Origin of the sequence: Pseudomonas sp. 58 R 3 (assembly GCF_900006605.1) — a bacterium.
In the GTDB taxonomy this organism is placed as follows: Bacteria; Pseudomonadota; Gammaproteobacteria; order Pseudomonadales; family Pseudomonadaceae; genus Aquipseudomonas; species Aquipseudomonas salomonii.
Window position 1 is genome coordinate 1 of sequence record NZ_CVTT01000066.1, and the last position, 57,347, is coordinate 57,347.

50 protein-coding genes and 3 pseudogenes (1 of these 53 running past the window's edge) are annotated in these 57,347 nt (G+C 59.1%); 27 read left to right on the forward strand and 26 right to left on the reverse strand.

The features are described 5' to 3' along the window. Both BFP92_RS32135 and BFP92_RS22705 read left to right on the forward strand, forming a co-directional pair. Window positions 1-89, forward strand: a pseudogene (locus BFP92_RS32135) (AraC family transcriptional regulator); the annotation flags it as partial. A gap of 79 nt (window positions 90-168) precedes the next feature. Beyond that, window positions 169-1,113, forward strand: coding sequence for a DMT family transporter (locus BFP92_RS22705; RefSeq protein WP_065931194.1), 945 nt, complete (start codon window positions 169-171; stop codon window positions 1,111-1,113). A 27-nt stretch (window positions 1,114-1,140) separates the two neighbouring features. Here the strand turns inward: BFP92_RS22705 and BFP92_RS31445 are convergent. From BFP92_RS31445 to BFP92_RS22720, 4 genes and pseudogenes are all read right to left on the reverse strand, one after another. Beyond that, a pseudogene (locus BFP92_RS31445) lies at window positions 1,141-1,281 on the reverse strand (transposase); the annotation flags it as partial. A gap of 54 nt (window positions 1,282-1,335) precedes the next feature. Next, the gene (locus BFP92_RS22710) at window positions 1,336-2,685 is read right to left on the reverse strand and encodes an MFS transporter (protein ID WP_345788657.1); all 1,350 of its coding nucleotides are present in this window, start codon (window positions 2,683-2,685) and stop codon (window positions 1,336-1,338) included. 208 nt (window positions 2,686-2,893) lie between these two features. After that, window positions 2,894-3,811 (reverse strand): GntR family transcriptional regulator, encoded by a 918-nt coding sequence (locus BFP92_RS22715; protein WP_239694307.1) that lies wholly within the window; start codon window positions 3,809-3,811, stop codon window positions 2,894-2,896. A gap of 89 nt (window positions 3,812-3,900) precedes the next feature. Beyond that, window positions 3,901-5,217 carry a CitMHS family transporter gene (locus tag BFP92_RS22720; RefSeq protein WP_065931196.1) on the reverse strand — a complete coding sequence of 439 codons (1,317 nt, stop codon included), beginning with the start codon at window positions 5,215-5,217 and terminating at the stop codon, window positions 3,901-3,903. A gap of 318 nt (window positions 5,218-5,535) precedes the next feature. Here BFP92_RS22720 and BFP92_RS22725 point away from each other — a divergent pair, with 318 nt between their 5' ends. The 6 genes and pseudogenes from BFP92_RS22725 to BFP92_RS30690 form a co-directional block, all read left to right on the forward strand. Beyond that, window positions 5,536-8,142: an aconitate hydratase gene (locus BFP92_RS22725; protein WP_065931197.1), complete on the forward strand. Its 2,607-nt coding sequence runs from the start codon at window positions 5,536-5,538 to the stop codon at window positions 8,140-8,142. A gap of 31 nt (window positions 8,143-8,173) precedes the next feature. Further along, complete coding sequence (gene prpF, locus BFP92_RS22730; RefSeq protein WP_065931198.1) at window positions 8,174-9,322, forward strand: 2-methylaconitate cis-trans isomerase PrpF; 1,149 nt, start codon at window positions 8,174-8,176, stop codon at window positions 9,320-9,322. A 111-nt stretch (window positions 9,323-9,433) separates the two neighbouring features. After that, window positions 9,434-10,630, forward strand: a complete 1,197-nt coding sequence (locus BFP92_RS30685; protein ID WP_083221783.1) for a lactonase family protein — start codon at window positions 9,434-9,436, stop codon at window positions 10,628-10,630. Between the two features lie 30 nt (window positions 10,631-10,660). Then, complete coding sequence (locus tag BFP92_RS22745) at window positions 10,661-11,365, forward strand: TerC family protein (protein ID WP_083221784.1); 705 nt, start codon at window positions 10,661-10,663, stop codon at window positions 11,363-11,365. A gap of 2 nt (window positions 11,366-11,367) precedes the next feature. Beyond that, on the forward strand, window positions 11,368-12,108 hold the full coding sequence (locus tag BFP92_RS22750; RefSeq protein WP_065931200.1) for a transporter substrate-binding domain-containing protein: 741 nt from the start codon (window positions 11,368-11,370) through the stop codon (window positions 12,106-12,108). Beyond that, window positions 12,099-12,592, forward strand: a pseudogene (locus BFP92_RS30690) (thiamine pyrophosphate-dependent enzyme); the annotation flags it as partial. The gene BFP92_RS22750 and the pseudogene BFP92_RS30690, both read left to right, overlap by 10 nt. Here BFP92_RS30690 and BFP92_RS22760 read toward each other — a convergent pair. After that, window positions 12,593-13,162 carry a TetR/AcrR family transcriptional regulator gene (locus BFP92_RS22760; protein WP_065931239.1) on the reverse strand — a complete coding sequence of 190 codons (570 nt, stop codon included), beginning with the start codon at window positions 13,160-13,162 and terminating at the stop codon, window positions 12,593-12,595. It abuts the pseudogene before it with no gap. A 140-nt stretch (window positions 13,163-13,302) separates the two neighbouring features. Here BFP92_RS22760 and BFP92_RS22765 point away from each other — a divergent pair, with 140 nt between their 5' ends. After that, on the forward strand, window positions 13,303-14,004 hold the full coding sequence (locus BFP92_RS22765; RefSeq protein WP_065931202.1) for a glutathione S-transferase: 702 nt from the start codon (window positions 13,303-13,305) through the stop codon (window positions 14,002-14,004). A 249-nt stretch (window positions 14,005-14,253) separates the two neighbouring features. Here BFP92_RS22765 and BFP92_RS22770 read toward each other — a convergent pair whose 3' ends face one another. Next, entirely contained in the window at window positions 14,254-15,165 is a 912-nt protein-coding gene (locus tag BFP92_RS22770; protein WP_065931203.1) for a LysR family transcriptional regulator, read from the reverse strand. Window positions 15,166-15,298: 133 nt separating this feature from the next. Between BFP92_RS22770 and BFP92_RS22775 the strand changes: the two genes are divergently transcribed. Beyond that, the gene (locus tag BFP92_RS22775) at window positions 15,299-16,024 is read left to right on the forward strand and encodes an SDR family oxidoreductase (protein WP_065931204.1); all 726 of its coding nucleotides are present in this window, start codon (window positions 15,299-15,301) and stop codon (window positions 16,022-16,024) included. A 165-nt stretch (window positions 16,025-16,189) separates the two neighbouring features. Here BFP92_RS22775 and BFP92_RS22780 read toward each other — a convergent pair whose 3' ends face one another. Beyond that, entirely contained in the window at window positions 16,190-16,408 is a 219-nt protein-coding gene (locus BFP92_RS22780) for a hypothetical protein (protein ID WP_065931205.1), read from the reverse strand. Window positions 16,409-16,626: 218 nt separating this feature from the next. Between BFP92_RS22780 and BFP92_RS22785 the strand changes: the two genes are divergently transcribed. The 3 genes from BFP92_RS22785 to BFP92_RS22795 are packed head-to-tail and all read left to right on the forward strand — an operon-like array spanning window position 16,627 to window position 17,829. Continuing rightward, complete coding sequence (locus tag BFP92_RS22785) at window positions 16,627-16,848, forward strand: PLDc N-terminal domain-containing protein (RefSeq protein WP_065931206.1); 222 nt, start codon at window positions 16,627-16,629, stop codon at window positions 16,846-16,848. Window positions 16,849-16,860: 12 nt separating this feature from the next. Then, entirely contained in the window at window positions 16,861-17,376 is a 516-nt protein-coding gene (locus BFP92_RS22790; RefSeq protein ID WP_065931207.1) for a hypothetical protein, read from the forward strand. 9 nt (window positions 17,377-17,385) lie between these two features. Then, complete coding sequence (locus BFP92_RS22795) at window positions 17,386-17,829, forward strand: DUF421 domain-containing protein (protein WP_065931208.1); 444 nt, start codon at window positions 17,386-17,388, stop codon at window positions 17,827-17,829. Between the two features lie 471 nt (window positions 17,830-18,300). Here BFP92_RS22795 and BFP92_RS22800 read toward each other — a convergent pair whose 3' ends face one another. The 4 genes from BFP92_RS22800 to BFP92_RS22810 form a co-directional block, all read right to left on the reverse strand. After that, window positions 18,301-18,540, reverse strand: coding sequence for a hypothetical protein (locus tag BFP92_RS22800; protein WP_065931209.1), 240 nt, complete (start codon window positions 18,538-18,540; stop codon window positions 18,301-18,303). Next, entirely contained in the window at window positions 18,540-18,794 is a 255-nt protein-coding gene (locus tag BFP92_RS22805; RefSeq protein WP_065931210.1) for a DUF6555 family protein, read from the reverse strand. Before BFP92_RS22805 ends, BFP92_RS22800 begins: the two co-directional genes overlap by 1 nt. A 100-nt stretch (window positions 18,795-18,894) precedes the next feature. Further along, window positions 18,895-19,176 (reverse strand): hypothetical protein, encoded by a 282-nt coding sequence (locus tag BFP92_RS30695; protein ID WP_083221785.1) that lies wholly within the window; start codon window positions 19,174-19,176, stop codon window positions 18,895-18,897. 151 nt (window positions 19,177-19,327) lie between these two features. After that, entirely contained in the window at window positions 19,328-20,089 is a 762-nt protein-coding gene (locus BFP92_RS22810) for an OBAP family protein (protein ID WP_099489076.1), read from the reverse strand. Window positions 20,090-20,273: 184 nt separating this feature from the next. On the opposite strand from BFP92_RS22810, the gene BFP92_RS22815 reads away from it, so the two are divergent. After that, on the forward strand, window positions 20,274-20,537 hold the full coding sequence (locus BFP92_RS22815; RefSeq protein ID WP_239694308.1) for a CinA family protein: 264 nt from the start codon (window positions 20,274-20,276) through the stop codon (window positions 20,535-20,537). A 160-nt stretch (window positions 20,538-20,697) separates the two neighbouring features. Here the strand turns inward: BFP92_RS22815 and BFP92_RS22820 are convergent, their stop codons facing one another. Continuing rightward, the gene (locus tag BFP92_RS22820) at window positions 20,698-20,976 is read right to left on the reverse strand and encodes a hypothetical protein (protein ID WP_065931212.1); all 279 of its coding nucleotides are present in this window, start codon (window positions 20,974-20,976) and stop codon (window positions 20,698-20,700) included. A 15-nt stretch (window positions 20,977-20,991) separates the two neighbouring features. After that, window positions 20,992-21,246 carry a hypothetical protein gene (locus BFP92_RS32140; protein ID WP_083221786.1) on the reverse strand — a complete coding sequence of 85 codons (255 nt, stop codon included), beginning with the start codon at window positions 21,244-21,246 and terminating at the stop codon, window positions 20,992-20,994. Window positions 21,247-21,437: 191 nt separating this feature from the next. Here BFP92_RS32140 and BFP92_RS22825 point away from each other — a divergent pair, with 191 nt between their 5' ends. After that, window positions 21,438-22,148, forward strand: coding sequence for a glycosyltransferase family 2 protein (locus tag BFP92_RS22825; RefSeq protein WP_065931213.1), 711 nt, complete (start codon window positions 21,438-21,440; stop codon window positions 22,146-22,148). A gap of 112 nt (window positions 22,149-22,260) precedes the next feature. Here BFP92_RS22825 and BFP92_RS22830 read toward each other — a convergent pair whose 3' ends face one another. The 3 genes from BFP92_RS22830 to BFP92_RS22840 form a co-directional block, all read right to left on the reverse strand. After that, on the reverse strand, window positions 22,261-23,841 hold the full coding sequence (locus BFP92_RS22830) for a rhamnogalacturonan lyase B N-terminal domain-containing protein (RefSeq protein WP_065931214.1): 1,581 nt from the start codon (window positions 23,839-23,841) through the stop codon (window positions 22,261-22,263). Further along, a complete protein-coding gene (locus BFP92_RS22835; RefSeq protein WP_065931215.1) occupies window positions 23,841-25,094 on the reverse strand; it encodes a pectate lyase family protein in 1,254 nt (417 codons plus the stop codon). Before BFP92_RS22835 ends, BFP92_RS22830 begins: the two co-directional genes overlap by 1 nt. A gap of 182 nt (window positions 25,095-25,276) precedes the next feature. After that, the gene (locus BFP92_RS22840; protein WP_065931216.1) at window positions 25,277-25,954 is read right to left on the reverse strand and encodes a TetR/AcrR family transcriptional regulator; all 678 of its coding nucleotides are present in this window, start codon (window positions 25,952-25,954) and stop codon (window positions 25,277-25,279) included. A gap of 162 nt (window positions 25,955-26,116) precedes the next feature. Between BFP92_RS22840 and BFP92_RS22845 the strand changes: the two genes are divergently transcribed. From BFP92_RS22845 to BFP92_RS22875, 7 genes are read left to right on the forward strand one after another with little or no spacing between them, the layout of a single operon-like run. Beyond that, the gene (locus tag BFP92_RS22845) at window positions 26,117-26,542 is read left to right on the forward strand and encodes a DUF2147 domain-containing protein (RefSeq protein ID WP_065931217.1); all 426 of its coding nucleotides are present in this window, start codon (window positions 26,117-26,119) and stop codon (window positions 26,540-26,542) included. A 27-nt stretch (window positions 26,543-26,569) separates the two neighbouring features. Next, complete coding sequence (locus tag BFP92_RS22850; protein ID WP_065931218.1) at window positions 26,570-27,451, forward strand: TorF family putative porin; 882 nt, start codon at window positions 26,570-26,572, stop codon at window positions 27,449-27,451. A 10-nt stretch (window positions 27,452-27,461) separates the two neighbouring features. Then, entirely contained in the window at window positions 27,462-29,090 is a 1,629-nt protein-coding gene (locus BFP92_RS22855; protein ID WP_065931219.1) for a xylulokinase, read from the forward strand. Further along, the gene (locus BFP92_RS22860) at window positions 29,087-29,764 is read left to right on the forward strand and encodes a class II aldolase/adducin family protein (protein ID WP_065931220.1); all 678 of its coding nucleotides are present in this window, start codon (window positions 29,087-29,089) and stop codon (window positions 29,762-29,764) included. Before BFP92_RS22855 ends, BFP92_RS22860 begins: the two co-directional genes overlap by 4 nt. After that, entirely contained in the window at window positions 29,761-31,242 is a 1,482-nt protein-coding gene (locus tag BFP92_RS22865; protein ID WP_065931221.1) for an aspartate aminotransferase family protein, read from the forward strand. Before BFP92_RS22860 ends, BFP92_RS22865 begins: the two co-directional genes overlap by 4 nt. Before the next feature lie 10 nt (window positions 31,243-31,252). After that, complete coding sequence (locus BFP92_RS22870) at window positions 31,253-31,873, forward strand: hypothetical protein (RefSeq protein ID WP_065931222.1); 621 nt, start codon at window positions 31,253-31,255, stop codon at window positions 31,871-31,873. 24 nt (window positions 31,874-31,897) lie between these two features. Further along, on the forward strand, window positions 31,898-33,871 hold the full coding sequence (locus tag BFP92_RS22875; RefSeq protein WP_065931223.1) for an SDR family NAD(P)-dependent oxidoreductase: 1,974 nt from the start codon (window positions 31,898-31,900) through the stop codon (window positions 33,869-33,871). Between the two features lie 205 nt (window positions 33,872-34,076). On the opposite strand, the gene BFP92_RS22880 is transcribed toward BFP92_RS22875, so the two are convergent. From BFP92_RS22880 to BFP92_RS22905, 6 genes are all read right to left on the reverse strand, one after another. Next, window positions 34,077-34,604 (reverse strand): glutamine amidotransferase-related protein, encoded by a 528-nt coding sequence (locus BFP92_RS22880; protein WP_239694309.1) that lies wholly within the window; start codon window positions 34,602-34,604, stop codon window positions 34,077-34,079. 495 nt (window positions 34,605-35,099) lie between these two features. Then, window positions 35,100-36,329, reverse strand: coding sequence for an alginate lyase family protein (locus tag BFP92_RS22885; RefSeq protein ID WP_065931224.1), 1,230 nt, complete (start codon window positions 36,327-36,329; stop codon window positions 35,100-35,102). Beyond that, window positions 36,326-39,394: an efflux RND transporter permease subunit gene (locus BFP92_RS22890; protein WP_065931225.1), complete on the reverse strand. Its 3,069-nt coding sequence runs from the start codon at window positions 39,392-39,394 to the stop codon at window positions 36,326-36,328. The genes BFP92_RS22885 and BFP92_RS22890 overlap by 4 nt, the downstream gene beginning before the upstream one ends. Further along, window positions 39,391-40,509 (reverse strand): efflux RND transporter periplasmic adaptor subunit, encoded by a 1,119-nt coding sequence (locus BFP92_RS22895; RefSeq protein WP_065931226.1) that lies wholly within the window; start codon window positions 40,507-40,509, stop codon window positions 39,391-39,393. Before BFP92_RS22895 ends, BFP92_RS22890 begins: the two co-directional genes overlap by 4 nt. 16 nt (window positions 40,510-40,525) lie before the next feature. Continuing rightward, complete coding sequence (locus BFP92_RS22900; protein WP_065931227.1) at window positions 40,526-41,335, reverse strand: MipA/OmpV family protein; 810 nt, start codon at window positions 41,333-41,335, stop codon at window positions 40,526-40,528. Beyond that, entirely contained in the window at window positions 41,332-42,813 is a 1,482-nt protein-coding gene (locus tag BFP92_RS22905; RefSeq protein ID WP_065931228.1) for an efflux transporter outer membrane subunit, read from the reverse strand. The genes BFP92_RS22900 and BFP92_RS22905 overlap by 4 nt, the downstream gene beginning before the upstream one ends. Before the next feature lie 97 nt (window positions 42,814-42,910). Here BFP92_RS22905 and BFP92_RS22910 point away from each other — a divergent pair, with 97 nt between their 5' ends. From BFP92_RS22910 to surE, 3 genes are all read left to right on the forward strand, one after another. Beyond that, window positions 42,911-43,600: a response regulator gene (locus BFP92_RS22910; RefSeq protein ID WP_065931229.1), complete on the forward strand. Its 690-nt coding sequence runs from the start codon at window positions 42,911-42,913 to the stop codon at window positions 43,598-43,600. 5 nt (window positions 43,601-43,605) lie between these two features. Next, entirely contained in the window at window positions 43,606-44,781 is a 1,176-nt protein-coding gene (locus tag BFP92_RS22915) for a sensor histidine kinase (protein ID WP_065931230.1), read from the forward strand. A 99-nt stretch (window positions 44,782-44,880) separates the two neighbouring features. Next, on the forward strand, window positions 44,881-45,678 hold the full coding sequence (gene surE, locus BFP92_RS22920) for a 5'/3'-nucleotidase SurE (RefSeq protein ID WP_065931231.1): 798 nt from the start codon (window positions 44,881-44,883) through the stop codon (window positions 45,676-45,678). On the opposite strand, the gene BFP92_RS22925 is transcribed toward surE, so the two are convergent. The 4 genes from BFP92_RS22925 to BFP92_RS22940 all read right to left on the reverse strand — a co-directional run bounded on the left by BFP92_RS22925 (window position 45,654) and on the right by BFP92_RS22940 (window position 48,767). Further along, window positions 45,654-46,085: a MarR family winged helix-turn-helix transcriptional regulator gene (locus tag BFP92_RS22925; protein WP_065931232.1), complete on the reverse strand. Its 432-nt coding sequence runs from the start codon at window positions 46,083-46,085 to the stop codon at window positions 45,654-45,656. The genes surE and BFP92_RS22925 overlap by 25 nt on opposite strands. Before the next feature lie 133 nt (window positions 46,086-46,218). Next, complete coding sequence (locus BFP92_RS22930) at window positions 46,219-46,464, reverse strand: hypothetical protein (protein ID WP_065931233.1); 246 nt, start codon at window positions 46,462-46,464, stop codon at window positions 46,219-46,221. Beyond that, complete coding sequence (gene adeC, locus BFP92_RS22935) at window positions 46,461-47,900, reverse strand: AdeC/AdeK/OprM family multidrug efflux complex outer membrane factor (protein ID WP_065931234.1); 1,440 nt, start codon at window positions 47,898-47,900, stop codon at window positions 46,461-46,463. The genes BFP92_RS22930 and adeC overlap by 4 nt, the downstream gene beginning before the upstream one ends. Window positions 47,901-47,954: 54 nt before the next feature. Beyond that, the gene (locus tag BFP92_RS22940) at window positions 47,955-48,767 is read right to left on the reverse strand and encodes a helix-turn-helix domain-containing protein (RefSeq protein WP_065931240.1); all 813 of its coding nucleotides are present in this window, start codon (window positions 48,765-48,767) and stop codon (window positions 47,955-47,957) included. Between the two features lie 321 nt (window positions 48,768-49,088). On the opposite strand from BFP92_RS22940, the gene BFP92_RS22945 reads away from it, so the two are divergent. Then, window positions 49,089-50,786 carry a cyclic peptide export ABC transporter gene (locus BFP92_RS22945; RefSeq protein ID WP_065931235.1) on the forward strand — a complete coding sequence of 566 codons (1,698 nt, stop codon included), beginning with the start codon at window positions 49,089-49,091 and terminating at the stop codon, window positions 50,784-50,786. A 471-nt stretch (window positions 50,787-51,257) separates the two neighbouring features. Continuing rightward, window positions 51,258-57,347, forward strand: partial view of a non-ribosomal peptide synthetase gene (locus BFP92_RS22950; protein ID WP_065931236.1) — the 5' portion only. It continues 3,570 nt past the right edge of the window; 6,090 of the gene's 9,660 nt are visible here — the first part of the coding sequence; its start codon is at window positions 51,258-51,260; its stop codon lies off the right edge, out of view.

Sequence of the window (57,347 nt, forward strand, 5' to 3'; positions counted from 1 at the left end):
GCGACCAGGCATCGCTGACCCGTGCCATGCAGCGCGTGAGGGCCACGACCCCGGCGGTTTATCGTAAAACGCAAAAACAGTCTGGGTAAAAAATCCCGTAGTTACCGACAATACTCCCCGAATCAGTTGCTCCAGACTTTACCCATAACGCTTTGGAGCGCGGATGAAATGTTTGCTGACCGATTACTGCTAAAGGGCATTGTCTACGGAGTTTGCGCGGGCCTGTGTTGGGGAGTGATCTTCCTCGGCCCCCAGCTCACCCCGGGGCTGAGCGGACTGCAATTCGCCGTTCTGAGATTTCTCTGCTACGGCGCGATTTCGGTGGCCTTGCTTATGCCCCGCTGGAGGCGCGTTTGCGCCAATCTCACTATCGCCGACTGGAAGTCACTCTTCTGGCTTAGCCTGATTGGGAACCTCATTTACTACACGCTAGTGGGCACCGGTGTGCAGTTGGTTGGCATTGCCACAACGTCTCTGATCGTCGGACTCATTCCCGTGTTCGTCACGCTGGCAGGTCGTCATGACGTCAACGCAATTTCTTTGCGCAAGCTAACTCCCTCGCTGTTCTGCGCTGTGGGCGGGGTCGTACTCATCAGCTGGCACGCACTGATCAACGGCGACAAGCCAGATATACTGACAAACGTGGCCGGAATTCTATGCGCAGCGGGCGCGTTAGTGACATGGAGTTGGTTCGCAGTGAGCAACGCTCGGCGGCTGGCTCAGGTAACCAGCGTTTCCGCCCATGACTGGGCACTGCTGACAGGGGTCATGACTGGCGCTCAGTCACTGCTTTTGGCGGTACCTGTCCTGGGCTGGCAGGTCGGAACGCATGACAACTCCGAATGGCTACACTTTGTCATGGTAGCCGGTGGCGTAGCGTTTTTATCTTCGGTTGTGGGTAATGCGTGCTGGAATCAGGCGAGCCGACTTCTACCACTGGCACTAAGCGGACAAGTGCTCGTGATTGAGACGTTAGCGGCGCTGGTTTTTGGATTTCTATGGGAGCATCGGCTGCCCGACTCACATGAAATTGCGGCGATTGCGCTTCTGGTCACCGGTGTCGTGTGGTGTCTGAATTGTCATCGTACTCCCCGTCACTCTCCGGCTGTTTAACTCGTACAGAGATGCTATAGCGACAGGAATACTGACTGCCCCGTCATCGATGTAGCGTGATAGCGCTGCCCAGCGTTTCAGGCTGTAATCGAGTGCTCTGCTGATGGCTGAGCCTTCGGGCAGCAGATCGCGCTGGGCGCTCATCCAGGCATGGAGGATGTTCATCACCAGCGCCCTTCAGGCGCTGTATGAGAACGGTGCGAGAACTGATAGATCGAAATCTTAAGCTATTTGTGGAGTTAGAAGCTCGGTAGCCCGCTGGTTCTCAGGAATCATCGGCGTCCTGGTCATGCTCAGCGTCACAATTGCACCAGTTACTAGCAGTCCACCTGCAATGGCGAACGCCCAGTTGTAGCTTCCGGTTTCGTTGATGACATAGCCAGTCACAACGGGCGCCAACATGCCGAAAATGTTACCGCCCACCACGACAAATGCCATCGCCCGGCCCACATCGCCCGAGCTTGGGAGCATGTCGTTGAGCAAAGAGAAGTTCAACGATGTGGTCGAAGCGATGCCTGCCAAGGTGAGGGAGAAAATCAACACCAGGAGGGCGATGTTGTCGGCAAACGGGATCAGCAAAATGCAGCTTGCGATCAGCATGGTCAGGGCGATGACGTTACGACGTTTGCCAGAGGCGGCACCACCGCCGTTCTTGAGATACTGGTCGCTCAACTTGCCGATCACAATGCACAGCACCACGGCGGCTGCGTAAGGAATGGCTGTGAACAGACCGCTCTTGGCAATGGTCAGGTGTTTTACTTCTTGCAGGTAGCTCGGTAGCCATGTCAGGAACAGATACTGCGTGTAGACGTTGCAGCCTTGAGTGATAGCCAGGCCCCAAAGGGTCGGAGTTTTCAGCAGTTTTTTGAGGCCATAGGCCGCCGTTGCGGTATTGCCGGTTGAAGTGGTGGCGCGAGTGGCAACGATGTGTTCGCGCTCGTCTTTCGCAAGCCACTTCACCTGCTCAGGCTTGTCGTAGAAGAAGTACCACACCACTAGCCAACTAAACCCGATGGCGCCCGCGATCACGAAAGACAAACGCCAGCCGAATGCTGCAACCAATGCAGCGAGTACCACTGAACAGATCGCTGGGCCCGCATAAGAGCCGCTGTTGAAGATAGCGGTGATGGTGCCGCGCTCCGTGCTCGGAATCCATTCACGAATGACCTTGGCACCCACCGGGTTGCTAACCGATTCGCCGGCGCCCATGACTAGCCGTGCAGCCAACAGACTGGCAAAGCTGGATGCTGCACCTGTGAGTGCCGTTGCCAGAGACCAGATGAAAATACCTAAGCCGCCGACGCGTTTCACGCCGTACCTATCAATCAGCAGGCCGACCGGAATCAGGAAGAGCGCATAGCTCCAGATGAAGGACGAGAATAGGTAGCCCATCCCGACTGATGTGAGATGAAACTCTTCTGCGATGGGTTTGGCCGCAATGGAAAGCGCGATGCGATCCATGTAATTGACCATGGCCAAGGAGAATAGGAAGACGGCTATCCAGCCTCTACGGTATGACATGTGTTCACCATTATTCTGATTGTGGTGTGTGCGTAACCGAGCTTCAGGCATGGCGTTGTGTTCAGGCGGACACGTATGCGAGAGCTCGTTTCTTTGCAGGGCTCAAAGTGTACTTTGTAATGATATAAGTCAATCTGTGTTTTCTGAAAAACAGATGGAACCAGACGACTGACGTGAGGCGTCGATGGCGATCGGCGGGCAGGAAAGAGCGCACGTGACCTAGACAGGTCGCGTGACAACTCCAGGGCAGGCGTTGGGCTTATTCGAAGAGAGCGGGGTCGACTTTGTGGCGTCTTGCCTGTTCCAGATGGCGTCGCATTTGATCAGCGGCTGCCAGTCGGTCGCCCCGTTCCAGGCACTCCAGAATCGCCAGGTGTTCTTCGGCTTGGCCTTTACGGGGTGTACGTGCGCTTGCCTGCCGGTATTCAACGAGCCGGCGTAGTTGGTCGAGGCGACGTACGGTCTGCTGTAGGAAGCGGTTGCCTGAACATGCCGCCAGAGTCTCGTGGAACAGAGAGTTGGCCTCAAACAACTCCTGTGCCGTCATCGTCAGATACCCACCATTGGCAATGAATTCCTGCTGCCGACGACAGGCCGCCAGGGTTTCGCGATCAAGCTGAAATGTCGGTGACAGAAGGCCGGAAGGCTCAATGGTGGCGCGGAAGGAGTAGCTTTCTTCATAGGCTTCGACAGAGTCGATCATCGGCAGCAGACGCCATCCCTGACCCGCACGCTGTTCGACCCAGCCTTCTTGCTGGATACGGGACAGTACGGCTCGCAGCGCTGCCCTGGAAACGTCAAACTGGCGCATAAATTCGATCTCAGTAAACAGCTCAGGAAGCTGTCTGCTCAGTCGCAGCTCTGCAAGTTTCAGGTAAAGAGGATCGTCGCTGTTTCCCATGACCTCAGAGACGAGATCACCCAGATCATCGCTCGCGCGGGCTAGGAAAAAACCTCTGTTGCGGTCATAGGTCAGCATGCCTTTTTCGACCAGATGGCCCATGGCGAACTTGACCGGCGTGCGCGACACATTGAGCGTCGTAGCCAGCTGGGACTCGACCAGGTGATGACCAACAGGGAAGCGTTCACGACGTACGTGGGAGACGATGTCACGCGCAATGCGTGCTTGCAGTGGGCTTAGAGGCATAGGATCGGGAACCAGAAAGAGCTGAACCACAGAGCTGCCATTCTAGCGCGTCGTGCCATGCAGCGGCAGAGACCACTCTTCTGATCTCCGCCGATGTGTTTTGAACGCGCAATATCTGTTCAGCGAACCTGATAGAACGGGAAAGCGCCGAACAGTACGCCCCCTAGGAACAATCCAAAGCTTGCTAGAATCGCCCACTTCAGCGCGAATCGCTGGTGATCGCCCAGGTCGACCTTGGCCAAGGCGACCAGCAAATAAAGCGAGGGCACGAGAGGACTCAATAAGTGAACCGGCTGGCCAACAACGGACGCGCGCGCAATTTCCAGTGGTGTAATGCCGTACTGGGCAGCGGTCTGAGCAATGACTGGCAGGATCCCGAAGTAGAACGCATCGTTCGACATGAAAAAGGTGAACGGCAGGCTCACCACGGCAGTGAATACTGCAAGAAATGGCCCGAAGCTCGGCGGAATCACGTACAGCAGGCTTTTGGCCATTGAGTCCACCATGCCGGTGCCGGACAGGATTCCAGTGAAGATACCTGCAGCGAAGATGACAGCCGTTACCGCCAGTACGTTGGCTGCGTGAGCTGCAATGCGGGCTTTTTGATCCTCGATTGTTGGGTAGTTGAGCGTGATCGCGATGGCAAAGCCGACCATGAACAGTATCTGGATCGGCATAGTGCCCAGCACTAGGCATGTGATGAGGGTCAGCGTCAGGATGAGGTTCGGCCAGAACATTTTCGGACGTCGGTTACCGTCACACTCTTCAGCAGAACCGGTACCCAGCGCCATCGATCCGTCGTGGAAATCGTCCAGGTGAATGATGCCAAGACGCGCACGCTCCTTTCTTCCCAGAATCAGGGCGGTGAACACCAGGCAGGCAGCACCGATCAGCATCCCAGGGATCATCGGAACAAAGATGTCCATGGCATCAACATGCAAGGCAGCGGCTGCGCGCGCGGTAGGGCCACCCCACGGGGAGATGTTCATGATGCCGCTGGCGATGTTGACCAGGCACGTCATCCCCAGAACGCTCATCCCCAGTCGCTGATAAAGCGGCAGAAATGCTGCACACGCAATCATGTAGGTCGTTGAGCTATCACCGTCCAGCGACACCAGCATGGTCAGCACGGCAGTACCGACCAGAACCTTCAAAGGGTCGCCTTTCACCAGCTTCAGGATGAAGCGCACCAACCCATCGAAAAGCCCTGCGTCAATCATGATCCCGAAGTACAGGATCGAGAACGTCAGCATGACGCCGGTAGGGGCCAGCGTTTTCACGCCGTCGAGCATCATCCCGCCCAAACCTGCGTAGTGCCCGCCAATCAGGGCGAACAGGATGGGGATCAGGATCAGAGCGATCAACGCCGAAAGGCGCTTGGTCATGATCAGGTACATAAAACAGATGACCATCGAAAAGCCAAGGATTGTCAGCACGGTCGAACTCCCTTTTTTCTTGTATTTGTAGGGCACCTGGCAGCCTGACAGCTGCAAGGTAGCCGGCGTGATTCAGGTCGAGACAGGCTCGATGCGCAAGGGAGGTTGAACGGATCGGGTGTGCGCAAGCTGGATCATGGTGGGCCTCATTTTCTTATGTTTATTTTTTTGAACCGTACCTGCCTGGCTGAGCGCGAAGAGGTACGTCCGATTTCGGTGGTGGGGTGAATCGGATGAATCAACATTGACCTATATCATTACAAAGTGCAATATTGCCCTCGCAAAAACATTGCTTGTACAGCCTGTGAGGATTAGCCAATGCCTGAGTCAAAGGGTCAAATCGTTTCCGCCAACGGGATCGAGTACCGTGTCAGCGACATTCGTGGGGTCGTGACTGACCTGGGCGGTGATTACGCAAAGCTGCCCTACAGCCTGCGAATCCTTGCCGAGAACGTTTTGCGCGGGGAGGCTGACCCTGAAGCCGCGCTCAAAGTCATCTGCGCCCGCTCCAAAGAATTCGATATCCCTTTCCGACCAGCCCGTGTTGTCCTGCAGGATCTGCTCGGTACGCCTGCGTTGGTCGACCTCGCCGGGCTGCGTGATGCTGTTGCCGAGAAAGGTGGCAATCCACGCCTGGTCAACCCTGTCACTCCAACTCACCTCGTCGTGGATCACTCGCTCAACGTCGAGCGTTGGGGGGATGCCAGCGCACTTGCCGATAACGAAGCCATCGAGCGTGAACGCAATGCCGAACGTTTTCAGTTCCTGGACTGGTGCAACAAGGCGTTCAGCAATTTGTCGATTATTCCTTCGGGCAAGGGCATCCTTCACCAGATCAACTTGGAGCGCCTGACTACGGTCGTGGGGACTCAGCGTCGTGACGGCGAGCTGTGGGCATTCCCGGATACATTGGTCGGCACCGACAGCCACACCACTATGATCAATGCCATTGGCGTGTTGGGCTGGGGTGTAGGCGGTATCGAAGCTGAAGCGGCAATGCTGGGTAAATCGTTGATGCTGCGTTTACCGGAGATTGTCGGCGTACGTCTGGAAGGCACGTTGCCTCAAGGCTACTTGGCAACGGACATCGCACTGGCGCTCACTGAGCAACTGCGCAAGGCTGGCGTGATCGGTTCATTCCTGGAATTCTTCGGCCCTGGCGTACCACAACTGTCGCTGGCTGATCGTGGCACTTTGTCCAACATGGCGCCTGAGTTCGGCGCAACCGCGGCGATGTTCGCGATTGATGATCGTACTCTGCATTATTTGCGCATGACGGGTCGTGGCGGTCAGATTTCCGGCCTGACTGAGGCTTATGCTCGCGCTCAAGGCCTGTGGCATGACAGCCTGGGTGAGGCTGAGTACAACCGCGTCGTAACGCTGAATCTCAGCTCTGTTGCGCGTTCAATTGCGGGGCCCAAGCAACCACACCAACGAATTGTATTGGGTCAAAAAGCACCAGCGACCAACCTTCCAGTTGGCTTGGACAACGGCTCGGTCGTCCTCGCGGCTATCACCAGCTGCACTAACACTTCTAACCCACGCGGCGTGATCGCCGCCGGGTTGGTCGCGCGAAACGCACGTAAACGTGGCTTGAAGCGTGCTCCTTGGGTCAAGACGTCCTTTGCACCTGGCTCGATGGTCGTTTCTGATTACCTCGAACGTTCCGGGCTCAACGAAGATCTCGACGCATTGGGCTTCAACCTGGTCGGTTACGGCTGCACCACCTGTAACGGTATGTCGGGGCCACTGCTGAGCCCTGAGATCGAAGCAGAGATCCGTAGCCGCAAGCTGGAAACCGTGGCAGCGACCTCCGGCAATCGTAATTTCGAAGGTCGGGTTCACCCACTGGCTCGCGAAGTCTTCATCATGTCGCCGCCGCTGATTGTTGCTTATGCCATCTCCGGCACCTATTTGATCGATCCGGAGAAAGATGCTCTCGGCCTGGATGACAACGGTGTGCCTGTTTACCTGCACGAGCTGTGGCCAAGTGACGAAGAACTAACACGGATCGAAGCGGACAACCTGACCGCAGACCTCTTCGACAAGGCGTACGAAGATATCCCTCGTGAAGCAGGTTTGATTGCCAGTGACTTGCGTGCAGGCGTCAGCGACCAATATGCCTGGCAGGCCAGCAGTACGTACATCCGCAAACCCCCGTACTGGAGCGACGCGGTCACGGCTACGGATACCCGCAAAGATCTCAGCAATATGCGTGTCCTCGCCATGCTGTCAGACAACATCACCACCGACCACATTTCTCCATCGGGTGCGATCCTGCCGGAAAGTGATGCGGGTCAATACCTGCAGTCCCACGGAATCGCTGTGCCTGAGTTCAACTCCTACGGCACTCGTCGGGGCAACCATGAGGCTGCACAGCGTGCGACCTTCGCAAGTCCACGCCTGAAGAACGAGCTGCTCGAAGATGGTCGCGAAGGTCCATGGACACTGCTGCTGCCCGAGAAAGAAGTCACAACGATTTTCAAGGCTGCTGAGGTCTACGCGGATCGCAAGCAGTCGCTGATCGTCGTTGCCGGTAAGGAATATGGAAGCGGTTCCTCTCGCGACTGGGCAGCCAAAGGCCCACGGCTGCTGGGTGTTCGTGTTGTGGTCGCAGAGAGCTTCGAGCGTATCCACCGCACGAACCTGGCAGGGCTCGGCATCCTTCCGCTGCAGTTCGAGCAAGGTGTCTCGCGTCAAAGTCTCGGTCTGAACGGCCGCGAAACCTTTAGCGTAGAGGGCATCACTGATGACTTCCAGCCAGGCGCCAAGGTCACTCTGGTGATTGAACGCGAAAACGGCGAAACCGAGCGCGTCAGCGTCGTGAGCCGTCTGGATACCTTCGAGGACGTTCGTTACTTGCGCAGCGGTGGTTTGTTGCCGCAGTTGCTGATCGAAAGCATGAAGAACGCATCCGCCAACTGATGCGCCGCTGATTTGTCGTAGGAGATATCAAATGACTCAAAGACGTATCCCGGCCGTTTACATGCGTGGCGGCTCCAGTAAGGGCGTGTTCTTTCTCGACAAGGATCTGCCGCCTGCTGGCCAAGAGCGGGATGCCATCCTTCTTCGTGTGATCGGCAGTCCAGATGTGTACGGCAAGCAGATCGACGGAATGGGTGGTGCTACCTCCAGTACCAGCAAGGTTGTGATCATCGGTCAATCAAGTCGTGAAGATTGCGACGTTGATTATCTGTTCGGGGCTCCGGCCATCGAGACACCGGTTATTGACTGGTCAGGTAACTGCGGCAACCTGAGTTCGGCTGTTGGCCCGTATGCGATCTCTGAAGGCTTGGTGGATGCTCCTCGTGATGGCATCGCCGTTGTCCGTATATGGCAGGCCAATATACAGAAACGAATCATCGCCCACGTGCCGATGCGCAACGGTGAGGTGCTGGAGGAGGGTGACTTCGTACTTGATGGTGTGGCGTTTCCAGCTGCTGAAATCGTGCTGGAGTTTCTCAAGCCTGGCGGGTCGGACGGCAGCATTCTGCCCACCGGTAACGCTGTCGATGAACTGGACATTCCAGGCATTGGCCTTATGCCCGTCACGTTGTTGAACGCGGGTAACCCCACCATTTTCCTTGAGGCTGACCGAGTGGGTCTCAAAGGTACCGAAACTCAGGATCAGGTCAATGGCGATGCCGAGCTCCTGGCGCGCTGTGAAACCATCCGTGCGCATTGCACTGTTGCGATGGGGTTGGCCGCAACCGCCGAAGAGGCAACTCGTCTGCGTCCGCATACGCCCAAGCTTTGCTTTGTGGCCAAGCCTCAGAGCTATCAGGCTGCGGGTGGCAAGTTCGTCGAGCCAGGTGATATCGACGTGATCGCCCGGATCCTGTCGATGGGCAAGCTGCACCACGCGATAACGGGTACTGGCGCAGTCGCGGTTGCTGTCGCGGCTGCTCTTGATGGCACGCTGGTGAATCGTATCGTTGGCGACATTGGGGATCGCCAAGTTCGTATGGGGCATACCGCCGGCAGCGTGGCAGTAGGCGCGAAAACCGTGCTGGAAGATGGTGGCTGGAGTGTGGACAAGGCTGTGATGAGCCGCAGTGCTCGCCGGCTGATGGAAGGTTGGGTACGAGTTCCTGAAGTTCTCTGATTCAGCCCGTGTTCATGTCGGTTTGCGCCCGGCATGAGCACACCGCCCCGTTCAATAATAAAAACAACAGAGAACCATTCCATGAGTTCATCCCAATTCCCTAGGCACTCGATGCCCCGCCGTCAATTCATCCAGCTTTCTGCGCTAGCGGCGGGCGGTGTCTTAGCGGGTGGCTTCACCCTCCCGGCACATGCTGCTTCTACCAGCGATGAAAGTAAAATGACGAATAACAAACCCTCGCGGACCCCTCGGTTTGCTTACGTTGGATCGCGCACAACCAAAGAGCGAAATGCCCGTGGCGTAGGTATTACCGTCTACCGTTATGCGCCTGAAACCGGCGCGTGCACATTGGTTCAGACGCTCAATGATCTGGTGAACCCATCATTTTTGGCCTTCAATCACTCGCAGACCCATCTTTACTGCGTGCATGGTGATCTCAGCGAAGTGAGCTCGTTCGCCATTGACGAGAAGGCCGGTGAATTGACCAGGCTCAATACCGTTGGCACCCAAGGCAAAAACCCCGTTCATCTCAGCGTCGATCCGACCGGTAAGTTTCTGGCTGTTGCAAACTATGCCACTGGCGGCTTTGCGATCTTCCCGATTCAGGATGATGGTAGCCTCGGCGAGCTGGCTCATCTGGAGTCTCTGCCCGGCGAACCTGGGCCCCATAAAGTGGAACAAAGCAGCTCTCATCCACACATGATCCCGTTCGACCCGTCCGGACGATTCCTGGTTATCCCCGACAAAGGGTTGGATGGCGTCTTCGTCTATCGCGTGCAGCAGAACAACGCGAAATATGGTGCTACCCAGGTCAGCATGGTCAAAGCCCGTGAGGGGGCGGGCCCGCGCCATGTGGTGTTTACACCGGCAGGGAAAAACGCTTACGTCGTGAACGAACTCGACAGCAGCGTCACAGGGTACGCCTACGATGCCGATCAAGGTTCGCTCCAGCCTCAGGAGATTATCTCCACACTGCCATCCCACTTCACAGGCAATAGCCGTGCGGCGGCCATCGTGATGGCGCCTTCCGGTAACTATCTCTATGTGTCGAATCGGGGGCAGGACGGCGTGACGACCTTCGCGATAGAGCCAAATGGTGCGTTTGCCGCCAAATCGCACACTGCGTCTCAAGGTCGTAAGCCTCGCTTTATGAATCTCACGCCGGATGGCACGCGCCTGTTTGTTGCCAACGAAGAAAGCGACACCATTGTCAGCTTCGACGTCGATCAGGTTACTGGAGAGCTTGCCGCGAACGGCCAAGTCATCAAGACCGGCAGCCCTGTGTGCATGATCTTCAAAACTATCTGATTGACCGGCCCCTGGCCTTGAGAGCTCATTTTGATCGAACTCATAAACTCGCCAGGGTTCTGGCTGGCCGTGATGCAAATCATCGCCATCGATATTTTGTTGGGCGGCGACAACGCGGTTGTAATCGCGCTGGCGTGTCGCAAGCTCCCCGAAGCACAACGTAATCGCGCCATTATTGGCGGTGCTCTGGGCGCGATCCTATTGCGAATAGGGATGATATTCTTCGCACTTCAGCTGTTGGAATGGCCTTTCCTCAAGCTCATTGGTGCCTTATTGCTCCTCTGGATCGGTATCAAGCTGATGGTTCCTGAGGATGAGGATGCACACGACAACATGACGGCGAGCCCAAAGCTTTGGGGCGCGATCAAGACCATCATCGTTGCCGACGCGGTCATGAGTCTGGACAACGTGGTCGCAGTAGCAGGGGCCTCCGGCGGGCAGATTGAGCTGATGGTCTTTGGTATCGTGATCAGTATCCCGATCATCATCTGGGGCAGCAAGTTGGTACTGCATTTCATGGATCGATATCCGATTGTCATCACCCTTGGAGCTGCATTGCTCGGTTGGATCGCGGGCAGTATGGCGATCACTGATATAAGCCTGCCGGCGGTACCGGCCTGGGCTCATTACGGTGCCGGCATCGTCGGCGTGGCAATAGTATTGATCATCGGAAAATGCATTGTCAGTTCGAATGCAGCTGCGGGTGATAAATCAGAAATAGAGAGGAGAGAGTAGCCGTGGAATTTGATCTTGCCGCCGTACGAAAAGACATCGCTCCACAGGGAAAGCTGCGGGTCGCAATTAACCTCGGTAATCCTGTACTGGCGAAGCTTGACGAGAAGACCCAGGTTTTCTCAGGCGTGTCGGTCGTGTTGGCCAATGCACTCGCTGATGAGCTTGGAATTGCTATTTCACTGACCGCCTATGACGCCGCCGGCAAGGTCTTCGCAGCACTTGAGGAAGGCGCTTGGGATCTTGCGTTTCTCGCCATTGAGCCAGTCAGGGCTGAGAAAATTTCCTTCTCAAACCCCTACGTCTGCATCGATGGCACCTATCTGGTGCGAACGCAAAGCAAGTCTGATCGAGCTTCTGAATTGGACGCGGTCGGCTGCAGGATCGCAGTGGGCAGGGGAGCGGCGTATGACCTGTTCCTGTCCCGGACGTTGAAAAATGCTGAGTTGGTTCGAGCGAACACTTCAGCCGCCGCCGTTGACGAGTTCTTGAAGCTTGGACTCGATGCAGCTGCAGGTGTTCGTCAGCCGCTGGAGCGCTTCGCCCGAAGTACGACAGGCGTCAGGGTGTTGAGTGACAATTTTACGGAAATTCGTCAGGCGATGGCTGTTCCGAAAGGCAGAGCGCTTTCTGCTGAGTACGTCCAGAACTTCATCAATCGCTGTCTGCGCAGCGGACTCGTTGCCAAAGCGCTGGGCGACAGTGGCGAGCCGGATGCGCGAGTTGCTCAGCCCTACGTGGGGTAGACCTAAAAATCATTCCGCGCTTTTTGGGCAATGCGGCGTTGTCGTCTGGTGACTTCGTACATCGTGCCATTTTGGAAATCCGCAATGCCAATGAGGAGCAGATTGCCGAAGGTGGCGACAATAATCGCTTCCCGATCTACCCGCAGCGGCTGGTCGCTGACATTCGCCGTGTACTGCCATCTGAAGGCATCGTAGCGTTGGATAACGGCATCTATAAGGCTTGGAATACGGGAACCCAGACTTCGTCAAATACGCCGAAGCCTACGGCGCCTTTGGTCACCGCGTGGAGAGCGCAGAGGGCCTGGCGCCCCTGCTGGAGCACGGCATCAAGACGCCCGGTGTACACGTCATCGACTGCCCAGTGGACTACTCCGAGAACGACCGCATCCTGAATCAAGCATTTCTGCGCGCTTTCGGAAGCCGTCCCCAAGCGATGCAGAAGGTATTATTCAAGGCGGCCACTGGCCACGGCCCAGACGCGTGATCAAGAGGGGGATGGGATCAGTCCTGATTCCTTATAGCTTTCTATCAAATCATCGAATTGGTGAATGTCCGTGCGCGTTCGCGCAATGAGTTGCGCACCGGCGACGGCCGTGTAGATCGCACGTGCCCGTCGCTCGCGGGAGTACACATCCCCCCATTCAGCGTCTTCCAACACTTGGATCAACCACGCCACGTTTATGTCTGCAAATGCCCTGACTTCAGCCGTAACCTCTTCAGGCAGATCTTCGTATTCGGCTGCCATGAAACTGGAAAGACAAAGTCGGTTAGCATTTTCCAGCGACGTCCGAAAGATTGAAGGAAACAGCTGCAAGCATTCCCACGGATCAGAATGAGTCGTCCGGATTTGTGACAGCGCAGCCGATGTGTCTTCCCAGTAACGGCGAGCAACCGCGGAGCCCAAGGCCGCTTTGCTAGGGAAATGGTAATAGATACTCGCGTTCTTGATGCCGACTTCATCTGCGATGCTTCTGAAATTGATCCCACTATAGCCGTGTAGCTGCGCAGCGGATTTCGCCGCTGTCAGGATAGCTTCCCGTGCGTTTTCGCTCACCTTGCACCTCTCTGATTTCCTGCAGGTATAGGCCAATCCTACTCCAACGTACAGTACCTGCCAATTGACAGGTAGGGTGTTGACAAAGGGAATTCCTGGTCGCAATATTCACCTACCAACTGACAGGCAGGTAGCTGGATATGACTATTGCATCTCAACAAGCTGACGTTTCATCCATCCCACAGATGAAAATCTACGACTGGTTCGACGGCCCTTATCCAGCTCGGGTGCGCATCGCGCTGGCCGAAAAAGGGCTGCTGCCGAAGATTGATTTCGTGTCAGTGAATCTTTGGACGGGCGAACACAAACAGCCTGAGTTTCTGGCAATCAACTACTCAGGAACGCTTCCTGTGCTTGAACTTGCCGACGGGACGTTGATCGCAGAGTGCACCGCGATCACGCAGTACCTGGACACTCTGGATGGCAATCCGTCACTCACCGGAGAGACGCCGTTGGAGAAGGGTCTCATCCACATGATGACCAAGCGCGCAGAGATCGAGTTTCTCGATGCGGTGAGCGTTTACTTCCACCATGCCACCCCTGGCTTGGGGCCAAAGGTCGAGCGCTATCAAAACGCTGAGTGGGGCGCGAAAATGGGCGAGAAAGCCGTACGCGGTATGCGCTATTTCGACAACCTTTTAACGTCTCGGCCGTTCGTTGCTGGCGATAAATTTTCCATGGCCGATATCGCCGTTCTGGGGGGGATGATCTTCGCATCACTGGTGAAGCTTGCGGTTCCAGAGCAATGCGTTGCTCTCAAAGCCTGGCACGCCAAAATGCAGGAACGCCCAAGCGTTCAAACGTGGCGCGCGCTGGTCGAGCAAGGGGCACCGAAGAGCTAAAGAGTTAAGGGTAATGCATCCACCGTAGCGCTATTGGTGGATGTGACTCACTCTTTTTCAAAGAAGGCATGGCGATCAGGGGCGTCTCCCAAAGCAGGGGGAACGCCCCATTTGCTTTGGTTGCCGACTATCAATGGAAGTGGTGAAACAGAGCCACAGTTTCTCCCTCGCACGAGGCAGGAGCCTTGTGGTGGCCATCATACAGCTGGCTTGAGTGATCGAGGGCACCGGGGAAACGAACGGCGGCGATCACTGACGTTCTTGCCCAATGAAATCAACGAATGCCCGTAATGGAGCGGACATCAATCTACTGGAAAAATAGAGCCACGGCCCTTCAAAGGTATCCCACCATTCATGTAGAACTGGCTGAAGATCACCCCGTTGGAAATGCGGGTGCAGCCAGTTTTCGAAGGTTGCGATTATGCCCTTGCCACTTCGCGCCAGATCAATAGCCGCTGCAGCTCCATCGACTCCAATGACCAATCTGCCGGGCGGGTCGACGCTCAGGGTTTCCCCATTCTTTCCAAAGTCCCAACTGACCATTGCTCCGCTGGAATAGCGTAGACGGATGCAATCGTGATTCATCAACTCACTTGGATGTGAGGGGATGCCGCGCGACGTTAGATAGGACGGGGCGGCAGCCAAGGCAAGTTGCTGCAACCTTGGTCCTATGGGAACGGCAATGGTGTCCTGCGCAAGGTGTTCCCCATAGCGTATCCCGGCGTCGCAGCCTGCTGCGGTAACGTCTACAAGGCGATCTTCGACCATTATCTCGATCCGAACTTCTGGATAGCGTGCGAGAAAGCGATCAATGAGTGGCGGTAGGATGTCTACCATGACCGCGCCTGTCACGTTCAACTTCAACGCGCCTCGCACGTCTTGAAGGGAACTGGCGACATCTGCGAACACTGCTCTCATTTCTCCGAGAAGCGGAGTCATTCGCTCTGCCAGCTCAAGCCCTGCCGCCGTCGGGACAACGCTTCGAGTGGTACGGATGAGCAGGGGAACGCCCAAGCCCGACTCCAGCGCAGAGATCCGTTCGCTCACGGTTGATGGCGACAAGCCAAGCCGCTTGGCTGCCGTCCGAAAACCTTTTTCGTGGAAAACCGCAAGAAAAATCGATAGGTCATCCAGAGAGCATTGATCAATATTGTTCGCCATAGCGATCAGACTATTCGGATTCAAACGGGTTATCAATCATCCGCACGCGCGATACAAAGAGTGCGTACACGCTATGCGCTCCAGTCGAGCGTGTTGTTGATAGACCTCAACGGATAGCCAATGGAGTTCTGCAATGAGCCAAAAAAACGTACTTATCACCGGTGCGAACAAGAGTATCGGGTTCGAAACCGCCCGTGAAATGGGCATGCTGGGTTATCGAGTTTGGCTAGGTAGCCGCGACGAAAGTCTGGGTACGCTTTCCGTATCCCGACTGTTGGCCGATGGTATAGATGCCCGCTTGGTCATCCTTGATGTGCGCGACATCGATAGCATTAGGGCGGCGTCTGAACGGGTTTTGGAGGAAGACGGCAAGCTGGACGTCCTTATTAACAATGCGGGTATATCAGGCGCTCAACCCATCGCACCCAGTGAGCAAGACATTGGCGACATCCAGAATGTTTACGACACCAACGTGTTTGGGCCGATCCGGGTTACTCAAGCCTTCCTTCCTCTTCTGAAAGCAGCGCAGAAGGCCTGTGTGGTGATGGTGAGTAGCGGGTTGGGTTCGCTGACCTGGACTTCTGATCCAGCACATCCGTACTCTCGGGTCGATGCGATGGGTTACAACAGTTCAAAATCTGCGTTGAATGCGGTAACCATTGCATTTTCCAAAGAGTTCGCTGCTTTCGGCATCCGCGTGAACGCCGTTGACCCAGGCTATACCGCCACCGATTTTAATGGGCATTCGGGCTACCGGACAGTGGCCCAGGCAGCTTCGGGTATCGTGTGGCTAGCCTGTCTTGATTCGTCGGCCATCACTGGCAAATTCTTTTTTGACCAAGAAAGTGCACCGTGGTGATTGAAACCTTTTGTTAGGGCCTACGGACGGGAAAGATCGCTTGAATCAAGCGCCCTCTAATTTCCACCATCATCGCTAATGATCGAGCTCGGTAAGTGAGTTGGCCGGACGCTCACCGGCTCTCCGAATGTTGGGTAACGGTATTCTGTAGGCGGCCCCGATCGGTCAGAAACAGAGATGTTCAATCGCTTCATGGAAAAGCGCTTCGGCTTTGCCGCGAAGTCGCAGATATTCATCAAACATTTCGCTATCGAAATCAGGGTGCTCCAACAATTCGAATGCGCTTTTGCTTAGGGCATTGGCCTCGTTGAAAAGCTTTTGATTCTGCTCCATGGCCAACTGGCGGCAGGCCATCATTGTGGTGTGGGTGTTGTTGTATCGCATGGCTTAAATCCTTCGTCAGCAGGTCTCTCTGGTTGTGTGACCCGCTTGCAAAGCCGCCGTATCAAATTGGTTCTTCCTGAGATATCGATTAATTCAGCGATTCAGCTGCGCCTGAATTATCGCCTTTTTAGATCGACGCTTCGCCATTTCAAAAAATATGAACCTCATCGCCGCGCCTCAAACCTAACAACTTATAACCAGTAACCGGGAGGTGCGTCATGCAAGTGACCTATTTTTGGATTGGCCTGATGGTCATTCTGTTGTTGCTGGACTTATGGGTCCTCAATAGCGTCTGGCGTAGCGATAACAGCACGGCCAGCAAGGCGGGTTGGACGGCGTTGGTCGTGGTATTACCGTTTGTGGGGTTGGCTATTTGGGCGATTGCGGGTCCGCGCGGCATCACCAAAGGCCCGTCCTCTCCAGAACACAGTAAGGGTTGATCAAGGGGCCGTATGAAGGAGCCTGTTCATCGGGACCTGCACAGTCGCAATTACCCCGTCGATGAAGACATGGTTTTGCAACGCAAGGTCTGGCGTTTCGAGCGATGGGGCTGGTACGGCTTGGTTGTGCTGATTGGGCTCACCTTGGCAGGACTGTTCTCCAAAGGCCCCCTGAGCAGTGCAGAGGCACGCAGTGCCGATGGACAACTGCGGGTCGAGTACCAGCGGTTCCTGCGCAATGGCTCTTCCGATGAGTTGATCGTCCATCTTCAGGGCAAACCCCGCGAACCGGTTGAAGTCGAAATCAGTGGCGAATTGTTGCGCGGCTTTGAAATTGAAATGCTTCAACCGCAGCCACTCAAGGCGAGTGCCGCAGGCGAGGGCGTAAGGCTGTGGGTGCTCAGCGACGACGCAGGGCAGGCGATCGTGCACCTGACGGTGCACAGCGATGGTGTGGGCACTTTTACGACGCGCGTTTCGCTGCCAACCGGCGCCTCATTGGGTTTCTCACAGTTCATCTATCCCTAGGGGGGCATCATGGATTCGGTGTTACGGGCAGCTGCTATCTACCTGGTGTTGATGATCCTGTTCAAGATCGCCGGCCGGCGTTCGCTTGCGGAGCTGACCACTTTCGACCTGGTGCTGTTGATGGTGATTGGCGAGGCGACCCAGCAGGCGTTGCTGGGCGATGACTTTTCGCTGACCAATGCGGTGCTGGTGATCGCAACGCTGATTGCAATAGACATTGGTTTCTCACTGGGCAAACAGCGTTCACGCTGGTTTTCCCGCCTGCTTGATGGCGGCCCGACGATAGTCGTCGAGCATGGCAATGTGCTCCATGAGCGCCTCAAGCGTGCGCGGTTGGATGAAAGCGATATTCTTGAAGCCGCTCGATCCGCTCAAGGCATCGTGGAGATCAATCAGATCAAATTCGCGATCCTTGAGCGCAACGGAAAAATTTCCGTCATTCCTTCTGAATAGATCCAGACTAACGCCGTAAGAAACACAGTTTTTCGATGAGATCAATCAACGACTCGTGGGCGACCGGTTTGCTGAGCGTCCGCTATCAACCGGGTTCGGCGGCGTGATCATGCTCGCCGCCGCCGGCCAGTTCCTGCTGTTGTTGCTGTTCTATTCAGGGCTTTACCGGCACCGGGGCTGGGTACGCCTGTTTGGCTGGGTGTACCTGCTGTAAAGGTCGTGCTGCATATCAGTGATTGAGGAGGCGTCATGAGGGAAACATCCAAACCGCACACCTCGGGGCATACCGAGCAAAAGGTGCGTCCCGATACGGCAAAGCGTAACGACAAATCGGAGGACCCGGCGGTCAACCGCCCCTGGGAGGTGGACGTCGATCAAGGCGGCGTCGCACCTGGAGGGCCTTCAAAAGACCCTGAGTCAGGGGCGTGATAACTGGCCGTGCGTCAGCCCTGTTTTCGACAGGGCTGTCAGCTACCTTCGCTTGGCGCGGTGAATGCGCATCCACTCTTGGTAAGCGGCGGTGCGTTGCGCATCTGCGACTTTCTTCGCTTCGATGAAGCGCGCCCACGTCTGGGCATCGCCGCTGTAGGACTCGATGCTTTTGTACGCTTGCGCATCGAGCCGGTCGGCTTCGAAAAACATCTGGTTATTTCGCGCGACCTCATCATCGCGTGCTTGTCTCATCGTATAACCAAGCGTCTGGCTGTTCATCATGCGAGACCCTGCGCCCATTGCACCTGCGTCGCGGCGCTCCAGCGCACCTGTGTGATGCCGTATTTTTCCGCCATCGGTTTGGAAACACGCTTGAGGGTGTGTTGGCCAAATTTGGGTATGACGGCGACACCTGCATCGCAACTGGCCCAATGCCAAGCCTCGGCATTGTTCATTTGCGATGCGCGCAGGATGAACGACTTCGGTTCGCCGTGAAGTTGATACTCGATGGTAAAGAGATTGTTATCTTTCATGAGGCCTCCCTATGCTCATGAATTACAGATATTTGACGTCAAAAAAAATTCAAAAAATTGTCCGACAATTCGATGGGTGAGCGCCGGCGCTTATCACACCTCAATCATCTACTGTAAAAGTGACCCACCCGGCCGCATTCGTGGGTCGCTCTATATCGACGATGACGCCACTGACGGTGGCGCCACCGGGTAAATTGACCGCGACAAAGTTAGGATTGCCCGGCCAAGCCAGTGGCGTGTCGAAATCCAAACGCGCAATGGTCGGCTTGCCTCTACTGCTCATTCGGATGTTTACTGGATCATTCAAGCGTTCATCTGATGGTGTCCCCAAATGGCGCGATGCAGTCATCACACTGGCAATACCTTGGAAGTCGTAAGACATGCTGATTTACCTCATCTAAACGGGGCGGCTGCCTCCGATTTCAGTTATGCGGCGTGTTGTTTGTGGGAATGCGTGCACGGTTTTGAATCTGGTCTTGCGATAGAGAAGGGCTCGCAAATGATCGTTCAATCCAAATGACTGAGTGGTGCGTTCAGTGCTGATGGGCCGTTATCGTCGGATCGGTGATCTGAATAACGGTGCCCTGTTGCCATGCGTCCGCACCGGGTGCGATGGGTGGCGCAACTATATCGATGCGAGTCTGCTTCTTTTCGGTGCTGTCGATACCCATTCGCTGATCTCGCTCGGCGACCATCCCAGGGTCGGCCTGGCCATCGGTGGTAAACCCCATCATCAGTTGCGGCGCACCCAGCGGCAGACGTTTGTGGAGGTCGGTATGCCAGGTGTGCCAGGTCTTACCGTAGGTATGTACCAGTTTTTCCATCAGGGCGTGCTCGGCCACTTCGGGGATGCCCGGCGCGATAAGTTGTCCTGATTTCACTTCATGCACGTGGCTGTGCCAAAGCGCCTTTTCAGGGGCTGGCAGCGTGTTGAATAACTGTTCGCTGATGATGTATTCCACGCCCATCAACTTTGCATCCTTGCGATTACCGTCGTAGATCACGCATTGAATCACCTCCTCGTTGAGAATCGCGCAGTAATGATGCGCTTCCATCTGTACCTCAGGATGGCCGTTATAAAAGTGAAAACCGTCCAGATAGGCGTTCAATGCATCAATAGGCGCACGAGATTGGAGCAGGGCTGCACCGGCTTCCAAGGTTCGGGTAGATGCAGTAGTGGGTTCGCCGGGTGCCCCCACATTCGAGGGGGAATCATTGCCAGCGCAGGCGCTTAGCAGCGTAAAGGTTGCTGCCAGGGAACATGACTTGGCCATGCGGGCTGTCTTGATAATCATTGTCATAGGTTCCATCCTCTTGCTCTCTCAAGCTGACTGGGGAAAGTCAGGTTCAACCTCTGTAGACGTTGGAAAACGGGACGCCGTGCACGTTCAAAACACTTTCGCTTGAACATTGATTGATCTGAAGGTGGTCTTTGGAACAGGGTGATAGCGCAATCGCTCGTGCGCAGGAGCAATTATCATGTTTGCCGCCGCTTCTATCGTGGAGTACTTCAAACGCAATCGACCGGTCATTGCGACAGCCGAGTCCTGTACCGCGGGAAAAATTATCACACTGCTTTCGGAGGTCGACGGCGGAGGGGCATGTATTGAGAGTGGCGATGTTGTCTATTCGGCAGAAGCGAAACACCGACTATTTGGGCACCGTATCACTGCGCTTAAACATAAGCGATATTGGCGCGGCTGTACCATTCTCAAAGCCGTTCATAGGGGATGGGCCATTTGAAATCCGGTTATATCCAGGAGCAAATACTTTTCTCCTCAAAGAGTGGGAGAGGGCAACATGAAATAAAGTTTTAACGCTGTGCATATCCCTCGACGAGTGGCGTGCAGCAGGCTCCCTAAGCGTAACAGCAGCGGCAGGCGCAATTTCCTCGCCATCACCACTAGGGTTGTGGGTCGACGTCCAGCAGCAGTTCTCCGCCGGGCAGTTTTTCAGTGTGGCGCACCACCCCACAGCAGGTGCCGCCCTCCCATTCGAAGGTCAGTGTGTGAGCCTGTTGTAGCTGGCTAGGCCAAGGCCGTGCGAGTTGCAGCTGAAATCCAGACGCTGTGCGCATTATGCGTGCTCTGCATTCGCTCGCGAGTGGGTTCACGCCGAACAGCGTGTCCATCAGGTAAGCAATTTTGATTGATTGCATCGTCGCTTCAGTAGAGTCCGCCATATGAAGTCCTGTTTGTTACCCCACGGATGAACGCCTGGAAGACTGTCTCGACATGACCATTTCTTCCAGTATTTCCCGTATGAGCCTATTGATTCCTGGTTCCCCGTGATAGTGGGCGCGATTGATATTTGCGATGGTGAACTGATCAGCGTCGTGCGCCGTCACGGTCACCGAAAGGCTGCCGTCGGGATTGAACGCACAGTTAACTTCGCAGTTAGGAAGGCGAGCGCAAAGGGCTGTTTCAACCTCCACTTTGGTTAGCGTGTCCATCAGTTCACCGGATTAAAAGCCCGAACACGACAAGGCTAGTTCAAAATGCCGCGGCGTAAATGCTGGCAAGATAATGGCGTTGCGCGACGTACCTTTAGAGGTAACTGTTCTCGTAACGATAGATTCTTTAAACCTTCCTTATCAGGGCGGTGTCGATTCCTGGGCACACTTCGCGAGGAAAGGGATAGAAGATGATAGGGATCGTGATACCTGCTCATAACGAAGAACGCTATATCAGCAAATGCCTTGAGTCCGTACTCCTCGCCGTTGAACACCCGTCACTAAACAGTCAGCCGGTCGAGGTACTCGTCGTCTTGGATGACTGCTCAGATAGCACGCAGGCATTAGTCGCGGCGATGGGCGTAAAGTCGATTGATGTCGCCTTTCAAAACGTGGGTAAGACAAGAGCTGTAGGGGCTGAGCATTTGCTGAAAGCTGGTGCACGGTGGCTTGCTTTCACGGATGCCGATACCGTTGTACCGCCCGATTGGCTGGCGCGTCAGATTGAGTTTGACGCTGACGCGGTGTGTGGAACAGTTGAGGTCGACAGCTGGAGGGAATATGGAGAGGTAGTCCGCACTCAGTACCTCTCGTTGTACAACTTCATCGAGAACCATCGCCATATTCATGGGGCCAATCTGGGCTTGAGTGCCGAGGCTTATCAGAGCGCTGGTGGATTCCAGCATTTGGCAGCACACGAGGATGTTCAACTGGTTGCAGACCTCCAGAGGATTGGAGCACGTATTGTCTGGACAGCCACCAACCCTGTCGTCACCAGCGCGCGCCGGGACTACAAGTGCCAGGGTGGATTTGGAGATTATCTGGCTTCCCTTATGCCTCCCAATACCGACAAAGGTGTGGAGCCGTCCATAGGTTCAGATTCTGGTCTTGGGGTTGGGTGACCTTATGGAACTGATTGATTGGGTGCAATGGCCGGCCCCTGTCAGCCAATCGCTGGCTATCATTTCGGTGTGCTTGTCGATGGTGAGTGAGCCGGTCACGTGCCCGTGATCATTACTGCACCCACTGCACGCTATCGAACACAAAGCCCGGGCTAAGAAAGCCATTTCCCGTTTTACCTGACGCCACGCCGATCTCCAGTGAGTTAACGCCTACCTGCAGCGCTGTGGCCGGAATACTGACCTCGAACACGCTGTTGTTGCCGCGATAAGTGCCTCGAGTGATGCCACGGCTGTCGGGCTGCTTCGACGCGGGTGGCACTGGCGCGGTCCAGTGCTGATTGACGATCACTGCTGGACGCCCCCCGGCTTGGGCCAGCGAAATAAACAGGCGTAGCCGGTAAGCCCTCAGCTCGTTGGCGGCCAATACGAACTGGATGCGCGTGGGGCTGTTAACGTCGCGCCATTGCACCGCCGGGAATTCATCAGGAGTGCTGGTGCCTACGGTGTAAGTGACGGGGCCCCATGACGCCATGCGTGAATCGCTGGGATGTGCCGTTAGCACCAGGTGCGCGTTGAGAAAACCAGCTGGAGTGCCATCGGGCACACCAATTTGCCATTTCACCTGGCCTGGAAGCGGTTGCGCCTGCAAGCTCGCCTGGCTGGTGGTGCCGGCTTTGACATCAACCGTGCGCTGCGCGACTTCCAATTCATTCTGATAGAGCGTCATCCGGTATTGCCCCGGGCGTACCGCAGTCAACTGGAACCTCCCGCTACCATCGGCGCGCGCCCAATATTCGGCGTTGGCATTACTCAAACCCACCACCGCCGGCAGTGCGCTGGTCACGCCGTAAACGTGACCGGCTACCGCGCCGCGCCCAGCGCTGTCCACGAACCCCACAAGGCCCAGGCTGTTATTGACGAAACCCACGTCGATCAAGGCAGCGTCAGGGGTGCCACCGTCGGTAAACAACAAGCCGTAAACCCCATGCAAGCCGCCGCGATAGGGCTCGGTTTGGGTGTGGTTGGAGTACATGTAGTTGTAAAGCTCATGGGTGGTCGGCGTTTTCTGGGTGGCAATATCTTTGAAGAACGCACCTCCAGAGCTGAGTTCACGACTGCCCATCAGCATGTAAACCGCCACACCGGGGCCTTTGACCGCGTGCAGTGGGTCGTCGATCATCGGTTGTGCCGAATAGAACTTGGAGCTGGTGCGTCCGTCGGGTAGCAAAAACACATCTTTGCCTTCGATCGCTGTGCCGACGTTGGAGTCGGTACCACGGTCGGCCTTGGGCAGCTTGTTAACGTTGAGCCGCGCCACGAAGCGCAGCTCGCCCACAGGCAGCAAGGTGGGCGCATAGGTCGCCATGTAAATGGCCGCGCGGCCTTTTTTGGCCAGGTAGTAGTGGATCAAATCACCCGCCCGCGCGCTGATGACGATCACATCCCCCACTGTATGCGCCTCGACCTGTGCACTGCCCAGCCCGGAGGCGATCTGCGAGGCCTTGGGTTCGGTGGTCTGCAATTCACTGCCGCGATAACGCAGGGACACCAAGTCGCCATTGCGGGTGTCCACGCTGAACAGCAACTGTGCATCGGTGTCGACGACGATGCGGGAGTCGGTGCGCGTGAAGCCGAAACCGGCGAAGGCTGGCGTCGCCAGCGAGCAGAGCATTAGCATCAGGAAACGTCGCATCAGTGGTTTCCTGAAGGGAGGTGGCCCGCACCGGCATCGCGCAGCACGCCCGTTCGCGCAATGTCGGCCGGCTGCGGCGCAACAAGGTATTGACGGTAGGCCTTGAAGGCCTCCAGCACCGAAGCATCCTGGGGACGATAATCATCGCCACTCAGACGCTGCCGGTTGGCAACACAGGGCCTGCCCAGCGCAGCCTGGCAGGTATCGTCGGCCGACGGCGGCAGGGGCGTGAAGAGGGCATACGCGCTGCCAGGTTGCTGGGTATCGTTGAACAGCGGGTGGGATACGTCTTCGAAGTCATTGCCTTCCACCAGTAGATAGGAGCTGGCGGTACGCGACATGACCGCGCCCTGGTATGTCAGATGAACAAACAGGTTATTGACCAGTTGCGCGCGCACTTCAGCATTTCCCATGCCGCCGGAATGGGGTGCACGTCCCGAGGTGTCATGCACATAGTTGTTGAGCAGGGTCAGGGTGTCGTGATGGCCCAGAAATAACCACACCCAGTAATGGTGACCATCGCACGTTGCGGAGTAGGGCGTGCGGCCGTCGAATTCGTTGCTGGAAATCGTCACATGGGTCGCGCTGCCCCAACCGGTCACGATCATCTGCCGGCCGATGCGCGTAAAGGTGTCATGGTCGATCCAAACGCCATCGGCATCGTCGAGCGTGAGTGCATCGCCGCCCCAGACCACACGGGGGTTGATGTCCGACAGGGTCAGGTTACGCACAATGACATTGTGCGCGCCGCTCCCGATAAACAGCCCCATGCCCTGTATACCGGCATGAGCGCCCACGCCCAGCAGGGTCTTGTTCGAACCGATCTTCAGGCGCTGCAACCCGGCCTTGTCATACGTCACCGTGGCCGGTGGTTTTGACTGGCAGAAATGGTTGGCACCGTCGATCGCCCATTGTCCACCGCCATGGGCACAGGCGTTGGCCATGCATCCGGCTTCTGTTACTTGGGCGCTGCCGTCGGATACAACCGAACCGCGAAAATCAAAGGTATGGTCCAGGGCGATGACTCGCGGTGTGTCATCGGTGCAGTTGCCGCGCGTGTCGAAGCTGGCACACAGGGCTGTTTTCAGTTCGGCCGGTGTGCTGGGGCGCACGGCCGAAATTTGGCCACCGCCGGTCACGTCTTTGGCAAAACCTTCGGCATGGCTTGCCGCCAGAGCCGGTTGCGCCACCAGCGCAGCGGCAGCTAACACGAGGGCTGAAAGACACTGGGGCGTCGGGAACGTCAACGGCATATTCCTGAGTGGTTCAATACTGGCGGCCAAACCTTGTCAAACAGGCCCGCCATGATCTGAATAGGCGCGGGTATTTATCAAACGGTTTTAGCCCGACAGTCATTGTCTTCAGCTGAGGTTCAGGCGCGCGCTGTCCGCAGGCAGGGAGCAGCGGGTTCGCGCCGGCCATGCTCGCTCTCACCTCATGCGCTTGGAGCAGGCGCCAACCGGTCCAGATGGCTGACAATCATCGACGCGACCATAGCGCAGACGCTCTTGGGGTCCATGGACTCGTCAAACAGCAGTTCGATCGTGGCGTGAATCATCTCCACCGCGACACGGGCAGCGGTGTTCAGCTGTTGAGGATCGACCTGTGGAAATATCGCTGCGAGGATCTGCGCCTGTGCGGCGGACACCTTGCGGTGGGAGTTGAGCCGCACGTGCTCCAGTGCCGGTACGGCGCGCAAGCCCTTGAGAATCCACATGCCGCCCAGCGTCGCCTGGGTGACCCGGTAGGTGTCCAGGATCAGATCGGCCAGCGCCGACTCCAGAGCCTCGGGCGGTCCGGACAACAGCTGCGGCGTGATCCAGTTATCGATCAGCGCGTTCTGTTTTTCCAGCAAACGCTCACCCAGTACCGACAGCAGTGCGTATTTGTTCGGAAAGTAGCGGTAAAGCGCCGGCGGGGTGAGCCCGGCACATTCGCAGACCAGGTTGGTGGACAGTCGCTCTATTCCCACATCGCAAAGGGTTTGTGCGGTTGCGACCAGAATCCGCTCGTATGTTTCAGTGCTGCGCTGTTGTGCAGGTGGTTTCTTATGTTCTTGAGTTTTCCCGGCGGTGGTAGCGGCACGGGCGCTGGCAGTGTTGGGCTTGGCCATAGGCACCTAGCAAAAAAAGGTTGAAGAGTCAGCTTATCAAAATGAAAAAAAATGTTGCTGAGCCAGATAATGGTAGTTATAACTATCGTGTAGCGATGACTATCATAACCGATGCGTCGCTGGTGTGACGGTCTCTTAAAACAAAAAATACAGGTGATGACTATGAACGCTCGGCAATGGCTGTTCCTTTCACTGGCACTGATGTGCTGTTCCAGCGGTTATGCGGCGGCGGGCCCACAGGAGGCCAAGGGCCTGTGGCTCACGTCGGAAAAGGATGCGGTGGTCAAGGTTGACGATTGCGCCGACAAGCCCGGCGCGCTGTGTGGGAAGGTGGTCTGGGTCAAGGACGTGGCCTCCACCACCAGCGATTGCGGCGTACAGATCATGCAACTGGAGCGTTTCGACCAGCAAGCGTGGCGCGATGGCTGGGTGTTCGACCCCCGTGATCATAAAAAATACAAAGGCGTCGTTCGGGTCAAAGAGGGAATCCTCAATGTCCGGGCTTTTGTCGGCACCGAGATTCTCGGCAAGACAGAGCAATTCGAACGCATTGCCTCACTGCCTCCTGCACCGGTTTGCACTTTGTAAATCCGACCTTTCTTGTAGGAGAGCCCCATGCGCGCAACAACACACCATTATCTGATGGCCGCCTTGCTGTGGCCCGTTGTCAGCCCATCCCTGGCCTTCGCCGACGAAATGGCCAGCTATGCCATCGATGTTACGGCCAAGGCTGTATCCGACGTCCGTACTCGGGGCGTTTCGGACTCCTTGAATCATCCCGGCGCCCGCGTCACTGTTCAGGTTGCCCATGAAAGTGGCCTGGTCGCGCTTGCCGAGTTCACCACCGTCAGCAAAAAGCAATTTCTTGACGGTGATGGCCTGGGCGTCTTGCTCGCGGGTGGTTATCGCTTTGGCGATCCGGAGGCGTGGCACTACGGCGTGGGCCTGGCGGCGGAGATGTTCCCGGGGGCGCAGTTCAAGGCGCCGAACAAATTCGACTTCGACACCTTCACCCTCACCAATGAACGCACGACCAACTACAACAGCCAGTTCGCCGTGCTGGAAATCGGCTACGGTGCGCTGGAAGGTCGAGTCGCCAGGGTCTTGTCCAAGACCTATCGTGGCGCCAATACCGGCGGCGTGTGCGGGGCCCAGTTGCAGTTCCGCGACGATCCCACCAAGGGCCTGGAATGTTACGCCAAGGGCGACCGCAACTCCCGTGGCAGCATGCTCTATGACCTGGACTACAAATACGCACTCGGCATGAACACCACGCTCAAGCTGCATGCGGGCTATCAGCAAATCGTCAATTTCTCCGAAGCGAACGCGGCGGACTACGACATCGGCCTGATCCATCACTTGTGGGGCTTCGATTGGGGGCTGGACTTTGTCACCGCCAAGACGCGCGCGCGCGAGTTGTACATGGCCGAGGACGACGGCCATGTGCGCGCCACGGATGAAAACCGTTGGGTGGCATCGATTTCGCGTACTTTCTGAGTAGACCTTTATGACTTCGCTTTTCTTATCCCGGACGCCTCAGGCGGCCACCGGTCTGGAGCAACTCGTCCTCGCGGTGGACCTCGGCACCTCCGGTTGCAAGTGCGCGCTGGTTTCACTGGAAGGCGATATTCGCGCATGGGCGTTTCACAGCGTGCCGCTGCATGTGAACGGGTTGAGCGTCGAGCAGGCGCCGCAGGACTGGTGGGATGCCTTCCTGCGCGGCGCCAACGAACTGTTGGGCGCCGACCCTGTCAGGCGCCGCCAAGTGATCGCGGTGTGTTGTTCGACACAGAGCGAAGGCACGGTGTGCGTGGATGGGGACGGCGTGGCCATTGGGCGCGCGATGTTGTGGCTGGATAAACGCGGCGCCGGTGCGGTTAAAAAACGCATGGGAGGAGGGCGGTTCAGCCTGGCCGGGTACGGGCCGCTCAAACTCTGGCGTTCGCTGCGCTTGACCGGTGGCGTGGCGTCTTTGTCCGGCATGGATTCGGCCGGGCACATGGCCTACATCCACGATCACGAGCCGCAGCGCTATGAGCGAACCCACAAGTTTCTCAACGTGCTCGACTACATGAACTTGCGCCTATCGGGTCGCTATTGCGCCACCAGCGACTCGATGCTGACCGCCTGGATCACCGATAACCGCGATCCTCATCGCATCCGCTATGACGATGGTCTGGTCAAGGCACTGGGAATTGAGGCTGGCAAGCTGCCCGAGTTGGTCCGCTCCACGGATGTCATTGGCACGTTACGTCCTGAGCTTGCCGAGAGCCTCGGTCTTGCGCGCACCACGCAAGTGGTAGCGGGCGCCGTCGACACCTCGGCGGTGGCCGTTGGCGCCACTGTCAGCGACTTTGCCCCACACCTGTATCTGGGCACCTCATCGTGGGTGGGCGCACACGTCCCCTTCAAGAAAACCAGCGTGCGTCACCACATTGCGGCGGTACCCAGTGCTGTCAACGGTCGCTACCTGGCGATGGCGATGCAGTCGGCGGCGGGCGCTAACCTTTCATTCCTGCGTGACAAGGTGCTGTACCACCCGGATGAGCTGCTCAGTGATGAACAGCAACCGGACGTCTACGCCTTGCTCGACCGCATCGCCGCGCGGGTGCCGCCAGGTTCCAGAGGGTTGATTTACACACCCTGGTTGTGTGGCGAGCGCTCGCCGATCAGTGATCCGAGCCTGCGTGCCGGTTTGTTCAACCTGAAACTGGAGCACTCACGGGAAGACATCATTCGCGCCTTCATGGAAGGGGTCGCGCTCAATACGCGCTGGATGTTCGAACCGTTCGCGCGCTTTCTCGGCCAGCCCAGCGATGTGATCGTGGCAACCGGTGGCGGTGCCCAATCGGACGTGTGGTGCCAGATCATGGCTGACGTCTGTGGGCGCGTTATCCAGCAGCCGCAGAACGCGATCCAGACCAATGCACGCGGTGCGGCGTTCATTGCGGCGGTGGCGTTGGGCAAGCTGCAGTTTCACGACCTACCCAGTCTCAAACGCCCGCACCGCGTGTTTGAACCGTCCCGTGCCACTCGCGCGCTGTACGACGATCAATTCGCCACGTTTCAGGAGGTTCGCAAACGCCTCGCGCCCCTTTACCGACGCCTGAACCCTCCACAGGAGACTGCCTCATGAGTCATGTCCAAGAGCAAATTGTCGAGCTCTCGCAGCATTTGTGTCGCCGCGGTTTTTTTGCGGCCACCGGCGGCAATCTCGCGCTGCGCATCGATGCGCAGCACATCGCCGTCACGCCGTCGGCCACTGACTATTTCACCATGCGCCCCGAGGATGTCTGCGTGCTGCGCCTCAAGGATCTGGCGCAGCTCTGCGGTGAACGTGCACCCACGGTTGAAAGCGGGCTGCATGCAAAAATCCTGCGGGCGCGCCCGGACGTGCAGTGCAGCATCCACACGCATCAACCCGTAGCCAGTGCTTGCACCTTGCTCGGCGAACCGATGGATGTGCTCAACCCTGAACTGTGGGATTCCTTGGGTAAACACATTCCCTTGGTCGGGTACGCACCTTCAGGCTCCAACTGGCTGGCCGGCAAGTTCGGCCGGGCCATTCGTTGGGACTACAACGCGTACCTGATGCGCAACCACGGAGTGTTGTGCTGTGGCCCGGATGTCGAGACAACCCTGTCGCGCCTTGAGGACCTCGAGACCTTTTGCCGTGACTACCTGTTACGCCAAATCACCGAACAGTCCCGGCATAAATCACAGTCACCTGCCGCCGTCGCACGCCTGGTCGACGCACTGGTGCGTTCCAGCGCTGCCCAAGCCCACTCATCTTCCGAGACCCCATCATGAACAAACCCCTTGATCCCGTCACATTGCCTGCACCGGCAGATTCAGCGGTTTCGCAATGGCCTGATGTCGACTCGCTGTATCGGCGCTTCGATGCGCTGGTCAAGCAGCCGATTCGCCCCTTGAAACGTGAGGCGCTGAACAAGGTCATGGGCTACTTCGACGAGCGCTGCCAGGGTTCGAGGCGGCTTGCCGAGGAGGCCAAGAAATTCATACCGGGGGGCGTGCAGCATAACCTCGCGTTCAATCACCCGTTCCCACTCGCCATCGCCCAGGCCAAGGGCGCGCATCTGACCGATGTGGACGGCAACCGCTATATCGATTTTCTACAGGCCGGCGGTCCGACTTTGCTGGGCTCCAACCATCCGGCGATTCGTGAGCAGGTCAACCGGATCCTCGACGACTGCGGGCCGGTCACCGGCCTGCTGCATGAATACGAGGTGAAGCTGGCGCAGTTGGTCTGCGAAGTGATGCCCGGGGTCGACATGGTGCGCCTGCTCGGCTCCGGCACCGAGGCGGTCATGGCGGCGGTGCGTTTGGCGCGTGCCTATACCCGCAAGAAATGGGTGATCAAGATCGGCGGGGCGTATCACGGCTGGAGTGACCAGTTGGTATACGGCATGCGGTTGCCGGGCACCGGCCGTATGGAGGCCGTCGGCATTCCGCGCGGCGCCACGGCCCACACCCAGGAAAGCCCACCGAATAACCTGGACGCGTTGCGTCGGCGCTTGCAGATAAACCGTCTGCGCGGCGGCACGGCGGCGATCATGGTGGAGCCCTTCGGCCCGGAAAGTGGCACGCGTCCGGTGCACCCGGACTTCAACCGCCAACTGCGCAAGCTGTGCGATGAGTTCGACACGCTGCTGATTTTCGATGAAGTGGTCACCGGCTTCCGCGCCGGCTTGGGCGGCGCGCAAGGGTATTTCAACGTGATGCCGGACATCACCGTACTGGGCAAATGCCTGACCGGCGGCTACCCGATGGCGGGTGCGATCGGTGGGCGCAGGGACGTGATGCAATTGCTCGCCGGTGGCATCGGCACCAGTGCACGGCGCGCATTTGTCGGCGGCACGTTATCGGCCAACCCGTTGTCCTGCGTCGCGGGTTACTACGCCTTGATCGAGGCGCGCAAACTGAATGCGCCGGCGTTGGCGGGACGCGCGGGTGACCGTATGCGCAAGGGGCTGGACGAAATCATTAACCGCCGTGGCTTACCCTATGTGGCCTATAACATGGGCTCGATCGTGCACCTGCAAACCTCAGGCGTGTTGTTGCTGGATACCAGCAACCCGCTCAAGTTGCTGCGTGCACGTAACGAAGCCAAGTCGCGCAAGCACATGATGGAAGAGATGGGGGCTGCTTATACGGCCCACGGGGTGATCACGCTGGCCGGCAGTCGGATCTATACCAGCCTGGCGGATACCGACGACGTCATCGACGACGCGCTCGAGCGATTCGACGCCGTTTTTCAACTGGTGTGAGGTGAGCGTGATGCAGGATGTACTGCGGCAACAATGGCTGGAAATCCGGCAACGGCTGGTGGGTCTGGTGCAGGAGGGGAGCAGTTTTTCCTTGCGCATACCGGGCGAGCAAAGCATATGGTGGGGCCAGTTGGATGACTTGGCCCCCACTCACGTCGATTGGCCGGTGCATGTGCTGGGTGACAGCCAGACCCACCAGGCGATCTACCGTGCCCGGAGTGACGTCGGCGCCATTTTGCTGGGCGGAGGGGACTTCGCCCAGCGCCTGGCAGACTTTGGCGGGGTCATGCCCATTTTATTTGATGAGCAGGCACGGCATATTGGCCATATGGGGGCGCCGGCGGCGTCAGTCCACGACATTCCCGGCGCCTTGCAGCGGGGTGGCAATGCCGTGTTGATCAAGGGCGTGCCCGCGACCCTGGGCACCACCGGTACTCGGATGGCGATGAATGCGCAGCTGTTTGAAAAGTGCGCCAAGGCCTTCACCCTCGCCAAAGCGTCTGGCGCCAAGATGACGCTGTTGCCCTGGTGGGTGGTGCTCGTCGCCAACGGCCGACTGATGAAAGATGAAAAACGCGCGACGCAATGTTTTGCCCGAGGCGAGATTCCGCCCGAAAACCGTGGTTACTGAAAACCCTTCAAGAGGTGTAACGCCATGCACATGTCGTCCGCTGTTTCCCGTAAACACCTGAGTGTCGCCTTGGCGCTGGGCTCGATCGCCGTGCTGATGGTGGGCCTGCAACCCTTGTTGCTGGGAGAGTTGCTGGCGCAAAACCGCCTCTCACTTGAGGGCGTCGGCTTGGTCGCCATGGGTGAAATTCTGTCGTTGGGGTTGGGCGTAGTACTGGGCGATTTGCTGCGGTCGGTGTTCAGTCTGCGAGTGATCACGGTCGTCGCCATCCTGGCAGCATCGGGGATGGACCTGATCACGGCCAATACCACTGGCGATGGCGCCCTGGCACTGACGCGGGCCCTGGCCGGATTGGCCGAAGGCCTGCTGTTATGGGGCACCGTCAACCTGATCGTCCAGGGGCCCGCGCCTGATCGTGTGGCGGGTGTGTTCATGGTGGTGCAGACACTGGGTCAGGCGGCGGTAGCCGCCGTGTTGGCATATTGGGTACTGCCGATTCAGAGCACATCGTCTTACGGTTTTGTGTTTCTGGGAGTGCTGACGGCCGCTTCGTTGCTCTTAGTCCGCTGGCAACCCAGTCGACTGACGAATCAGCAGGCAGAGCACGCGGAAAGTACCAAGTTCGGTTGGGGCCTTAACCACGTGCTGCTGCTGGGGCTGGCCTTTATGCAGCTCAGCGCCATAGGTGGGCTCTGGGCTTACCTGGAGCCATTGAGCAAATACGTGGGAATGGATGCGCAAAGCGCACAATTGCTCGTTTCTGGCACGTTACTGATGCAAGTGTTGGGCGGGTGCCTGGGGATTATCCTGGTGCGTCGAGTCTCGGACTATTCAATGCTGGCGGTCGCCGCTTCGTTGTTGGGTGGCATCGCGCTGGGGATGTATTTTTCGACTGATATGGGCGTCAAGGTATTCCTGGTGTTGTGCGGCGCGTTTGGCTTGATCTGGCTGATGTTGACGCCGTTCCAGGTGCGTATCGCGTTGCAACTTGATCGCTCGGGGCGGATAGCGGCGCTGGTTCCAGGCATGCAACTGCTGGGGTGCGCCTTCGGCCCTTTGATGTCCTCGCAGTGGGTAGTGGGAGAGAACGCCGAGTACGTGTTGCTGGTCAGTGCCACATTCTCGCTGATTGCACTGACTCTGGTCGGTTTGCTGCGCCGATGCCCCGCGAGCAAGCCCGCAAGCTTTGCGCGCAAAGTGGTGCTGGTGGTAGGCGCGTCCTCCGGCATGGGCCGGGGCCTGGCGGTGCGTCTGGCGCAGGAGGGGGCCTGGGTGGTGGCCACGGCGCGGCGCAAGGAGCTGCTCAATGACCTGCAACAGGAAATCACACTCCAGGGCGGCAAATGCCTTGTCTCGGCGGTGGATGCCCTGGATGAGCAGGCGGCGGCTGGCCTGGTGGATGAAATCGTCAAGCTGTATGGTCGCCTCGACGTGGTCGTGCTCAATGCCGGCGGAGCGCCCGCGCTGGATATGCGCGAGATGAAAGCCGCAGATGTCACGGCGTATATGCGCTCGAACTACGATGTGGTGGTCAACTACCTGTTCCCGGCCCTGGAGCAGATGAGCCGCCAGGGGCATGGTTTTGTGGTGCACACCAATTCACTCGCGGGTTTTCTCGGTGTGACGTTGCAGGGACCGTACAGCGCCGCCAAGGGCGCACTGCGCTTGTTGATCGATACGTGCCGCATCGAGTTCGGTGGCCGTGGCATTCGTTTTCTATCGCTCTACCCAGGGTTTGTCGCCACCGCGCAAACCGCCAACGATGGTATGCCGGCACCGCTGGAAATATCCGAGGCCGTGGCGGTCGACCATATGCTGTACGCCATGCGCAGCCGCCGATGGGATTATTTGTTTCCCTGGCCGATGAGGTGGGTGATCCGCCTGGCCAGGGTGCTGCCCAAGCCGGTCACGTTGTGGGTGTTGCGTAAGGAGTTGCCAGGCGCGCAGGCGGTTGACAGGCGTTATGAGCCGGCCGTGCCGCTGAATAAAACCGGCTGATCCTCAGCGCTGGCGCCGCTCGCTCGGCAAGCAGTTGGCTATAGCATGCTCAAGCCCGTAGCACATCGCCCTGCCGAGGGTTTTACAGGTGCAGCACCTTGAATCGGGCAACTTGATTGCCGTTACCCACACCGACAATGGGCCAAAACGATGCGCACGACACCCTGTAAAAACTGTGGAGAGTTTTACTCGTTTTATTTAAGCCCTATTGGGTCAGGTAATCCGCAACGAGCTTGTCCAAAAATATGAACAGCTTCTGGTTCATCTCGTCGTAGTTGTTCTGCCGCAATGCTGCTGGCTGTTGGACAAACCTGCGGTCAGTCAATGTCGCCAGTTCCGTTTCAGAGGCTTGGATCAACAATTCCACGACGTCTTGGGTGAGTTCCATATGGCACTGAAAGCCATATACCAAGTTGCTGTACTCAACGATCTGGCGCGGACAGCCTTCACTGTACGCAATGATCCTGGCATTCCCGGTGAGGCCAGGCATGTCGTTGTGCCAATGACCGACATCCAGCGTCTTGCCGAAATGGGAAAACTTTGGATTCGCCAACCCTTCCTCGGTCAGGTGAATGGGAAATTTGCCGATTTCTTTCTCGGGGCTGTGTGCGAAAGGCGCATTCAGCGCTTCGCCGATCAGTTGCGAACCCAGGCAAACACCGACGACCGCCCGACCGCTTGTGATGGCTTTGTTGATGAGTTCGCGCTCGGCCAATGCGTTAAATGGGCGCATTGCTCAAGCGATGTGCCAGGGTCCTGGGGCCCGCCTAGCACAACCAATAGGTCGAATGAGGCGGCGTCGTCCGGGAGGACGGCATATTCGTATACGCGTGAATAGGTTGCTTGATAACCCCGGGCGTTTACCCAGTCCTCAAACGCACCCGGTGCTTCGAAGGACTCGTGCATCACAAAATGGACTTTCAACGGTTTACCCTCAGGTTCCAGATAGGTTCAAGGTGACTTCAGAACACAGGGTGATCTTAATGACACGTAGTGTCATGTGCAAGTCAAGTGTCATGACTTTCAAGGTCGATGGCGGTACAACTGAGAATTGTGCGCAAGAAGCTGGAAATAACCCTGGAGCAACGGGCCGCGCTCATTCGGCCACGCTGCCTTCAAGGACCACCTGGGAGAGTCATGTCTTGTCCCACTGGAAAACATCAACTCAGGCTGGCAGTGCCGTATTGACCCGCAGTCGTGGTTGCCGTAACGGCGCATTGATGGATTTTCAGGGCACCAGTTCACTGGGTGACAGGCCGTATTCGCCCAACGAGTAGAGCAATGTTCCATAACCCAGTTGGTCATATCCGCCACTGTTTGGACCGTAATCCCCACCACCGCCTTCCACCTGAACTTTATGCGCGAAGGCTTTCACGTTCGGCGCCGTCAGGCCTTTAAACACCACGTAGTGGTTGTAGAGCAGTTCCCAGATCGGACGGACGTCGCCGCGATGCTCTGCCGAAATAACGCTTTGCTGGAAACTGCTGTTGATAAAGGGTGTAAACGGCACGTCCTGGCCCAGGTTGTATTTGGCCACATACTCGGCGCCTTGCAGTACGCGGTTGTTCTGATAACCGAACAGATCATCGCCCTGGCTCCAGGCCATTTGGCAGAAACTGCCGAGCAAGGCAATGTCGAGCAGGGTGTGCGCCTGGTCACGCCCGCTTTCCTGGACCTGGCCGAGACCATTGCCGTAGAGCTTCCACACCACGTGTTCAATGGAACCGTTGCCGGCGCCATGTTTGAAGTAGTTGACCGCCTCATCATAGATATCGCGGCGGTCGGTCAGCACGCCAATTGCCAGCATCGCGTTCATGTTGGCCAGGTCCCAGTTCGCCCAATAGTGATCGACCAACGCGTTATTGTGATGCGCCAGGAAGTCATGGTTCATCGGGTAGAAGACCGTGAGCATCATGTGCTGGAACTGACGAAAGTCCGCAGCCTTCCACTTCGAATAACCGCGCAATAATTCTGCGGCATTGGCGAGTTGGTAACCGTACAGGCCTGATGCCAGGAATCGGTCCGAGGTGCCCTCAATGGCCGTGAGGGTGGTGGACCACTGCTTCAACAACGCCACGGCTTTGTCGGCATACGCGGGGTCGCCCGAGAGCTGCCAGCGCAGTGCCAATGCGTACGCTGCAGCAGCATCGTTGAATAACCTGGCGTAGTTTTCCGGATGCTGGCCATCCGCGCCCCGATACACCACCGCGACCGGGCTCGGGTTCCAGGCCAGTGATGCGTGTCGGTTGGCGATCAGCTTCTGCCAACCGGCCAGCCACGGTTGGTTATGGTTGGCGAGTTTTTCGCGGATGCGTATGAAGTCCTGTTCGGTCTGCAACAGGCCTGGGTGGACGAACGCGGAGGCTTGAGCGCCGATACTCATCGACAGTGCGCCAAGCAGCACGGCCCCGAGGCCTATGCGCTGGATAGTGCGCTTTGCCTTCAACGAAAAAATCATGGTGTGTTCGCCTTGATGTGTGAATGTTTACGCGGTGTGAACAGCAATACGTACAGCACGGGGATCAACCCCAGAGTGACCAACGTGCCCAGTGCCAGGCCGCCCATCAGCGTGATCGCCATGCCTTCCCACAGTGGCCCGGCAAACAGCATCAGCGGCACCAGCCCGATAATGCAGGTCAGTTTGGTCATGATGATGGGGCGCAGGCGTTTCACGGCGGCATTCACTACAGCCTCGTACACCGGCAAGCCCTCGTGGAGTTCCGCTTCGATACGTTCGAGCAACAGCACCGCGTTGTTCACGATAATCCCCGCCAGTGACAACAGCCCGAAGGTGGCCATGAAGCCGAACGGGTAGCCGGTGATCAGCAGCGCAACAGCCACGCCGATCAGGACGAAGGGGATCGCCGAGACCACAATCAGCAGCTTGCGAAACGAATTGAACTGCCAGACGAACAGCAACAGCATGGCGATCAGCGCGTGGGGCAGGTATTGCAGCAACGCCTGGTTGGCATCCGCCGAGTCTTCGATCTCGCCGCCCAGTTCAATGCGGTAGCCCGGCGGCAGGGGCAGTGCCGCCACCTGTGGCGCCAACTGCTCGACGATGGAAGTCGCCGTCAAAGAAGGGTTATGTCCGACCACGGTAATGGCGCGTTCCTGATTGCGCCGCATCAGCGTCGAAGGTTCGCTCGACGCGACGATGCGGGCAACGGCCGCCAACGGCACGGGCGGTGAACCGTCGGCCGGATAGACCAGGATGCCGCGCAGATCGGGGGAGGCATCGGTTGTGGTCGACGGCTCGCGCACCACCAGCGGGACGCGGGTCTGGTTGTCCTGCAACGACGACACCTGCTGGCCGCCGAAATGCAGTTGCAACGCCTGGGCAATGGCTTGGGTGTCGACCCCGGCTCGGCGCGCGCTGTGCTGGTCGACCTCGACGGTATAGCGCGTCAGGCGGGTGCTCCAGTCATTGCGCACATCCAGTGTGCCTGGCACGTTACGCAGGGCTTTTTCGATCTGGCCGGCGAGGTTGCGCAGTACCTGTTCGTCCGGGCCCAGCACGCGATAGATCGCGACACCGGCCTCGGTGGTGCCCAGGGAAAAACGCTTGGGCTCGGCGCGCAGTTCCGGGTGTTGCTCGAGCAGATAGCGGCGCGTGTTAGCAATCACCGCATCGATATCCGTACCGCTTTTGACGCTGACGGTAAAGTACGCGGTTTCCGGTGCCGGCAAAGGCGGGTTGAGGCCCAGCACGATACGCGGCCCGCCATCGCCGACGTAGCCGATGCTGTCGGCCACCTGGGGTTCCTTGCTCAGCCACAGGCTGATCTCGCGCACGCTCTGCAAGGTCTTGCGCGAACCGCTGCCGGGCTCCAGGGTGATGGGCACCTGGAACTGCAAGCGGTCGGACTGAGGCAGAAAGTCATAGGGCACGCGCATCAGTTCGAAGATCGCGGCGCCCAGTAACACCAACATGGCAATCAGAAACAGCACCTTGTGTTGCAACACCCGGCGAATGACCGCCCGATAACCTCGGTAAAAACCGCTGTCGTAGCTGTCCTCTGCGGCCTTATGGCGTGGGGGCTTGGCAAAATACAGGCACAGCAGCGGCGTGACGGTAATGCTCAACAGCCACGAGCCGAGCAGGGTCAGGGCCAATACGACGGCCAATGAACGCAGGTATTCATTGGTGCTGGTCTGGCCGAGAAAGAACGGCGAGAACGCCAGCACAATCACCAGCGACGAGGTCAGCAATGGAATCGCCAGGGTGCGCCCGGCGTCCTCACAGGCCTGGCGCCGATCCTCACCGGCGTGCAGCCGGCGTTCGATGTCCTCGGCGATCACAATGCCGTTGTCCACCAGCAAGCCGAGCGCGAGGATGATTGCGGCGATCGACACGGTTTGCAGCTCGACCCCGAGCATGCGCATGGCGATCAACGTACCGAGGATGGTCAGCGGCACAATCGCGCCCACCACCAACCCGGTGCGCCAGCCCAGGAACAGCATGACCACGGCCATGACGATGACCACGGTTTCGATCATCACATGCTTCATCTTGGCCATTTGCTGATCGACCACATCCGCCTGGAACGTCACCCTATGGGTGCTGAAACCCAACGGCAGTTGCTGCTCCAGCTGGGCCAAGCGCTCGCGCAAGGCCACGCCGAATTGATGAACGTTCTGTCCTGGCGCCATGGACACCGCCAGCACCACGGCGTCCTGGCCTTGATACACCGCAGCGGTCTGGGGCGGGTCGGTAGCCATGACCGAGATCTGCGCGATGGCGCCGAGTGCTACCGATTGCGCGGTGCCGTCGGCGCCGGGCAGTTGGATCGGCAACTGGCGCAGTTGCTCCACGTTGAGCACTTCGCCGGTCACGGTCAGGGTGGTGATCTGCCCGCCAATGTCGGCGATACCGCCGGGCGCTAGCACGTTCTGTTGCTGCAATTGCTGGAACAACTGCTGCGGGGACAAGCCCAGCCCCGCCAGGCGCTGCGGGTTGAAGTCGATTGACACCTGCTGGTCCTGCACGCCGTGCAGCGTCACCTGGCCGATGCCCGGTAACCCGCCCAACTGGTCGCGCAGGCGTTTGAGCGGTCCGCGCATCTCGCTCATGCTGTAGCCGGGCGCGGTAATCGCGATGGACGCGACGGCGACACGCCCGAAATTATCGTCGACGAACGGCCCCTGGGTGCCCGCTGGAAAGCTGGCGCCGGCCTCGGCGACTTTATTGCGTACCTGCTGCCACAGCACGCCCAGGTCCTTGATTTCATCGCGGGCCGTCACCTGGATGATCACGCTGCCAGGGTGGACGGTGGTCACGATGTTTTTGATCTGCGACAGCTCGCGCAGTTTTTCTTCGGTGGGGCGGGCCAGCAACTCCTCGGCGCGTTCGCTGGGCAGACCGGGGAACTGGATACTCACCAGCGCATCGCGGATCGTCACCGAGGGTTCTTCCTGAGTCGGGAAACTCAGGAATGTGGCCACGCCTGCGAGCAGGATCAACAAGGCAGTGAATAAGGTCAGGCGGCTCGCGCCCAGGGCGTGACGGGTCAGGTTGATCATTCGGGTGTGCTCAAACGGCTGGAGGGCGAGAGCAGGTTGACGGGCTGGCCGTCGGTGAGGAACGCCACGCCGGTGACGACCACTTGCTCGCCGTCCTTGAGGCCGTTGTCGATGGCGACACGGCCCTGGTCGATCAGGCCGATCCTGATCTCACGCAGGGCGACCTTGCCCTGGGCCGGGTCATAGACGAACACCTGCACCTGGCTGGCGTCGCCACCCATGCGCAGCGCCTGGGTCGGAATCGACAGCGTGAGCGCGGCGGGGGCCGCCAATCGTACGTTGAGGTTCACGCCGCTGGGGAGCGCGAGGTCGCGGGCGTTCAGGCGGAAACGCGCGCTTTGCAACAGGCCGTTCTGTGCACGCGCCGATATGCCTTCGAGTATAAGCGGCAGGCTTGAGCCGGGTGCTGCCGGGTCGTTGGCGACCGCGTGGTCGCCAGGCTTGAGGCCGGCGGCCTGTTCCACCGGGATTTGCACGATGACTTGTAACGCGCCGCCGGCCTCCAGTTCCATCACCACCTGGCCGGGCGACAACTCGCTGTACAACTGCGCGGGTCTGGCCACGACGCGGCCATCAAACGGCGCGACGAGTTGGCCCTGGCGTTGATCGCGTCGTACCAGGTCCAGCGCCGCTTCATCGGCGGTCTGCTGTGCAACGGCGGCCTGCCACGCGGCGTCGGCTTGCTCCACGGCGCTGGCCGCGACGCTGCCCTGGGCGAATAGCTGTTGCTGGCGGACCTTGTTGCGTTTGCGCTCGCCGGTTTGCGCCACGCTGGCGAACAAGGCCGCTTGCGATTGTTTCAGACGTAACCGCACGGCTGCCGTGTCCAGGCTTGCCAGCACCTGGCCTTGTTTTACGCTATCGCCGACGTCGACGTTCAGCGCCACCAATCGGCCCGCGCCTTCGAAGGCCAGGGCCGCGCGTTGGCGTTGGCGCACCACACCGGTCAACGGCGCAACGTCGGCCTCTGCCGCATGCACGCTGGTGACTTTCACCGACCTTACGGCTGGCTCCGGCATCGGTTCCTCGCGCGAACAGGCCGCCACCATCAGGCAGGCAACACCAAGCAACAGGGGACGGCCCCAAGGACGGAACAACTGAGCAAAACCCTGCATGCCTGGCGCCTCGTTATCAGAAGGTGTAGTTGATGGCGAACATGCCCAGGCCGGCGCTTTCACGTCGGACCAGCGGGCTGTTACGCGCCTGGTCGGCGTACTGGGTCAGCGTCAGGCTGGCCAGCGTCGACCAATGCGCGTCCAGGCTGTGCTGCCAGTTCAAGGCGGCGGAGTAGGCGTAAATCCCGGCATCGGCGTCGTAGCGCCCATAGAGTGAACGTTGGCTCTGCGCCTGGGTGACGCCAAAGAAGGTCTGGTTGTAGCGGCCATCACCGGCATGGGCGTCGATGTCCAGGGCCAGGGTGTCGCTGCCTGTGTGGAATAAAATGCCTTCCAGGCCGAATCGGTAACGGTTGCCGCGATGTTCGCCGGCCATGCGCAGTTCGGCTTCGCCACTGACCGACAGCCAGTCAAGCAGTTGCTGGCTGAGGGTGAAGTCGGCGACGGTGGCGCCGTTGACATCGCCCATGCCGTTCAGTTCGCGGTCGCCCGGGCGGCTGGTGCTGTCCTTTTCCTTACGGCCCAGGTCGTAGTTGATCGCCGCGCTGGCGCCAAAGCCGCTGTCGGATTGAAATTGCAGGCCCACACCACGGGTGGTGTCGGCGAACAACACGCCGTGCTGGATGCTGAACATCGGCAGCACAAGCGCGCGGTAACGGTCGGCACCCATGTATCGCGGCGTGACACCCATGCCAAGGCCCAGGGTGGCGGTGGTCTTGTCGGCTGCCGGGCTGGCGTCGGCCGCCTGTGCCGGGGCCGCCAGCGTGCAGGCCATCAAGACGGCGCCCCACAGCACGGTGCGGGTAGGGGGAGTGGTCAAGTTCATGGTGAAGCCCTTTCAACGGAGGAAAATAACGGTGCGCCAGACAGCGCGCGATACAGCGCCAGGCGGTTGAACAACAACTGGTAGGTGGCCTTGCGTAATTCGATGGCCGATTCAGTCAGGCGAATGGCCGCCGCCGGGTGCTCCGACCGTGCCGCCGCACCGGCGACAATCTGTTGGTCAAGACGCTTGGTCTTCAATGCGCTCAATGCCGCCAGATCAATTTGCGTGGCGGCGTTGGCCAACGCTTGCTGACGTTGAGTCAACAGGTCGGCGATTTCGCGGAAGGCGTCCTGCACGGTCTTTTCGTATTGGGCGACGGCGGACTGTTGGCGCGCGGTGGCGAGGTCCAGGTTGGCCTGGTTGCGGCCACCGTCGAACAGCGGCAGGTTCAGTTGCGGGGTGAACAGCCAGGCGCCGCTGCCGGATGAAAACAAGGTGTTCAAGCGCGGGCTGGCGATGCCCGCGCCGGTGCTCAAGGTAATCGAGGGGAAGAACGCCGCACGCGCGGCGCCGATGTTGGCGTTCGCGGCGCGCAGCGCTTGTTCGCACTGGCGCACATCAAAGCGCTGCAACAGCCGCTGGGATGAGAGCTCGATCAGCCAGGGCGGAGTCTCCAAGTCAATTGCGGGGTCTGTCGCGGTAGCGGTCGAAGGCGCGGCCTGATAGCCGCTGACCCACGCCAACGCCTGTCGTGCACTGGCGTGATCGGCGCTTGCGTTCTGCCATTGCTGGGTGGCACGCCGAACTTCCATGCGCTGGCTGTCGACCATGTCCTGGGCGATGAGGCCCTGCGTTTGCTGGCCGACGAAAACGCTCAGCAACTGGTTCTGATTGTCGAGCATGGACTGCGTGTCGGCCTGCACGCCTGCCTGCAAGCGCTCCTGCAAATACAGGCGCGCCACTTCAACGATCAGCGCCTTGCGCGCGGCGAGGGCGCCGTAGCGCGTGGCCAGGTAGTCATGCTGCGCCGCTTCGGACAGGCTGCGCACCCGGCCGAAAAAATCCAGCTCGAAGTCCGAGATGCCCACGGAGGCCACCGCGATGTCCTGCCCATAACGCTCGTCGGCAGCCTTGTCGTGCAAGTGCTGGCGGTTGCGTTGCAGCCCCAGGGCCACGGTGGGCAGACGATCGGCGCGGGAAATGCCGTACCGGGCGCGGGCTTGCTCTACGCGCAGCAACGCCAGGCGCAGGTCACGGTTGTAGTCCAAGGCTTGTTCAACCATCGCCTGCAACTGCGCCGATGGGGCCAGGCCTGCCAGCAGTTGTTTTTCCTCTTCGCTAAGCGCTTCTACGCTGTTGATCGTGGAGGAGGGGGTGCCCGTTACCCGTGTGCCTTGCAGGTTGTCCGGCACCGGCAACGCGGGCGTCTGGTACATCGGCGCCAGCGAACAGCCGGTCAGCATGCCGACCAGCAGCAAAACCGCGCCGAGGCGTTCGGGCGGCTGGATAGGCTTGGACAGCGGGGCGGTGGTCGGCATAGGATCGGTTCGCGAAAGTCGGGCGTAGGGCAATACTGCCCACGGACTTTCAATAAACCGTTCGCGAATTATCAAGGTTTCATCAAGAGGCTTCTTTGTGTCAGGAAAACGTATCCTCATCGTCGAAGACGACGCTGACAGCGCCAACATTCTCGAAGCCTATCTGCTGCGGGACGGTTTTGAGGTGGCCCTGGCCGAAGACGGCCAGCGCGGTCTGGACCTGCACAAAAGTTGGCGGCCCGATCTGATCCTGCTGGACGTGATGCTGCCGCGCTTGAGTGGCACTGAGGTGTTGTCTGCGGTGAGGCGCAGCAGTGATACGCCCGTGATCATGGTCACGGCCATGGGCGACGAGCCGGAAAAACTCGGCGCCTTGCGCTATGGCGCCGACGACTATGTGGTCAAGCCCTACAGCCCGCGCGAGGTGGTGGCGCGGGTGCACGCGGTGTTGCGGCGCACCATGGGCAGCCAGCCGGTGGAACAGCTGTTGCGCCATGAAAACCTGCGAGTGGACCTCGTCGCCTTTACCGCGGCCATTGAACATCGGGATGCACCCTCGCAGCTGCTGGACCTGACGCCCACGGAGTTCAAATTGTTAGTCACCTTGCTGAAGACACCCTCCAAGGCGTTCACCCGTGATGAGCTGCTGGAAATCTGCCTGCCGGAAAGCGAAGCCCTGGCTCGCGTCGTCGACACCCATGTGCACAACCTGCGGCGCAAGCTCGAAACCCATGGCATCGCCGGGGTACTGGTGACGGTGCGCTCCATCGGCTATCGGTTCAGGTGAACACTATGCTTGAGAACTCACGGGTCAACGACAAACCCTTGTGGCGCTGGGTCGGCATGCGCATGAGCCTGCTGGCGATTGGCGCGGTGGTGGTGATTGCCATTTGCATGTGGATCAACTTCAGGCTGTCGGACCGGTATTTTTTGCAGCACCTGCCGCCAGCGGCGCGCGAGGAATTGCTGCAGCTGCGCGCCGAACCGCAGCTCAACGAAAAACGTCTGCGTCAACTGGTTGCCGAATACTATCCGGTGGAATTCTTCCAACCGGACATGGCCAACCGAGACTGGCTGATTCTGGCGTGCCTGGTGCTGGCGGCTATTCCGATCATCATCGTCTGTGGTTTGTGGTTTTCGCGACCCTTGTCCAGCCAGTTCTCGGCGATTGCCCAGGGCGCAAGGCGGGTCGCCGGCGGTGATTTCCTGACGCGCCTGCCGGTTCACCGCGACGCGCCCGATGAGCTGCAGCGCCTGATCAGTGACTTCAACAGCATGACCACGCAACTGCAGCGCTATGAGCGTGATGTACGCGAGTCCAGCGCGGTCATCGCCCATGAACTGCGCACGCCATTGAACGCCGCCATGGGCCGCGTGCAGGGCATGCTCGATGAGGTATTCCCCAGCGATGCCGCGCAGTTGGGCATGGTCAAACGGCAGCTCGATCAACTGCGCAAACTGGTGGATGACCTGCACTTGTTGTCGATGGCCCGTGCCGGCCGTTTGGTGCTGGAGCGCAGCGATTTTTCCCTGGCGGCCCTGGTCGCCGAGCGCCTGGCCTGGTTCCAGCCGCAGCTGGATGAGGCCGGCGTGCGCACCCAGATCAGTATTGCCGACGGGTTTCGTCTGCATGCCGATCGCGATCGCCTGGGCCAGGTGATCAATATCCTGGTGGATAACCTGCTGCGCTACGCGGCCGGGGGTGGCGAATTGAGTGTGCTGGCGCGTCGCGTCGAAGACCGTGTAGTGATAGAGATCGGTGACCGTGGCCCAGGGATCGAGGCACAGCACCTGGACAGCGTATTTGACCGCTTCTGGCGGGCGGAGCGCTCGAGGGCGCGTTATTCGGGCGGCAGCGGGCTGGGCTTGTCCATCGCTCGTGCAATCTGCCAGGCCCATGGCGGGGCCGTTACCGCCAGCAACCGCGCCGAAGGGGGCACGCTGATCCGGGCGGAGTTTCCGCTGTAGTTTTTTGGGTTTATAGCTATTTCTGGATAACTATTTAAATATAGGTAATTATGCCGTTAATGGCGGTCATCCGAGCGCCTGCATTGACGGAGTATTGCCATGGCGAACGGTGATCATCGATTCGAGCGAATCCTTCTGACCAATGACGACGGCATCGATGCCCCCGGGCTCAAGGTGCTGGAGCGTATCGCGTGCCAACTGGCGAATGAGGTCTGGGTCGTCGCGCCCTTGCTTGATCAAAGCGGCACCTCTCATTCGTTGAGCCTGCACGCCCCCCTGCGCTTGAGCTATCACGGAACACGCCGGTTTGCGGTCACCGGCACACCCGGTGACTGCATTGCCGTAGCGCTCGGGCATCTGCTCAGTCATGACAAGCCGGACCTGATTTTATCCGGTGTGAATCGCGGGGCGAACCTGGGCACGGAAACGGTGTTTTCGGGCACCGTCGGCGCCGCGATGACCGGGTTACTGTCGGGGATTCCCTCCCTCGCGCTGAGCCAGGCGTTTACCGACCGCACCGCTGTGCCTTGGGGAAACGCGCTGACCCACGGCGCGTCCGTCATTGAGCAACTCATGGCGATGGAATGGCCGCAGGACGTTTGCCTGAACGTTAATTTTCCCAGCTGTGCACCCGGTGCCGTACTGCCGCTTAAGATCACGCGCCAGGGCAGGGGGCGCTTGGAGGGAGTGTCCGTGCGCTCGGGAGATGACCCGCGCGGCCTGGAATACCATTGGCTTCAATTGGAGCGGCATCAGGGGGCTGATGAGCCAGGCACCGAAACGGCGGAAAATCTTGCGGGGCACATTACAGCAACGCCTTTGCAGTTCGAGCGCACGCACGCGATCGCAAGCGTGGTATCTGAAAAAACGCTTCAGCGCTCCTCGTCGCGGCCATAGTGGCTGAGCTTGTCCATCAGCAGCCCGGCCGCGTCCAATTGCTTGCGTTCCGCGCTCGTCAGGCATGCGTTCGCTGCTTCAGCCAGCCACTCATCCCGGCGCTGACGGCTTGCCTGCAAAACGGTCTGGCCTTGTTCCGACAGCCCGATCCAGGTGCGCCTGCGATCTTCGGTATCTGGCGTGCGAGTAATCAGGTTTCGTGCTTCCAAGTCCTTCAACAGCGCCGCAAGATTGGACGAACGAATGTTTTCTGCCTCGGCAATTTTTGACGGCGTTGCCGTGCCGTCCATTTGATCTATCGCGCTCAGCACCAGCATCTGCGACCAGGTCTCGGGATGATTCTGCGCCTCTTGGCGCAGACGCTTGTTCAAGCGCGTCAAGCGCCCGCGAAACAGTGAAATATCCATGCTGCGGTACCGTGGAAAAAACCTATGAGATTGTAACCAAATCGGGCGCGGTGCGCTGCGGTTGCCTTCGCGTGCCCGGTTAGACGTGTCGAGGGCTTTGATGAGAAGCGCAAGGGTCATACTCATTTTAGGGTCACCCTCGCGCAATCTTGCTCCGCAGCGACGCTTCGCGTTCAGCATTTTGAGCGTTCGGCGCAGCATTCACCAACGTCAGGTTCGCGGCGATATAGAACCCCTGGACCCTACGTTTTTTCTCTTCGTACTCGCAGAGCACTAGCTCGGTGTTTGGCAATTGCGAGGTGTCCAGTGCAGGTTTGACCAGCATTCTCTTGCCCCCCGAGCGCAGGCGCACATATTGCCCAGGCTCGAAGGTGCTCACGGGTGCGTCTCGGCAACGGCCAGCTGCGTCGGGTTTCCCCATGCGCCGCCCAGGGCGGTGTACAGATTGACGTCCGTTATCAACTGCGCCAAGCGGTCAGTGATCAGCGCCTGTTTGGAGGAGAACAATGAGCGTTGTGCATCGAGAAATACCAGGTTGCTGTCCACGCCGATACGATAACGGCGTTGCGCAAGGTCGTAATATGTCTGGTTTGCCCGCACCAGATCAGACTGCGCGCGCAGTTGGTCGTTATAGGTCTGGCGAGCCGCCAGGCCATCGGCCACTTCCTGGAACGCCGTCTGGATGGCTTTTTCATACTGGGCGACGCCGATGTCCTTTTGCAGCTTGGCGTAGTTGAGGCTCGCGCGCAGGCTGCCGGCGTTGAAAATCGGCAGGTTGATTTGCGGCTGGAACGTCCAACTGCCCGAGCCGCCCTTGAACAGGCTGGACAGTTGAGCGCTGGACGCACCGGCATTGGCGGTCAGGCTGACACTGGGGAAAAACGCCGCGCGGGCGGCGCCGATATTGGCGTTGGCGGCTTTGAGCCGATATTCGGCTTGCAGGATATCGGGTCGGCGCTGCAGTAGATCCGACGGCAGGCCCGCAGGCACTTGGGCGATCAGGTCGCCGGCCAGCGGCCGGACCGGCAGGGACTCGGGCAACGCGGTGCCGACCAGCAGCGTCAAGCTGTTGCGGTCCTGTGCGACTTGGCGTTCATAGCGGGCCATGTTGGAACGGGCACTCTCGACGCTGGTCTGCGCCTGCGCAGCGTCCAGCGAGGACGCCACGCCCTGATCCAGGCTGCGCGTGGTCAGGCGCAGGCTTTCCTCGTAGGAGGCCAGGGTCTGGCGCGTCAGTTCCAGTAGTTCCTGGTCGGCACGCCAGGTCAGGTAGGCGTTGGCGACGCTGGCCACCAGGCTCAGTTGCGCACTGCGCTGCGCTTGCTCAGTGGCCAGGTATTCCTGCATTGCCTGTTCACTGAGGCTGCGCACGCGCCCGAAGAAATCCAGTTCATACGAACTGATGCCCAGCGTTGCCGAGTAGGTAGAGGTTATCGCCGGCTTGCCTGTTTTTGTGATGCTCGCCGGTACCCGCTGACGGTTGCCGCTGCCATTCGCAGAAATAGCCGGGAACAGATCTGCACGCTGAATCTGGTATTGCGCGCGGTACGCCTCGACGTTCAGGGCCGCCACACGCAGGTCGCGGTTCTGCGTCAGGGCAGTCTGAATCAGTTGCTGCAACGCCGGGTCGTGAAACAACGCGCGCCAATCCTGGCGTGCAGCGTCTTGACCGACCGCGCCTGCGCCAGCGGCATAGGCTGGGCCTTGTGGGTACTCAGACGCGACTGGCGCCGCAGGCTGGTGGTAATCGGGGATGAGCGAGCATCCCCCCAACGTCACTGCAACCGTCACCAGGGAGAAAGCAAACTTGTTCATTGGCCAGCCTCATTTGAAGGGGAGCACGGGTTACAACCCGTTTCTTGAGTGGTGCTAGGCGCCGACCATCCATTTGGTCAATCCGTGTCGGCCGCTCACCCCAAGCTTTGCGGTTGCACGCTTGAGATAGGTTTCGATAGAGCTGTTTTTGAGGTGCAGTTTTTGCGCTATTTCCGGCACCGTTCCGCCGTTGAGCAAGCCCAGGCAAACTTCCTGTTCGCGGGTCGACAACGTGATGTCGCAGAGGGCCAGGCGCTTTTGAAACTCGCGTTGAATGTGCGTCGGTTCCTGATCGGCAATCGGGGTCGCCATCCAACTGCCCATTTTGCGCAGCGTGCTCTGACGACTGAACTGGGCATAGCTTTCAATCAGTGGCAGCAGGGCATCGGAGAGATTCTTGAGTTGCGACAATTGGCTCAGGGAATAGTCTTTGTGCGTGTGCGATCGATACAGGTTCACCACGCAGCGCCGGTTGCCGTCGCGTGACACCAGCGCACACTGGTGCGTGGCATTCCGCGAGGCCTTGCTTGCCGCGCCTCTGGTGCGTGTTTTCTGACGGATCAGCAGCGAGCCTTCCATGTCCAGCATCTCCTTGAGCAGCGAGTCGTTGGCGGTGGGGCGCAAAGCGTCGGGCGCGGGAATGTCGGCAGGGTCGCCGGCGCTGCCCAGGGCCTTGATATCGATCAGGTGAGTATTTGACTTATCAAAGGTCCATTCGCTGAGCGTCAACGCCGTGACCGGCACAAGCTTGTCGATCAGCTTAAGCATGTTGAGTGCAAAGTGATCCTGATCAGTGCTGGAAATCAGCTCACCGAGGATGAAGTAGAAGTGCGGGCTTTCCGCATTTCGAATGCTGCTTAAATCCATAGTGCAATCATCCTTGATAGCCACGTTTTTATAAGTTGGGGGGTGAGCGATCAGCGCTGCCATCGTTCACTCCTGAAGGGCCTGGCTCGGGTCCGTATTAGGCCCATTCATTGTGTGCCGGTCTGTAATGGAAAGCGGGGACATTCAGGCCACGCCGGCGTGGCGACCGCGTATTTGCCTCGGTCAGTGTTTTGTACAGGCTTTCTGGGACAGCCGATTTGCGGGCAATCCGTACACTTGGCGGCTCCGGCACCCCGGCCGGATGCAGTGTTTTGCCTGACGGGCCAGACCCGGTCTTGAGTGTATTTGAGGAGTTAATCCATGAACAAAGAGCATGAGAAGCCGCCCAAGCCGGGCTCGGTCTTGCGCCTGCTTTGGCAAAACCATCCCTGGCTGGCCTTCTTTTCACTGGTCACTGGCATCATCAGCGGCGTGGCGGCGATTGCGGTGGTCAACGTAATCAACTTGGCGATCTACGAGCAAGGGTCGCGGGTGCACTTGTTGTATTGGTTCGTCGGTTTGAGTGTGGTGGCGCTGGCGTTCCGTAACGGGGCGACCTTGTTTCCCGCCTACGCCAACATGAAGTTGATGACACGCTTGCGCATTGCGTTGTGCCAGAAAATCCTCTCGTCGCCCCTCGAAGAAGTTGATCGGCGCGGCCCGCCCAACGTGCTGACGCTGTTGACCACCGACATTCCGCAGCTCAATGCAACGCTGCTGGTAATGCCGGTGATGCTGGTGGAGTCCACAGTGTTCATGTTCGGCCTGGCCTACCTGGCTTACCTGTCATGGACGGTGTTTGCGCTGACCCTGGCACTGCTGGCGGTCGGCGCGATGCTGTACGTCTTCCTGTTCCTTGGCGGCGTCAAGTTCACCGGCCGCGTGCGTGATGAGTTCACCGCGTTCAACGAGCACACCCACGGCCTGGTGTTCGGCCTCAAGGAACTCAAACTCAACGGCATTCGCCGGCGCTGGTTTGGCCGCTCCGCCATCAAAGAGTCGTCCACGCGGGTCGCACGCTTCAACTTTATCGAGCACATGTGGTACCTCGGTGCCGAGAACATGGGGCTGGTCACCCAGTCATTGCTGATTGGCAGCCTGGTTTTCGTTTTGCCATTGTTGATGGTCACCAGCAGCCAGGTGCTGACCGCCAGCGTCTTGACCGTCATGTACATCCTAGGACCGCTGGGCTTGTTGATCAGCACCATGCCGGTCATGGCGCAAGGCCGGGTGGCGATCAACCGTCTCGCCGAGTTTGGCTTCTTTATCAACGAGCACCATGCCGAGCAGGGCGAGTCGGATAACACCAATGTGCTGCGCCTGGAACACAAGAAGCACTGGCACCAGATCGCGCTCAAAGGCGTAGTGATGAACTATCGCGGCGCGGATGCCGAGAGCGGTTTTGCGCTGGGGCCAGTCGACCTGACCATCAATAGCGGTGAGTTGATCTACATCATCGGTGGCAACGGTTGCGGCAAAAGCACCCTGGTCAAGGCGTTGTGCGGTCTATATGTGCCCCAGGCCGGGCAGATCCTCCTCGATGGCGTCGCCGTCAACGATGAGACCCGCAGTGATTACCGCGACCTGTTTTCTGCCGTGTTCAGCGACTTCCATTTGTTCAACCGGCTCATTGGTCCGGAAGGCGAGGAGGTTAATCCGGAACTGGCTCAGAAGTACCTCGCCGCCTTGGGGTTGGCCGACAAAATCAAGATCGAGGGGTTGGGGTATTCCACCACCAAAGAGCTGTCCTATGGTCAACAAAAACGCCTGGCGCTGGTGTGTGCCTACATGGAAGACCGCCCGGTGTATGTCCTCGATGAATGGGCGGCGGATCAAGACCCACCGTTCAAGCGTTTCTTCTATGAGGAGTTGCTGCCGGAACTAAAACGTCGTGGCAAGACCGTGCTGATCATTACGCATGATGATCAATACTTCCAATTGGCTGATCGCGTTGTGAAGTTGGTCGATGGCCATATTGTCTCCGATGTAAACCTGGTCGCCCAAGACCGTCGCGCCTGATCCTGGCATCGCCGTAACCTGTCCCCAAGCACGCCGCCGGCAACCTTTTTGGTTGTCGGTTTCGTGCTTTTTTTATCTTAAAAAAATCATATAAAACAGATAGTTAAATTTTTAATTGCGAAATAATTCAATGTCCGCCGATTGTCCGGGTTTCAGGTGACATACAGTCCAAAGTGCCAGTGCTTAAATTTGCCAATAAGGTCGTCAGGTGACGGGTGGGCGGCTGTTTTTATCGGAATTAAACTGTCGGGTGCGGGACTTTAATTAATTTTAAGTCTGACCTTTTCCACACTTCCTGATCTTGTTCGCCTCAACTTCCCTCGCTGCTGCGCTGTGACCCAGGCGGCACTGAAAAAACTCTGAGAAGGCATTTATGAAACGTTTTTCTGCAGTGGCCATGGGCGACTTTGTCGCGAAAAAAATCCCGTCATGCAACCTTGCCTTAATCGGTTTTGTCGCGCAGGTGACCGCATGAATTCGTCCCTGCAGCCACCGCAGACCTTCCCCCTGACCGCCGCGCAGAAAGCGATCTGGCTGGACCAGATCAGCCAGGGTGATTCGCCGCTGTACAACATCGGCACCTACCTTGAACTTAACGGTCCGGTGAGCCCGGAGCGGATGCACCGTGCTGTCGAAGTACTGGTGGCCAAGCATGATGCCTTGCGCCTTACGCTGCTGGACGCTACCGATGCCGATGGCGTCCCCCTGCAATGCATTGCGCCTGCCGTGCCGACGGCGGTGCCGCTGTTTGATGTGTCTGAACAGGCCGATCCTGTCGGCGCTGCGTTGGCATTGATGGAGGAGCACATGGGCCGGGCGTTTTCCCTGACCCAGGCGCCGCTGTTTCGCTTTTTCCTGATCAAGCTGGGCGAGGCGCATTACTACTTCGCCAACCAGGCCCATCACCTGATTCTCGACGGCTGGGCCTTCGGCGAAATGCTGCAATCGCTGGGCGACATCTACAGCGACCTGGCTGAAGGTCGGCAGCCCGAAATGGAGACCAGCTCCTACGTCGACTTCATCCATGACGACGCGCGCTACCGCGAGTCGGCCCGTTATGAAAAGGACCGCGAATACTGGCAGCACAAGTACCAGACGCTGCCCGAGCCCCTGTTTGCCCCGCGTCACCAGGACCAGCACGCCAACGGCAAGGCCCCTGGCCGGCATTACATTCGGCCGTTCCCGGTGGTGTTGCACGATCGCATGGGCGAACTGGCGAAAGCCTGCCAAGCCTCGACGTTTCATGTGCTGCTGGCGGCGATGTATGTCTACTTCACCCGCGTGACCCAGCGCGATGAGTGGGTGGTGGGCCTGCCGTTGCTCAACCGCTCGGCCAAGTTCAAGTCAACCCTGGGCATGTTCACCCAGGTCAGCGCCGTGCGCTTCAGCCTCGGTCGCGAGCTGACCTTCAGCGCCCTGGTCGGTGCCGTACGCGATGCGCTCAAGCAGGACTACCGCCATCAGCGTTTCCCGCTGAGCGGCATGAACCTGCGCGCCGAAGCGGGTTCACTGTTCGACCTGACGCTGTCCTACGAACAGGACGATCATCTGTACCAGTTTGCCGAGCAGCGTGGCCACACGGTCAAAGTCACCAACAACCACGAGCAGATGCCCCTGGCGTTTCACCTGCGGGCGAGCAACCACAAGGACAAGGCGTGGGCGCACTACGTCTATAACGAAGCGTATTTCGACGCCGATGAAATCGAGGCCCTGGCCGAGCGCTTTACCTATGTGCTGGAGCAAGCGCTGGAGAACGCCGAGCGTACGGTGAGTGAGTTCTCGTTGATCACCGAGACGGACCACGCGCTGATGCAGCACTGGAATGCGGGCGCGGGCACGTACCCCAGCCATGAGACGATTCATGCGCTGTTTGAGGCCCAGGCGGCTTCGCGCCCCGATGCGACGGCACTCATGTTCGAAGGTCTGCGCCTGAGCTACGGCGACCTGAACCGGCGCGCCAACCAGGTTGCGCATCGCCTGTTGAGCCTGGGCGTGCGCCCGGATGATCGCGTGGCGATCTGCGTCGAACGTGGCCTGGAAATGATCGTTGGTTTACTGGGCATCCTTAAGGCCGGGGCCGGTTATGTACCGATTGACCCGGCCTATCCGCAGGAACGCATCAGCTACACCCTGCAAGACAGCGCACCGGTGGCGGTGCTGGTGCAGCAGGCGACCCACGCCCTGGTGGCCGAGTTGTCGGTGCCGGTGATCGACCTGGATTCGGCGGGCTTGCAAGTCGAGTCAGTGATGAACCCACAGGTGCCCGGCCTGACCTCGGCGAGCCTGGCGTACGTGATCTACACCTCTGGCTCCACCGGCCAGCCCAAGGGCGTGATGATTGAGCATCGCAACGTGGCGCGCTTGTTCAGCGCCACTGAGGCCTGGTTCGATTTCAATGATCAGGACGTGTGGGCGCTGTTCCACTCGTTTGCCTTCGACTTCTCCGTTTGGGAAATCTGGGGTGCGCTGATCCATGGCGGGCAGTTGCTGATAGTGCCGCAGCTCACCAGCCGTGCGCCGGACGCCTGTTATGCGCTGCTGTGCAGCGCCGGCGTCACCGTCCTCAACCAGACGCCGAGTGCCTTTCGTTCGTTGATCGCGGCCCAGGGCCAGAGCGAGCTCAAGCACTCCCTGCGTCAGGTGATCTTCGGTGGCGAAGCCTTGGAGCCGGGCATTCTGAAACCCTGGTATGCGCGCATGGCCAACGCCGGCACGCAACTGGTGAACATGTACGGCATCACCGAAACCACCGTGCACGTGACCTATCGCGCGCTGGCCGCCGCAGACGCCTGCCGGGTCGGTACCAGCCTGATTGGCGGGCGGATTCCGGACCTGCGCGTGTACATCCTCGATGCCCAGGGCCAGCCCGTCCCGCACGGCGTGGAAGGTGAGTTGTATGTGGGCGGGGCAGGGGTGGCTCGCGGTTACCTGAACCGGCCTGAATTGAATGCCGAGCGTTTCCTCAACGACCCGTTCGATGGCACTGCGGGTGCGCGCATGTACCGCACCGGTGACCTTGGCCGCTGGCTGGCAGACGGCAGCATCGACTACCTGGGGCGCAATGACGACCAGGTGAAGATCCGGGGTTTCCGCATCGAACTGGGTGAGATCGAAGCGCGCCTGGCTGCCTGTGACGGCGTGCGCGAGGCGGTGGTGATTGCCCGCGAAGACGCACCCGGTGACAAGCGCCTGGTGGCCTACCTCATTGCCTGCGAGGGTGCCGAACCTTCGGCTGGCGAGTTACGCACGCAGTTGTTGGCGTCGCTGGCCGACTATATGGTGCCCAGCGCGTTCGTGGTGCTGGAGCGCTTGCCGCTGACCACCAACGGCAAGCTGGATCGCAAGGCTTTGCCGGCGCCCGATACCGAGGCCTATGCGCGGCGCGAGTACGCAGCGCCGCAGGGTGAGCTGGAAACCACCCTGGCACGCCTCTGGAGCGAACTGCTGGGTGTCGAGCGGGTAGGGCGCCACGACCAGTTCTTCGAACTCGGCGGTCATTCGCTGTTGGCGGTCAAGCTGATCGAGCGCATGCGCCAGGTCGGCCTGAACGCGGATGTGGGCGTACTGTTCGGTCAGCCGACCCTGGTGGCGTTGGCCGCCGCCGCCGGCAGCCGACACCAGGTGCACGTGCCTGCCAATGCGATCCCGGCCGGTTGCACGCGGATTACTCCGGCCATGCTGCCCCTGGCGCAGTTGCCACAGGAACAGCTCGACCGCGTCGTCGCCGGCATCCCCGGCGGTGTCGCCAACGTACAGGAAATCTACGCGCTGGTGCCGTTGCAGGAAGGCATCCTGTTCCATCACCAGACCAGCACCGAAGGCGATCCCTACCTGCTACAGGTGGTGTTGCGCATGCACAGTCGCGAGCACGTGCAGGGCTTTGCCGACGCCCTGCAGCAGGTCATCGACCGCCACGATATCTTGCGCACCTCAATGGCTTGGCAGGGGCTGGACGAACCTGTGCAAGTGGTCTGGCGCGAAGCAAGGCTACCGGTGCAGCACATGCAGTTCGACCCGGCACTGGGTGATGTTGCCGCGCAACTCTGCACACGCTTGGACCCGCGTCACACGCGCATGGACCTGACACGCGCACCGCTGATGGCCCTGCATTTTGCCGAAGACCAGCCGGGCGCAGGCTGGGTGGCAGTGCTGCAGTTCCATCACCTGATTGATGACGCCACCTCACTGGCGCTGTTGGGCCAGGAAATCGAGGCGCTGGCGCAAGGTCGTGGTGATCAGCTGGCGCCATCGGTGCCGTACCGCAACTACGTGGCACAGACCCGCTTGGGCATCAGCCAGGCCGCTCACGAGACGTTCTTCCGCGAGATGCTCGGCGATGTTGACGAGCCGAGTTTGCCGTTTGGCCTGCAGGATGTGCAGGGTGACGGGCTGGGTGTCACGCAAGCCAGCCTGCCCGTGGCGCCACTGCTCGGTCAGCGCCTGCGTGCCCAGGCCCGACGCCTGGGGGTGAGCAATGCCAGCCTGTATCACTTGGCCTGGGGCCAGGTGGTCGGGCATCTGGCCGCGCGTCGCGACGTGGTGTTCGGCACCGTGCTGATGGGCCGCCTGAGCAGTGGCGAGGACGCTGACCGTGCCTTCGGCATGTTCATCAATACCTTGCCGCTGCGGGTGGAAGCAGGCGACCAAGGCGTCGAAAACGCACTGAAGACCACCCATGCACGGTTGGCCGCCTTGCTCGGCCATGAACATGCGCCGCTGTCTTTGGCCCAACGTTGCAGCGGTGTGGCAGCGCCCACACCGTTGTTCAGCGCATTGCTCAACTATCGCCATGCCGCGGTCGGTGCACAATCGGCGCAGGATGCCGGCAAGGCGCTGACCTGGGCCGGGGTGGAAATGACCGGTGGCGAAGAGCGCACCAACTTCCCGCTGATGTTGTCGGTGGACGACCTCGGTGACGCATTTGGCCTGAGCGTGCAGGCCGTGGCCGGTGTCGATCCGCAGCGCGTCTGCGGCTACATGCACCGTGTGCTGGAAGCCATTGCCGAAGCTTTGGAGCACCAGCCGGAACAACCTCTGCAGCACCTCGCGATCCTGCCGGATGCCGAGCGCCAGGAAGTGCTCGCCCACTTCAACGCCTTCGCGGTCGACTACCCGGCCATCGCGACGGTGCACGTGCTCTTCGAAGCGCAGGCGCAGCGTCAGCCTGACGCGGTTGCCGTCACCTATGAAGGCCAATCCCTGAGCTATGGCGAGTTGAACACCCTGGCCAACCGGATTGCCCACCGCCTGATTGCCGATGGCATTGGTGCCAATGACCGTGTGGCCATCTGCGCCGAACGCAGCGTGGAAATGGTCGCCGGCCTGCTGGCGATACTCAAGGCTGGCGCCGGCTACGTGCCCCTGGACCCGGCTTATCCGGATGAGCGCCTGGCGTACATGCTGCAAGACAGCGCGCCCAAGGCCCTGCTGACCCAGCAGCGCCTGGTGCAGCGCTTCAGCCTGTCCGCCGTGTCGATCTTGCTGCTCGATGCCGCCAACGTTGGCGATGGTTACCCTGCACACAACCCGCACGTGAGTGATCTGGGCGCCGAAGCCCTGGCCTACGTGATCTACACCTCCGGTTCCACCGGCCAGCCCAAGGGCGTCGCCATGCCCCATGGGCCGCTGGTTAACCTGATGCACTGGCAGATTGCGCAAACCCTGGCCGATGGCCGCCCGGCCCAACGCACCTTGCAGTTCGCCGCACTGGGCTTTGACGTGGCCTTCCAGGAAGTCTTCAGCACCCTGTGCGCCGGTGGTGAACTGTCGTTGATTCCGGGCGACCTGCGGCTCAATTTCCGCGAACTGTTCCGGCATATCTGCGAACGCGGCGTGCAGCGTCTGTTCCTGCCGTGCATCGCCCTGCAAGCCTTGGCCGAAGCCGTGGCCCAGACGCCTGAGCTCTGGCGTTTGCCCTGCGCGCTGAGCGATGTGATCACCGCGGGTGAGCAACTGCGTATCAGCGAACCGATGCGTGAGCTGTTCCAACGCCTGCCTGACTGCCGCCTGCACAACCACTATGGGCCGACCGAATCCCACGTCACCACCGCCTTGACCCTGGACGGCGATGCGGCGTCCTGGCCGGTGTTGCCATCGATTGGCGTGCCTGTGGCCAACACGCGTATCTACCTGCTCGACGAACACCTGCAGCCGGTGCCGTTGGGTGTCGCCGGTGAGATCTACATTGGCGGCGCCTGCGTGGCCCGTGGCTATTTGCACCGCGATGACCTGACCGCCGAACGCTTCCTGGCCGATCCGTTTGTACCTCAGGGCCGCCTGTATAAAACCGGTGACCTGGGCCGCTACCAACGCAACGGCGAGATCGATTACCTGGGCCGCAACGATGGCCAGATCAAGATCCGCGGCTTTCGCGTGGAGCTGGGCGAAATCGAAGCGCGCCTGGCTCAGCACCCTGGTATACGCGATGCGGCGGTGCTGGTGCGCGAGGACAGCCCTGGCGACAAGCGCCTGGTGGCCTATTTCACCGCTCACGTTGAAGCGGCGCCCAGCGGGGCCGACGAACTGCGCGCGCATTTGCAAGCGCTGCTGCCCGACTACATG

Excerpts from the sequence above, each read along its gene's own strand:
- BFP92_RS22705 (WP_065931194.1), top strand. The coding sequence starts at position 169 with ATGTTTGCTGACCGATTACTGCTAAAGGGCATTGTCTACGGAGTTTGC.
- BFP92_RS22710 (WP_345788657.1), bottom strand. The coding sequence starts at position 2,685 with ATGCCTGAAGCTCGGTTACGCACACACCACAATCAGAATAATGGTGAA.
- BFP92_RS22725 (WP_065931197.1), top strand. The coding sequence starts at position 5,536 with ATGCCTGAGTCAAAGGGTCAAATCGTTTCCGCCAACGGGATCGAGTAC.
- prpF (WP_065931198.1), top strand. The coding sequence starts at position 8,174 with ATGACTCAAAGACGTATCCCGGCCGTTTACATGCGTGGCGGCTCCAGT.
- BFP92_RS30685 (WP_083221783.1), top strand. The coding sequence starts at position 9,434 with ATGCCCCGCCGTCAATTCATCCAGCTTTCTGCGCTAGCGGCGGGCGGT.
- BFP92_RS22765 (WP_065931202.1), top strand. The coding sequence starts at position 13,303 with ATGACTATTGCATCTCAACAAGCTGACGTTTCATCCATCCCACAGATG.
- BFP92_RS22770 (WP_065931203.1), bottom strand. The coding sequence starts at position 15,165 with ATGGCGAACAATATTGATCAATGCTCTCTGGATGACCTATCGATTTTT.
- BFP92_RS22775 (WP_065931204.1), top strand. The coding sequence starts at position 15,299 with ATGAGCCAAAAAAACGTACTTATCACCGGTGCGAACAAGAGTATCGGG.
- BFP92_RS22780 (WP_065931205.1), bottom strand. The coding sequence starts at position 16,408 with ATGCGATACAACAACACCCACACCACAATGATGGCCTGCCGCCAGTTG.
- BFP92_RS22785 (WP_065931206.1), top strand. The coding sequence starts at position 16,627 with ATGCAAGTGACCTATTTTTGGATTGGCCTGATGGTCATTCTGTTGTTG.
- BFP92_RS22790 (WP_065931207.1), top strand. The coding sequence starts at position 16,861 with ATGAAGGAGCCTGTTCATCGGGACCTGCACAGTCGCAATTACCCCGTC.
- BFP92_RS22795 (WP_065931208.1), top strand. The coding sequence starts at position 17,386 with ATGGATTCGGTGTTACGGGCAGCTGCTATCTACCTGGTGTTGATGATC.
- BFP92_RS22800 (WP_065931209.1), bottom strand. The coding sequence starts at position 18,540 with ATGAACAGCCAGACGCTTGGTTATACGATGAGACAAGCACGCGATGAT.
- BFP92_RS22805 (WP_065931210.1), bottom strand. The coding sequence starts at position 18,794 with ATGAAAGATAACAATCTCTTTACCATCGAGTATCAACTTCACGGCGAA.
- BFP92_RS30695 (WP_083221785.1), bottom strand. The coding sequence starts at position 19,176 with ATGTCTTACGACTTCCAAGGTATTGCCAGTGTGATGACTGCATCGCGC.
- BFP92_RS22810 (WP_099489076.1), bottom strand. The coding sequence starts at position 20,089 with ATGATTATCAAGACAGCCCGCATGGCCAAGTCATGTTCCCTGGCAGCA.
- BFP92_RS22815 (WP_239694308.1), top strand. The coding sequence starts at position 20,274 with ATGTTTGCCGCCGCTTCTATCGTGGAGTACTTCAAACGCAATCGACCG.
- BFP92_RS22820 (WP_065931212.1), bottom strand. The coding sequence starts at position 20,976 with ATGGCGGACTCTACTGAAGCGACGATGCAATCAATCAAAATTGCTTAC.
- BFP92_RS32140 (WP_083221786.1), bottom strand. The coding sequence starts at position 21,246 with ATGGACACGCTAACCAAAGTGGAGGTTGAAACAGCCCTTTGCGCTCGC.
- BFP92_RS22825 (WP_065931213.1), top strand. The coding sequence starts at position 21,438 with ATGATAGGGATCGTGATACCTGCTCATAACGAAGAACGCTATATCAGC.
- BFP92_RS22830 (WP_065931214.1), bottom strand. The coding sequence starts at position 23,841 with ATGCGACGTTTCCTGATGCTAATGCTCTGCTCGCTGGCGACGCCAGCC.
- BFP92_RS22835 (WP_065931215.1), bottom strand. The coding sequence starts at position 25,094 with ATGCCGTTGACGTTCCCGACGCCCCAGTGTCTTTCAGCCCTCGTGTTA.
- BFP92_RS22840 (WP_065931216.1), bottom strand. The coding sequence starts at position 25,954 with ATGGCCAAGCCCAACACTGCCAGCGCCCGTGCCGCTACCACCGCCGGG.
- BFP92_RS22845 (WP_065931217.1), top strand. The coding sequence starts at position 26,117 with ATGAACGCTCGGCAATGGCTGTTCCTTTCACTGGCACTGATGTGCTGT.
- BFP92_RS22850 (WP_065931218.1), top strand. The coding sequence starts at position 26,570 with ATGCGCGCAACAACACACCATTATCTGATGGCCGCCTTGCTGTGGCCC.
- BFP92_RS22855 (WP_065931219.1), top strand. The coding sequence starts at position 27,462 with ATGACTTCGCTTTTCTTATCCCGGACGCCTCAGGCGGCCACCGGTCTG.
- BFP92_RS22860 (WP_065931220.1), top strand. The coding sequence starts at position 29,087 with ATGAGTCATGTCCAAGAGCAAATTGTCGAGCTCTCGCAGCATTTGTGT.
- BFP92_RS22865 (WP_065931221.1), top strand. The coding sequence starts at position 29,761 with ATGAACAAACCCCTTGATCCCGTCACATTGCCTGCACCGGCAGATTCA.
- BFP92_RS22870 (WP_065931222.1), top strand. The coding sequence starts at position 31,253 with ATGCAGGATGTACTGCGGCAACAATGGCTGGAAATCCGGCAACGGCTG.
- BFP92_RS22875 (WP_065931223.1), top strand. The coding sequence starts at position 31,898 with ATGCACATGTCGTCCGCTGTTTCCCGTAAACACCTGAGTGTCGCCTTG.
- BFP92_RS22880 (WP_239694309.1), bottom strand. The coding sequence starts at position 34,604 with ATGCGCCCATTTAACGCATTGGCCGAGCGCGAACTCATCAACAAAGCC.
- BFP92_RS22885 (WP_065931224.1), bottom strand. The coding sequence starts at position 36,329 with ATGATTTTTTCGTTGAAGGCAAAGCGCACTATCCAGCGCATAGGCCTC.
- BFP92_RS22890 (WP_065931225.1), bottom strand. The coding sequence starts at position 39,394 with ATGATCAACCTGACCCGTCACGCCCTGGGCGCGAGCCGCCTGACCTTA.
- BFP92_RS22895 (WP_065931226.1), bottom strand. The coding sequence starts at position 40,509 with ATGCAGGGTTTTGCTCAGTTGTTCCGTCCTTGGGGCCGTCCCCTGTTG.
- BFP92_RS22900 (WP_065931227.1), bottom strand. The coding sequence starts at position 41,335 with ATGAACTTGACCACTCCCCCTACCCGCACCGTGCTGTGGGGCGCCGTC.
- BFP92_RS22905 (WP_065931228.1), bottom strand. The coding sequence starts at position 42,813 with ATGCCGACCACCGCCCCGCTGTCCAAGCCTATCCAGCCGCCCGAACGC.
- BFP92_RS22915 (WP_065931230.1), top strand. The coding sequence starts at position 43,606 with ATGCTTGAGAACTCACGGGTCAACGACAAACCCTTGTGGCGCTGGGTC.
- surE (WP_065931231.1), top strand. The coding sequence starts at position 44,881 with ATGGCGAACGGTGATCATCGATTCGAGCGAATCCTTCTGACCAATGAC.
- BFP92_RS22925 (WP_065931232.1), bottom strand. The coding sequence starts at position 46,085 with ATGGATATTTCACTGTTTCGCGGGCGCTTGACGCGCTTGAACAAGCGT.
- adeC (WP_065931234.1), bottom strand. The coding sequence starts at position 47,900 with ATGAACAAGTTTGCTTTCTCCCTGGTGACGGTTGCAGTGACGTTGGGG.
- BFP92_RS22940 (WP_065931240.1), bottom strand. The coding sequence starts at position 48,767 with ATGGATTTAAGCAGCATTCGAAATGCGGAAAGCCCGCACTTCTACTTC.
- BFP92_RS22945 (WP_065931235.1), top strand. The coding sequence starts at position 49,089 with ATGAACAAAGAGCATGAGAAGCCGCCCAAGCCGGGCTCGGTCTTGCGC.